The sequence below is a fragment of the Streptomyces gamaensis genome (assembly GCF_042656465.1).
GTDB lineage: Bacteria > Actinomycetota > Actinomycetes > Streptomycetales > Streptomycetaceae > Streptomyces > Streptomyces gamaensis.
Genome location: NZ_JBHSPB010000016.1, coordinates 56767 through 111379, shown reverse-complemented (window position 1 = coordinate 111379; position 54613 = coordinate 56767). Strand labels below are relative to the sequence as shown.

Below are 54613 nucleotides of genomic sequence, written 5' to 3'. Positions count from 1 at the left end.
GAAGATCTCCTGCACGGCCTGGGCCATGACGTGCGCGGTGGAGTGGCGCAGGATGTCGAGGCCGTCCTTGGAGGAGATCTCGACGGGCTCGATCTCCTCGCCGTCGGTGACGACGTGGGCGAGGTCCTTCAGCTCGCCGCCGATGCGCGCGGCGACGACGGTGCGCTCCCCGGCGAACAGGTCGGCGGCCGTAGTGCCCGTCGTCACCACGCGCTCTTCCCGCTCGGAATCGCGTTGGATGATCACACGGACGTCGGACACCGGACTCTCCTGACTGCAAGGGGTGCGGCAGCGGATACTGCGCGCCTGAATCGTACCGAGCCCTCCCCCGTGGTCGCGAAACGGTTATCCGTCGTCGCCGGGGGTCTCGCCGAGACCGTCGAGGTTCTCGCGGAGGGACTTCAGGAGTTGCTCGCGTTCGGCTTCGTCGACGGGTACGGGCGCCACGTCGGTGGCGTCGACGAGCCGGCGGAAGCCGCTGCCGCTCTCCAGGCGTCCGCTGATGCGCAGGGGGAGTCCGGTGAGGTGGGCGTGGCCCGCGGTGCGGTAGTCGTCCTCGTCGAGGGTGACGCGTACCTGCGGGACGTCGGCTCCGGCGAGAACGCGCAGGTGGGCGGTGCCGGCGCCGCCGGGGGCCGCCCTGCGCAGCCGGATGACTGCGGTGGTCAGGCGGACGGGTACGGAGGGTTCGTCGCGGATGTAGCGGGGGCCCGCGGCGCGGAGGGCGGGCAGGTCGCCGGGGGTGAACTCGACGGGTTCGGGGTGGGTGGCGAAGCCGTCGGGCGGGGCGGCGGCCGGGGACCAGTGGAGGGTGATCCTGACGCCGGCGGAGCCCCGGACGAGGGTGATGAGGGCTTCGGTGAGCTCCTGGCAGACCCCGGCCCGGACGGCCGCGGCGAACGCTTCGCTGCTGCCGGTGGCGCGCTGGTAGTCGGTGGCGTCGCGGGCGGCGTAGAGGGCGCGCAGGAGGGTGGTGCTCAGGAGGCGGCCGGTGGACGTGCCCGGTGTCCGGCGTCCGTACGGTCCGGCGGGGCGCAGGGGCACGAGCACGGCGAGTGCGCGGCCACCGGTGGCGGGGCCGAGGAGGAGGCCGTCGAGGGCGGCTTCGGCGGGACGGCGGTGGCGGGCTCCGTGGTAGCCGGCGTGGCCCGTGGCGGTGAGGGCGGCGGCGAGGAGCAGGGCGTGGGCGCCGGTGCGCAGTCGTTCCTGGGCGGCCCAGGTGGCGGCGGGGGCGGCGGGTTCGGGGATGTCGCGGAGCCAGTGGATCTCGTCTCCCGGGGTGCGCAGGGAGCGCAGGATGCCGGGGGCGGAGGGCGAGGCGCTGCGTTCGAGTGCGGTGAGGGCCTCGGCGATGAGGTCGGCGCTGTCGGGGTAGGCGCGGCTCGCCGGGAGCAGGAGGCTGGTGCCGGTGGCGTCGGGCGGTGTCCAGCGGGTGCAGGCGCCGGTGGCGCGGCCGTGGCGGTGCCAGCCGTGGCGGGCGAGCAGGGCGGCGAGCACGGCGGGGTCGACGCTCTCGGCGGTCCAGGTGCCGGGGGTGTTCGCGGAATCGTCGGTGGGCCGGTGCATCAGGGTCTCCCTCCTGCCCCGACCCGCGTCATGATCTCGCAGAGGGCCCGGTCGTCGAAGACGCGTGTGGTCGGTATGCGCACGGTGGTCCGGTGCCTGCCGGTGATGGGGTGTCCGGCGAGGTTGGTCCAGTAGCAGCAGTGCCGCAGCCGCAGGCTGTCGTGGCCGGCGTGGAGCCAGTCGTCGCGGGCGCGGGGCACGATCATGACGACGAGGATCTTGTGGACGGACACGGGGGTGCGGGCGAGCTTGGCGAGGTGGTCGTTGTCGAGCGTGAACGCGAAGGTCGGTCCGGGCGGGTGGGGTCCGAGCTGGTAGGTGCTCTTGAGCTGGACCTTGATGGTGACCTCGTCGTCGGCCGTGTGGCCGGGGGCGCTGTGGCTGACGTGCCAGTCGATGCCGTGGTCGGGGAAGGGCTGGGCGAGGGTGCAGCCGGCCGCGGCGGCGACGGCGTGGAGGTAGCCGATGTGGAGGGTCTCCATGCACGCGGTGGTGGCGAGCGCGCCGCGGACGGGGGCGGGGCGCCCGGGATGCCCGGTGGCCGCGGCGGACAGCGCGCCCGGTTCGGGTCGCGGGAACGCCATGTCCGATTCCCTTCGGGCTTCTTCGGGCCTCCGGTCCGTACATGTGTGTCATCTCCTGGACAACTCCATGGCAAACAACGGCGGTTCGCCGGGCTGAGGGCCCGGGTATCACCTCGCGGGGAGGGGTGAAACTCGCCATTCGCCGGGCGGACACGAGGAGTTGGACATGAGCTGGTTCGAGGGGCCGCTGGCTGCTTTCGACACCGAGACCACCGGGGTCGATGTCGAGCGCGACCGGATCGTGTCGGCGGCCCTCGTGGTGCAGCCGGCGCCGGGGGCGGCCGCGGTGGTCAGCCGCTGGCTGGTGGACCCGGGGGTTCCGGTGCCGGAGGGGGCGACGGCGATACACGGGCTGACGCAGGTGTATCTGCAGCGGCACGGGCGGTGGCCGGCGCCGGTGATGGAGGAGGTGGCGCGGGGGCTGGCGGTGCAGTCGGCACGGGGGGTGCCGCTGGTGGTGATGAACGCGCCGTTCGATCTGACCTTGCTGGACCGGGAGTTGCGGCGGCACCGGGCGGCGTCGCTCGCGCAGTACGTGGGGGCGGCGGCGCTGTGCGTACTGGATCCGTGGGTGCTGGACAAGCATCTGGACCGCTATCGCAAGGGCCGTCGCACGCTGACGGATCTGTGCGCGCACTACGAGGTGGAGCTGACGGGCGCGCATGACGCGGCGTCGGACGCGCTGGCGGCGCTGGAGGTGGTACGGGCGCTCGGGCGGCGGTACGCGGCGCGGCTGGAGCGGCTCACTCCGGCGGAGCTGCACGAGCGGCAGACGGTGTGGCACGCGGCGCAGGCGCGGGGGTTGCAGGCGTGGTTCGCGCGCAATGGTTCGCAGGAAGTGTGCGATCCGGCGTGGCCGTTGCGGCCGGCGCTGACGGCGGCCGCCTGAACGGCCCCCGGCGGCAGCAGCGATGGCGGGCGTCGCACGCCGGGCCCGGGCAACGCGCAATGCCGGTCCGCCTGTTGGCGGACCGGCCTTGCCGGTGTGGGCGATACTGGGATCGAACCAGTGACCTCTTCGGTGTGAACGAAGCGCTCTCCCGCTGAGCTAATCGCCCGGGTCTGTTCCGGGGTTTCCCCCGGCGACGCACTGAACAATACAGGTCGGGGCGGCTCTCCATCAAATTCCGTCCCGAGGGTGCGCGAGGCGGCCCGGAGGCGGCCGTCGCGGCCGTCCCGGGCACGCAAAAACCGGGGGTCCGTGAGGTGGTGACCTCGCGGACCCCCGGTGGGGTGTGGGCGATACTGGGATCGAACCAGTGACCTCTTCGGTGTGAACGAAGCGCTCTCCCGCTGAGCTAATCGCCCGGGCGCACCGCAAACATTACCGCATGTCAGAGGGTGCCCAGAACCATCGGCGCCGGTCACGGCCGCGCCGGGCGCGCGGGCACGGCGACGCGGCGGCCGGGCGGGAGGCGCGGCGGCCGCCGCCGGTGGCGCGGATGGTGCGAGGGCGGCGGTCCCCGATACCGCCGGCCCTCGCGGCCGCTCCCCGGTCGTCATGACGTCGAGCTGCTGTCCGTCACTCTCCGCATTACCGCGCGCCGGTATGCCGAACCGGGCCGGAACTCACTGGAATGGCGGTATCAGCGGGCGAGCGGCTGCGCCGTCCGGGGTATCCGAAGAGTCCCAAAACGGTCAGAGGGGTTTACAACGGCACCGTAGGTGGCATGTCGATTTCGCCGACGTGCGAATCCCCGAGCGCACACTGAGCGAAAGGCCTTGGCGCTTATGAACACCACGGTCAGCTGCGAGCTGCACTTGCGCCTCGTCGTGTCGAGCGAATCCTCACTGCCTGTACCCGCGGGTCTGCGGTACGACACGGCCGACCCGTATGCCGTGCACGCCACGTTCCACACCGGTGCCGAAGAGACGGTCGAGTGGGTCTTCGCCAGAGATCTGCTCGCCGAGGGTCTGCACCGGCCCACCGGCACCGGTGATGTCCGGGTCTGGCCGTCCCGGAGCCACGGTCAGGGCGTCGTGTGCATCGCGCTGAGCTCGCCGGAGGGCGAGGCCCTGCTGGAGGCCCCGGCGCGGGCCCTGGAGTCGTTCCTGAAGCGCACGGACGCGGCGGTCCCGCCGGGTACCGAGCACCGCCACTTCGACCTGGACACCGAGCTCTCGCACATCCTCGCAGAGAGCTGACGGCGGTCCTCAAGGAGGCAGGGACAGGGCGCGCCCGCCCACTCGGGGGGTCGGGCGCGCGAACGGCACAGAGGCGAGGAGAGAGGCGAGGGACCGGCGAGGCACATCGCACGAGATCGCTCCGAGCACGACGGCGGCGCCGTCGCCGCGGGTCCTCCGCGGCGACGGCGCCGCTGTTCCTCCGGAGCCGCTAGAGTCTGCGCTCCCGGTCCCACCGACCGGACGACCTGCAAGCCCCACCCCGGCCGGTCAGGGAGCGAACGAATCCGTGCTGATCAACCACGACACCCGGTGCGCGCTGGAAGCCGTCGTCGACCTGGTCAACACCGCCGTGGTGCGGGAGGGCGGCGGGACGCGGGACGAGCTGACGGATCTGCCGGCGCTGCGGCGGTTCGTCGAGCGCCATGCCCTCAGCGGTGTCGGGACGCTGCGGGAGGGCGATCTGGCGGCCGTACGGGCGGTACGGGGCACGTTCGCGCAGGCGTTCGCGGCCGGGGAGACGGCCGCGGTCGCGGAGCTGCTGAACGCGCTGATCGCGGAGGCGGGGACGACGCCGCGGCTGACGGATCACGACGGCTACGACTGGCACGTGCACTACTTCGCGCCGGGCGCGTCGGTGGCCGAGCACCTCGCGGCGGACGGCGGGATGGCGCTGGCGTTCCTGGTCGTGGCGGGTGAGCGGGAGCGGCTGCGGCGCTGCGCGGCGCCCGGTTGCGGGCGCGCGTTCGTGGATCTGTCGCGCAACCGCTCGCGCCGCTACTGCGACGGCCGGACGTGCGGGAACCGCTTGCATGTCGCGGCGTACCGGGCCCGGCAGCGGGGGGTCACCGAATGAGGAGCCGGCCGTGGACATTTCCGGAGGCGCAGACGGAAGGACAAAATCGCCGCATCGGCGGTGGCCAGCCGGAAATCGCTGCCGGAGCGCCGTCGGCGGTCCTGGATCACGCGCGGCCGAAATCCGGCGTACTGCCGGGACCGGCCCCGTGGCTGACGTCCGGTTAAATTCCGTGCTTTTTGAGAATTGCCTCGATATCCGAGAAGTCGTCACCGCTGTCCGCTTTCCCGGTCGTGCCGGGGCGGGCCGCGCCCAGTGACGGAGCGGAGGCGGCCGGGGCCACGGCCTCACGCTGTGCCGCCACGGCGGCCCGGCGTTCCTTGCGGCCGGCGCGCTTGCCGTCCTCGCCGCCGCTCTTGCCGCCGCCCTTGCCGGGCGAGCGTCGCTCGACGGCCCTGGTGACCATGAACAGGACGGCGGCGAGCGCGAGCACGCCGAAGCCCGCCCAGACCGTGGGTTTGAGGACCAGCTTGGTCAGCCAGTCGACGATCCCCGTCATGACCAGGCCGATGGGGACGAGGGCATAGGCCGCGATCCGGGCCGCGGCGAGGAAGCGCTTGCGGTAGGCCGTCAGTGCCGCGATGCCCAGGCCGGCCGCGGACACCGCGGCACAGATCGTCGAGGTCAGCATCCGGCTCCTCCTGGTCTCCTGCTGTCGGGGGTGTGCTTCCATCCTGCACCGGGGCGCGCGGGTCCGGCCACGGCCGGTGGCCGGGCTCGGGGAGATCTCCGGGGGATCTCAGGGGTCGCTCCTCCCCCGGGCCGAGGGGTTTCCGGCCGGATCGCGGATCTCGGGGCTGCGAGACTGGCCCCATGAGCGACTTCCCTGCCCCTGAGACCTCTGAGACCTCTCTTCCCGCCCCCGCCCCCGCCCCCGTTCTCGATGTGTGGTGCGACCTGCAGTGCGTGGACTGCCGCGTAGCCCTGGAGGATCTGCGCGCGCTGCGCGAGCGCTACGGCGACCGGCTGGAGATCCGGCTGCGGCACTTCCCGCTGGAGAAGCACAAGCACGCCTACGCCGCCGCGCAGGCCGCCGAGGAGGCCGCGGAGCAGGGGCGGGACTGGCCGTACGTGGAGGCGGTGCTGGCGCGCGCGGAGGAGCTGGGCTCCCGGGGCGAGAAGGTGCTCTTCGAGGTGGCCGGGGAGCTGGGGCTGGACGTCGAGGAGCTGGACACCGCGCTGATCGACGGGCGGCATCTGCTGCTCGTCGACGCCGATCAGGCGGAGGGGAAGGCGATCGGGGTGACGGGCACGCCCACCTACGTCGTCGGGGACGAGCGGCTGGACGGCGGCAAGAGCCAGGAAGGGCTGCGCGCGCGGATCGAGGAGATCGTGGACCGGCTGCTGGCATAGTGCCGCGGCCGGTACGGGCGCGGCGCGCGCCCGTGCGTCACAGCAGCGGTTTGTAGAGGTGGTGCGACTGCGGCTCGTAGCCCAGTGATGTGTACAGGCGCAGGGCGGGCGTGTTGCCCGCGAAGACGTTCAGGCCCAGGCGGTCGGCGCCGGCGGCCAGGGCCTGGGCCTCGGCGAGCAGCATCAGGGACCGGCCGTGGCCCCGGCGCCGGTGGGCCTCGGCGACCTCGATGTCGTAGACGTGGGCTCCGGGCCGGCCGGGGCCGCGGTCGCGCAGGACGAGCCAGAGGATGCCGACGGGGCTGCCCCGGTGCAGGAGCGTGCTGAAGATCACTCCGGGGCTGGTCTGGCCGTCGGGCAGGGCGTGGCGGTGGTCGGCCTCGGCCTTGGCGCGGGCCTGGCCGGCGGGGACGCCCCGGTCGGCGAGGTCCTGGGCGTAGCCGCGTCTCGCCCCGCTCTCCCAGGCGGCGAATTCGGCCTCGGTCATGGGGCGGCCCTCGGTGCCCTCGGGCAGCCGGGGAACGGTGGTGAGGGTCTTGGCCAGGTGGCGGTTGCGTTCGGTGTAGCCGAGGGCGTGGGCGAGACCGAGGGCGACGGTGGCGTGCGCGTCGACGGCGATCTCGACGCGGGCGCAGCCCCAGCCGCGCAGGACCTCCTCGGCGGCGAGGGCGGCGACGGTGCCCCGGCCCCGGCGGCGTTCGCGTTCGTCGACGGTGAGCCGCAGGACGCGGCCCACCGTGGGGCCGAAGGCGGCGTCGGTGGCGAGTTCCACCGTGCCGACGGGCCTGCTGTTGACGCAGATCTGGTACGTGCGCGACCGGCCGCCGTCGTCGGTGCGCCGCTCGGGTGCGGTGGGCCGCAGGGTCGTGGTCACCCTGGTGTTGTACCGGTCCCGCGCGCGTACGTCACGGGCTGTGCGGACGCGCGCGGGCCACGGAGGGAGACAGCCCGCGCCGGTCACCCCCGGCCGCTGCCGAGCGGCTGGTGGACTCCGGAGGCGATGGCGAGCAGCCGGGACGCCTTGAGCTCCGTCTCGTCCCACTCCCGTTCGGGGTCGGATCCCCAGGTGATGCCCGCGCCGGTGCCGAAGCGCAGGACGGGGCCGCGGGGGCCGGTGCGGTCGATCCAGAACGTGCGGATGCCGACGGCGAGTTCACCGGTGCCGCGGTCGGCGTCGACCCAGCCGATGCCGCCGCAGTAGGGGCCGCGTGGCGCGGTTTCGAGGGCTTCGATGATGCGCAGGGCGCTGGCCTTGGGCGCGCCGGTGACGGAGCCGGGCGGGAAGGTGGCGGCGAACAGCTCCGGCCAGCCGGCGCCATCGGCGAGTTCGCCGCGCACGGTGGAGACGAGGTGGACCAGTCCCGGGTGGGGTTCGACGGCGCACAGTTCGGGGACGGTCACGGAGCCGGTGGCGCAGACGCGTCCGAGGTCGTTGCGGACCAGGTCCACGATCATCACGTTCTCGGCGTGGTCCTTCTCCAGCAGGTCCTCGGCGGTGCGGCCGGTGCCCTTGATCGGGCCGGACTCCACGGTGCGGCCGGTGCGGCGCAGATACAGCTCGGGGGAGGCGGTGGCGACCTCGACGCCGTGGGCGGGCAGCCGCACGGTGCCCGCGTACGGGGCGGGGTTGCCGCGGGCGAGCAGGGCGGTCAGGGCGTCGATGTCGCAGGTGTCGTGGGGCAGGGGCGCGCTCAGCACGCGGCAGAGGTTGGCCTGGTAGACCTCGCCGGCCGCTATGTGTTCGCGTATGCGCCGCACGCCCGCGATGTAGGCCTCGCGGTCGAGGGAGGTGGTCCACTCCTCGGGGGCCGGGCCGCGCCAGCGGCCGGGCTCGGGTGCGGGGGGCGCCGCGGGGCGTACGTCCCCGAAGCGGGCGCACACCAGGCGGCCCTCGAAGTCGGCGACCACGGCCCACCAGCCCGCGGAGCCGAGGGCTTCCGGGTCGCTGGTGACGTCGCGCAGGTCGGTGGCGAGGAGGCCGCCGAAGCGGGCCATCGGGGGGGACGTCGAGGACAAGCTGTGCACGTCAACGAGTCTATGGCGCGGACCGCGGGACCGGCCCGGGCGAAGGATCAGCGCAGCACGCTGCGGAAACGGAATTTGAGCTGGCGCCGGAATCCGCTAGAGTTCAACACGTCGCCGGGACGCGGAAGCGAAACGGAACCGACACTGCGGACGTGGCTCAGCTGGTAGAGCATCACCTTGCCAAGGTGAGGGTCGCGAGTTCGAATCTCGTCGTCCGCTCGATGTCGGGGGATCTTCCCGAACCCCCGCACTCCTGGTGGAGTGGCCGAGAGGCGAGGCAACGGCCTGCAAAGCCGTCTACACGGGTTCAAATCCCGTCTCCACCTCCAAGGACGATTAGCTCAGCGGGAGAGCGCTTCCCTGACACGGAAGAGGTCACTGGTTCAATCCCAGTATCGTCCACCAGGATCCTCGCGGATCCGAACCTTCCGGGCCCCGGCTCGGAAGCTCCCAGCGCGATTAGCTCAGCGGGAGAGCGCTTCCCTGACACGGAAGAGGTCACTGGTTCAATCCCAGTATCGCGCACGCGGTCCCAGCACCGTCCCGGACGATTAGCTCAGCGGGAGAGCGCTTCCCTGACACGGAAGAGGTCACTGGTTCAATCCCAGTATCGTCCACAGGGGTCTGCAACAGACCTCCCCGCGCGATTAGCTCAGCGGGAGAGCGCTTCCCTGACACGGAAGAGGTCACTGGTTCAATCCCAGTATCGCGCACACAGTCCGGCCAAGGGCCGGGGTCCACGGGCCCCGGCCCTTTGTCGTGTTGTCGTGGCCCCTGTGCCGTGGCCCCTTTGTCATGGGCCCTGATGATCGAACGCGGCGGGCCGGGCACCTCCCCAGGTGCCCGGCCCGCCGTGCCGTCCGCCGCACCCCCGTCCCCACGGGGCTGACCGGCCGGTGTCCCCGGCCCGGGCCGCTCTCCCGGGCCCGGGGCGCTAGCGCCCCAGCATCCCGGCCACGGACGACGCTTGGAGGACGACGGCGTCCCAGCCGCCGAAGGCGACGGCGAGGAGCACCGCGAGGGGCAGCACCATCGCCACGGCGACCAGCGGATGACGGGTGCCGGCCCGACCGGCGCCGAGGGCGTCGGCGGCGCGCCGGGCCGGGGCCTGCGCCCGCAGGGCCCGGGTCGCCGTACGTCCCGCGGAGTCCGCCATCATGCCTCTCCCGCCTGCCTTCCGCAGGCTGCCGCCGCCTGCCTCGTTCCGACAGCGGCGGGCGTGTGACCTCGGGGGACGAGTGCTGCACCCGCCGCTTGCCCTCAACACTAGGGGCGGACGGCGGGCCGGTCGTCATGCCCGCGTACGGCTTGACCGGCCTCCCCGAGGATGAGCGGGCCCCGGCGGCTACTCCTGTGGTTGGAGACCGTTGGCTCAAGCCTCGGGGTCTTCCCTGAGGGGGCGTCGGCTGCCGCGCGCACCGCTGCCGCCGGGTGACTTCGATCACTGCGGCGGGCGCCGGCCCGGTCCGCTCCCCCGCCGTCGTCCCGCCCCGCCCCCGGCCGGGCCGCGGGGGCCCAAAACCCCTTGTGCCGTGCGGCCTTGAGCGCGGGACGGGCCGCCGGGCGGCCCCGGCCCGTACGCCCCGCACGCCGGGTGGGGTGCGCGGCGGGCACCGACAATCCGTGGGCCGACGCATGCGCGGCCTCTGCGCGCGTACGGCCGTCAATCCGTAAGCTGGGCCACGTCAGACGGACCGGGCAGCGGGGATGAAGATGGCGATGATGCGGCTCCGGCGCGAGGACCCGCGAGTCGTCGGCTCGTTCCGGCTTCACCGCCGGCTGGGGGCCGGTGGCATGGGCGTGGTGTACCTGGGCTCCGACCGGCGCGGGCAGCGGGTGGCGCTGAAGGTGATCCGGCCGGATCTGGCCGAGGACCAGGAGTTCCGTTCGCGTTTCGCGCGTGAGGTGTCGGCGGCCCGGCGCATCCGGGGCGGCTGCACGGCGCGGCTGGTGGCCGCGGATCTGGAGGCGGACCGGCCGTGGTTCGCCACCCAGTACGTGCCCGGGCCCTCGCTGCACGACAAGGTGGCCGAGGAGGGGCCGCTGTCGGCGGCTCAGACGGCCTCCATCGGGGCGGCGTTGGCGGAGGGTCTGCTGGCCGTGCACGACGCCGGGGTGGTGCACCGGGACCTCAAGCCCTCGAACATCCTGCTGTCCCCCAAGGGCCCCCGGATCATCGACTTCGGCATCGCGTGGGCGACCGGCGCGAGCACGCTCACGCACGTGGGGACGGCGGTCGGCTCGCCCGGCTTCCTCGCGCCCGAGCAGGTGCGCGGCGCGGCGGTGACGCCGGCGACGGACGTCTTCGCGCTGGGCGCGACCCTCGCCTACGCCTGTACCGCCGACTCGCCCTTCGGACAGGGCAGTTCGGAGGTCATGCTCTACCGCGTGGTCCACGAGGAGCCGCAGCTGATGGCGGTGCCCGACGCGCTGGCCCCGCTGATCCACGCGTGTCTGGCCAAGGACCCGGAGGACCGGCCGAGCACCCTGCAGCTGTCGCTGCGGCTGAAGGAGATCGCGGCGCGCGAGGCGCACGGACTGCCGGAGGGGCGGCCGCCGGCCGCGCGCCGGGAGCCGGGCCGCCCGGCGGGGCAGCGGGCCGCGCAGTACGCGGAGCAGCACACCGAGAAGCGGACGCTCAAGGCCCCGGTGCTGCGTCCGCACGGTTCCGGCCGACGACCCGGCCCGGACCGCTCCTTCGACCAGGCGCGCCGCCCGGAGCAGGGCCGTCCGGCCGTGCCGCGGCCCGCCGCGAGACGTACGGGCGGGGCCCGGCCGGCGGCACGCGGCGGCGGTCGTCCCGCGCCGCGTACGGGGGCGCAGGGCCGGCGGCCGGCGGCGGACCGTTCCCTGCTGCGGCAGCGGCTGACGGTGTTCGTGGTGGTGACGCTGCTGGTCGCGCTGGGGATCGCGGTGGCGCAGGGCTGTCAGGGGCCGTCCCACAGCTCGGGGTCGCCCGCCGGCGGCGTACGGTCCGCGGCGGGACCCTTCGGCGGTACGGACGCGCGGGCGGACGGCTCCTGAAGCGAACGGCTCCTGACAGCGCCGGCCCGCGCGGTGAGTGCGCGTCAGCTCTGCGGGCGGCCGGTGGTCACCGCGTAGAAGGCGACGGCCGCGGCCGCGCCGACGTTGAGCGAGTCGACCCCGTGGGCCATGGGGATGCGCACCCATTCGTCGGCGGCGCGCAGCGCGCGGGCCGACAGGCCGTCACCTTCCGAGCCGAGCATGAGCGCGACCTTGTCCATGCGGTGCGGGGCGAGCGCGTCCAGGGTGGCGGCCTTGTCGTCGGGGGTGAGGGCGAGCAGGGAGAAGCCGAGTTCGCGGACGGGCTCCAGGTCGCGCGGCCAGCTCTCCAGGCGCGCGTACGGCACGGAGAAGACGGCGCCCATGGAGACCTTCACCGAGCGCCGGTAGAGGGGGTCGGCGCAGTCCGGGGAGAGCAGAACGGCGTCCATGCCGAGGGCGGCGGCGCTGCGGAAGATGGCGCCGACGTTGGTGTGGTCCACGAGCCCTTCGAGGACGGCGACGCGGCGGGCGTCCCGCAGCAGGCCGGCGGCGTCGGGCAGGGGCTTGCGGCGCATCGAGGCGAGCGCGCCGCGGTGCACGTGGTAGCCGGTCACCTGCTCGGCGAGCGCGGGGGTGACGACGTAGACGGGCGCCGGGGACTCGTCGATGACGTCGCGCATCACCTCGGCCCACTTCTCGGACAGCATCATCGAGCGCATCGCGTAACCGCCCTGCAGGGCGCGGCGGATGACCTTCTCGCCCTCGGCGATGAACAGCCCCTCGGCGGGCTCCCGGCGGCGGCGCAGCTCGACGTCGGTCAGGCAGGTGTAGTCGTGCAGACGCGGGTCGTCGGGGTCGTCGATGGTGATGATCTCGGGGGTCGCAGGGGTGTCTGCGGGGTCTGCGGTGCCTGCCACGGGGTCGATACTGCCTTGTCCTGTTGTGAGCTGCCAGTGAAGGGGAACGTGCGGGGCCCGGCTCAGCGGCCGCTGCCGGTGCCGGGCCGGAGGGCGGACTCGGGCGTGACGGCGACGACCTCGCCGATGACGACGACGGCGGGCGGCCTTATGCCCTCGGCCCGCACCCGCTCCCCCACCGTCGCGAGCGTCGCGTCCAGTCGCCGCTGGGTGGCGGTCGTACCCTCCTGCACCACCGCGACGGGCGTGTCGGCGGGGCGGCCGTGACGGACGAGCGTCCCGGCGATCGCCGCGATGTTCTCCACGGACATCAGCAGCACGAGCGTGCCGCGCGTCCCGGCGAGGGCGGCCCAGTCGACGAGGGAACGCGGGTCGTCGGGGGCGACGTGACCGCTCGCGACCGTGAACTCCTGTGCCAGGCCCCGGTGGGTGACGGAGATCCCGGCGGCGGCGGGCACGCTGATGGAGCTGGAGATCCCGGGGACGACGGTGCAGGGGATGCCGTGCTCGGCCAGCGCCTGCGCCTCCTCCATGCCCCGGCCGAAGACGAACGGGTCGCCGCCCTTGAGCCGGACGACGGCCTTGCCCGCCTTGGCGTGCTCGATCAGGGCGTTGTTGATGGCCTCCTGGGCCATGAACCGGCCGTGCGGGATCTTCGCGGCGTCGATCACCTCGACGTGCGGGGGGAGTTCGTCGAGCAGGTCGCGGGGGCCGAGGCGGTCGGCGATGACGACGTCCGCCTCGGCGAGGAGGCGGCGGCCGCGCACGGTGATCAGGTCGGGGTCGCCGGGGCCGCCGCCGACCAGGGCGACGCCCTTGGTCCGCACCCGGTGGTGCGGGGCCGCGAGGGTGCCGTCGCGCAGGCCCTCGACGATGGCGTCGCGCACGGCGGCGGAGCGGCGCGGGTCCTGGCCGGTGAGCACGGCGACGGTGACGCCCTCGCTGCGGCCGGTCGCCGGGGTCCAGGCCGAGGCGGCGTCGGCGTCGTCGCTGCGCACGGCCCACACGCGGCGGGCCTCGGCCTCGGCGGAGGCGGCCCGGTTGGCCTCCGGGTCGTCGGTGGTGATCAGCGCGTACCAGGCGCCGTCCAGGTCGCCGGGCGTGTAGCGGCGGCGCTCCCAACGCACTTCGCCGGTCTGGGCCATGGCCTCGACGGCGGGGGTCGCGGACGGCGAGATCAGCAGCACGTCCGCGCCCGCCGCGACGAGCGCGGGCAGCCGGCGCTGGGTGACCTGGCCGGCGCCGAGCACGACCACGCGGCGTCCGGCGAGGCGCAGTCCGACGGGGTAGGCGGCCTTGTCGGCGGTTGCGGAGTGTTCGGCGGCGGGCTCGGCGGCGTTCTCGGCCATGGCGGTGCGGCTCTCCTCGTGCGCATGCGCTGCCGCTACGGCGGTGGAGCGGCGGAACGGTTGCGGGGCTCGGGCGCCCCGGGGACACCCTAAGGGCAACGATCGTTGACGTGCGCGGACGGGCGGGGTCGTGATCGTTCCGAACGACCCGGTGCTGGGACGGTACGGGACAGAACAGGCGCCCGGAAGGGGGTGCGCCCGGCGTGCGGTCGCGATACGGGGTGCGAAGGTCCGCCGGCGCCGGTGCGGTTGCCCGGGCCGGGCGGGGCGCGGGAGGCGGAGGCGTCCACCGTGCGCCCGGCCCGGCGAAGGCTGCGGTTCCCGGAAGTCCCCTGCCCGGCAGGGCAGTCGGGAACTGTTCCGGCCGACGGCCCGGCACGGGGCCGCGCGGCCTCTCCGCGGCTGCCGCGGCCGGGGACCGGACCGACACGCGAAGGCCGGGATGCGGGGCCGGGGCCGTACGGTCCCGTACCGCGCCGCCGTTCTGCGGCTGCCGCGGCCGGGGACCGGACCGAAACGCGAAGGCCGGGACGCGAGGCCAGGGCCGTACGGTCCCGTACCGCGCGGCGCCGGACTGCCCGTACCGCGCGGCCGACCCGCAGCTGCCGCCGCCAGGGACCGGACCGAAACGCGAAGGCCGGGACGCGAGGCCAGGGCCGTACGGTCCCGTACCGCGCGGCGCCGGACTGCCCGTACCGCGCGGCCGGCCCGCAGTTGCCGCTACCGGGGACCGGACCGACACGCGATGGCCAGGGCGCGGGGCCGGGGCCGCACGGTCCCGTACCGGACTGCCCGTACCGCGCGGCCGGCCCGCAGGGCGCGCGGCCTTGGCGGGGTGCTCAAGTGCGGCCTCCGCCAAGGCCGTTCGGTGTGCGGGGGCGTCAGCCCTTCTCGGTGACGCCTGCCGTGTCGAACGTCGCCACCTCGTGCATCGCCCGGGCGGCGCTCTGGACGACCGGGAGGGCGAGCAGGGCGCCCGTTCCCTCGCCTAGGCGGAGGTCGAGGTCGACCAGCGGGCGCAGGCCCAGCTTGGTGAGCGCGGCGACGTGGCCGGGCTCGGCGCTGCGGTGGCCCGCGATGCACGCGGCGAGTGCCTCCGGGGCGAGGGCGCGGGCGACGAGCGCGGCGGCTCCGGCGCTGACGCCGTCGAGGATCACGGGGGTGCGCAGGGACGCACCGCCCAGGATGAGCCCGACGAGCGCGGCGTGTTCGAGCCCGCCGACGGCCGTGAGGACGCCGATGGGGTCCTCGGGGTCCGGCCGGTGCAGTTCGAGCGCCCGCCGGACGACGTCGATCTTCCGGGCGTGCGTCTCGTCGTTGATACCGGTGCCGCGCCCGGTGATCTCCGCCGGGTCGGCCCCGGTGTAGACGGCGATGAGGGCGGCCGACACGGTCGTGTTGGCGATGCCCATCTCCCCGGTGATCAGGGCCCGGTTGCCGGCTGCGACCAGGTCGCGGGCGGTCTCGATGCCGACCTCGACGGCGCGCAGCGCCTCCTCGCGGGTCATGGCGGGGCCGGTGGTGATATCGCTCGTACCGGGGCGTACCTTGCGCGGCAGCAGACCGGGCGTGGCGGGCAGTTCGGCGGCGACGCCGACGTCCACGACGCACACCTCGGCACCGACCTGGTTGGCGAAGGCGTTGCACACGGCGCCGCCGCCCAGGAAGTTGGCCACCATCTGCGAGGTGACCTCCTGCGGCCAGGCCGTGACGCCCTGGGCGTGCACCCCGTGGTCGCCCGCGAAGATCGCGACGGCGGCGGGCTCGGGGATCGGCGGCGGGCACTTGCGGGACAGTCCGCACAGCTGCGCGGAGATGATCTCCAGCATGCCGAGTGCGCCGGACGGCTTGGTCATCCGCTTCTGCCGCTCCCACGCCTCGCCGAGGGCCTTGGCGTCGAGCGGGCGGATGCCGCGCAGGGTCTCGGCGAGCAGGTCGTGCGGGTCCTCGCCGGGCAGGGCCCGTCGCCCGTAGGCCTCCTCGTGCACGACCCACGACAGCGGGCGGCGCTTGGACCAGCCGGCCTGCATCAGCTCAGGCTCGTCGGGGAACTCGTCGACGTAGCCGACGCACAGGTAGGCGACGACGTCGAGGTGTTCGGGCAGGCCGAGGGTGCGCACCATCTCGCGCTCGTCGAAGAAGCTCACCCAGCCGACGCCGAGTCCTTCGGCGCGCGCGGCGAGCCAGAGGTTCTCGACGGCGAGGGCCGAGGAGTAGGGGGCCATCTGCGGCTGGGTGTGCCGGCCCAGGGTGTGCCGGCCGCCGCGGGTGGGGTCGGCGGTGACGACGATGTTGACGGGCGTGTCGAGGATGGCCTCGACCTTCAGCTCCTTGAACTGCTTGGCCCTGGCCTTGGGCAGCGACTTGGCGTAGGCGTCGCGCTGCCGCATGGCCAGTTCGTGCATCGTCCGGCGGGTCTCGGCGGAGCGGATGACGACGAAGTCCCAGGGCTGGGAGTGCCCGACGCTGGGCGCGGTGTGCGCGGCCTCCAGGACGCGCAGCAGCACCTCGTGCGGGATGGGGTCGGAGCGGAAGCCGTTGCGGATGTCGCGCCGTTCCCGCATGACGCGGTGCACGGCGGCCCGTTCCGACTCGGCGTAGCCCTCGGCCGGGGGCCCGGCGGGCACCTCCGGGAGGGCCGGCTGTGCTTCCGGCTCGGTGGCGGTCTCCTGGGCCACGGGCTCCTCCAGTGCGCCGGGTTCCGGTGCGGGCACGTCCTGGACCGGCGCGGGGACGGACTCGCCGTCCCCGGCGGCCGGTTGCCCGGCGCCGGCCTCCCCGTGCAGCGCGTGCCGCGGCTGCTGGGCCGGTACGGGCGCGGCGGGCTCCGGCTGCCCGGCCGGAGTGCCGTGCGGTACGGGCTGCGGGGCGCTCTCCGGCTCCGGGGCCGCCTGCGTCAGGTGGGCGACACCGGTCTCCGCCGGCGTGCTCCCGTCGGACACGGGCGGTACGGGCGCGGCGGAGACCGGCGCCTCGTCCACGGTGACCGCGGCCGGGTGCTCTTCCTGGGCCGCGGGCGACGCTTCGCCGACGGTGGCCGCCGGGGCGGGCTCGCTCGCGGGGGCCTGGGCGACCGCGGTCGGTTCGATGTCGCCGATCGCCTCGGTCGGCGTGACGGGGGGCATGGTCTCGGGGGCACCCGGCTGCGTGCCGTCGCCGGTCGCCGGGGCGTCGGCGGGCGCGGGCGCCACGGTTCCGGCCGGGGCGGGCTGCCCGCCGTCGACGGGCACCGGCGCGACGGGAGCGGCGGCCCCGGCGGCACCGGGGTGCTCGCCTTCGCCGGCCACCGCCTCGTCGGTCCCGGCGGGCTGTGCCGGTACGGGCTGCGCGATGTCGGCCGCCACCGATGCGGCGCGAGCGGATTCGTCGACAGCGGACGGCACGCTGTCGGCAGCCGTCGGGGCGGCGGGAGCGGCGTGCTTGCCGACTGTGGCAACGGGCCCGTCGGCGTGGGCGGACACGGGCTGCGTGCCGTCCACGACCGCCGGCTCGTCGGTCTCGACGGGCTGCGCCGGCACGGTTTCCGTGCCTTCGGCGGCGTGCGCCGGGACGGGCTGCGTGCCATCGCCGACCACCGGACCAACGGTTCCAACGGACTGCGACGGCACGGCTTCCGTGCCTTCGGCGGCGTGTGCCAGGGCGGGCTGCGCGCCATCGGCAACCACCGGGGCACCGGCAGACTCACCGGCGGCCACCGCCTGGTCGACCCCGGCAGGCTGCGCGCCACCGCCGGCCACCGGACCACCGGTTCCAACGGACTGCGCCAGCACGGCTTCCGCGCCCTCGGCGGCGTGCGCCGGGACAGGCTGAGTGCCATCGCCCGCCACCGGGCCACCGGTTCCAACGGACTGCGGCGGCACAGCTTCCGCACCATCGGCAGCGTGCGCCGGGACGGGCTGAGTGCCATCACCCACCACCGGGCCAACGGTTCCAACAGACTGCGGCGACACGGCCTCCGCACCATCGGCAGCGTGCGCCGGGACCGCTTGCGTACCATCGGCAGCCACCGGGGCACCGGCAGGCTCACCGACGGCCACCGCCCGGTCGACCCCGGCAGGCTCCGCGCCATCGCCGGCCACCGGACCACCAGTTCCGGCAGACTGCGCCAGCACGGCTTCCGCACCCTCGGCAGCATGCGCCGGAACCGGCTGCGTACCATCGGCAACCACCGAGGCACCGGCAGACTCACCGGCGACCACCGCCTGGCCGACCCCGGCGGACTGCGTACCATCGCCGGCCACCGGACCACCAGTTCCGGCAGACTGCGCCGGCACGGCTTCCGCACCCTCGACAGCCACCGGCGCGTCGGCCTTGGCGGCGTGCGCCGGGACGGGCTGGGCACCATCGACAACCACCGGGGCACCGACTCCAACGGACTGCGCCAGCACGGCTTCCGCACCCTCGGCAGCCACCGGCGCGTCGGCCTTGGCGGCGTGTGCCGGGGCGGGCTGGGCCCCATCGGCCACCGCCGAGGCACCAGCACCGGCGGCCTCACCGACAGCAGACGACACACCGTCACCGGCCACCGGCCCGTCACTCGCAGCAGACTGCACCGACACCGACTGCGCGTCATCGGCAACCACCGGCACGCCAGAGCCGGCGGGCTCCCCGGCAGCAGACGGGACGTCGGCAGCCGCCGTCGTCCCGTCAGTTCCGGCGGACTGCCCCGGCGCCGGCTGCGTGCCGTCGGCAACCACCGACGCGACAGGAGCAGCAGGCCCGCCGACAGCAGACGGCGCACCGTCACCGGCCACCGCCGCTTCACTCCCGACGGACTGCGTCGGCACCGGCTGCCCGCCGTTCGCCATCACCGGAGTGCCCGGCGCAGCAGGAGCAGCGGGCGCGCCCGGCTCGGCCGTCCCGGGAACACCGGGAACACCGGGAGCACCGGGCACGGACGCCACGTCCTGCGCACCGTCACCGGCCGGCGTGCCCTGGGCCGCAGAGGCCGTCGTCTCCGCACCGGCCGGGTCGGGCTGCGGCGTCGCTCCCCCGGCCACACGGGAGATGAGCGCCTCGGATGCGCTCGGCACCGGACCGGCGACTATCGCCGCGTCGGCGGCGGCGGCCGCGCCGCCCTGCGGCGGGACGAAAGCGGTCTGCTGCGGGCCGGGCTCGCGGGCTCCGCCCTGCGGGGGGACGCCGGCGAGGCGCGGGGCCTGCGGGGCGGCGTCGGGGGTGGCGGACGGCGGGGGCGGCGGGGTGGCGGGGCCCCGGTCGGCGAGGGAGCGGACGACTCCGTTCGTGGGGTCCGGTACGGGCGGGCCCATGTGCAGCGGGCGGCGCGGCGGGGCGGGCGCGGCGGGCGCCGGGGGGCGCGGCTCGCCGGGGCCGGTGCCGGTCTCCTGCGGGCCGCTTCCCGTGGCGGTGCCCGGGGCCGGGGCGGCCGGCGGGGGCTGTTCCATCCACGCGCCCTGGGCGCCCGGCATCAGCAGCAGGTCGTCCTCCTCGCCGCCGTCGGCGTCCGCCGTATCCGTGTGGTCGAGGAAGGTGTAGGCGGCGGGGGCGCCGGGATCGGCAGGGGCGACGGCTTCCGCGGGATACGGGTGGCCGGGGAGCGCGCCTGCGTTCTCCGGCTGTCCCTCGACCGGGAACTGGCCGGTATCGGTCATGCGTACCCCTCACCCATCGGTAGTGCTCCTTCCAACCACTCACGCCCATAGTCAAGAACGAGCGTCCGTGCCTCGCGGCACGTTGTGCGCGTCCGCCTCTACCCTGCCGTGCTCCCGCCAAGGGCAGGGCATGTTCAGGACATTGACGACTGTGGCGTCGGACACCGAGGGGGCGGCACAACGATCCGCCAGCCTACCTTCCACCTGGGACAGGCGGGTCACAGGTGGTCAGGGGCGGTCACGGTGGCCGCTGATCAGGAAGGTGACGGTCCGTTCGCGTTCGGTCCAGGCCGTGGTGTCGAGCTCGACGGCCTGGAGCAGGGTGCACGCCACGGTGTAGCCGCCCTCGGCGAGGGCGCGGCCGATGGCCTCGGCGTCGTCGCGGGTCGCCGCGTGGGTGACGATGCGTTCGGGGCGGCGGGCCGCGCAGGCGGCGACCACGGGTGCGCCGCCGGCTCCGACGCGGACCACGTCGGGTTCGGGGAGGTCTTCCAGTACCTGGGGGGCGGTGCCGTGCACGACCTGGAGCTGCAGCCCGTGCCGGCGGGCGACGGCGGTGGTGCGGGCGCAGGCGTCGGCGTCGCGGTCGACGGCGAGGACGGCGGCGCCGAAGCCGGCCGCCTCGACGGCGGCGGCGCCGCTGCCGCAGCCGATGTCCCAGACGAGGTCGCCCACGCGGGGGCCGAGCCGGGCGAGTTGGGCGGCGCGCAGTTCGGCGGCCTCGCCCTCGCCGAGCCGGCCGCCGTAGGCGTCGGCGGGCAGGGCCCAGCCGCGTACGGCGCCGGGTGCGGGGTCGCGGCCGGCGATCCAGCCGCCGGTCTCCCGGGCGGTGCCGGTGCCGCCGATGACGATGACGACGTTGGGGTCGCGCCAGCTGTGGTCGGCGGCCGCCTCGGAGGTGACGACGGTGACCTGTTCGCGGTCGGTGCCCAGTTCCTCGCAGATGACGAAGGTGCGGTGGACGGGGCCGAGCAGCAGGGCGAGTTCGGCGGGCCCGGCGCCGGGCGAGGTGAGGACGGCGACCTTGGTGTGGGCGCGGCAGACGTTGACGGCACGGCGCAGGTCGCGGCTGTGGGCGGTGACGACGAGGGCGTCGTCCCAGGGCATGCCGGCCCGGGCGAAGGCGGCGGCGACGGAGGAGACGGCCGGGACGACCTCGACCTCCAGTCCGTACTGGGGTGCGCGCAGGGTGCGGACGACGCCGAAGAAGCCGGGGTCGCCGTCGGCGAGGACCACGGCGGAGCCGCGGTGCTGGGCGATGCGGCGGGCGGCGAGGCCGACGCTGCCGAGCCGGACGCGTTCGGCGGTGGGCGGGAGTTCGGGGAGCGCCAGGTGGTGGGCGGCACCGGCCACGAGGGTGGCGGCGGCGACGGCGGAGCGTGCCGCGTCCGTCAGCGGTGAGCCGTCCCACCCGATCACCGTGACCCGGTCGGCCATCGTCGTCATTCTCCTGAGGCTTGTCGCGGGTCGGGGCCTGCGGGTGGGTCCTGGGCAGGGTGAGAGTACCCCGGTGGTGCGTACCGGGGCCCGGGGCGGGTGGGTTCAGCGCCAGTCGGGGAAGGCGCTCGCGTAGCCGGAGCCCCCGGCGTACTGCTCGCGGACCTCGTCGAGGTCCTCGGGCAGCAGGCTCCAGACGATGAGGTCGGTGCGGATCTCCGTCCAGCCGCCGTCCTCGGTGCGGCTGCGTGCTATCCAGGCGTTGCGCAGGACCCCTTCGCTGACGCAGCCGATCTTCTGGGCGACCTGCTGGGCGGCGGTGTTGTCGGCGGGGGTGCGGATTTCGAGGCGCTCGAACTTCTGGTCGCGGAAGAGCCATTCGGCGACGGCGAGGACGGATTCGCAGGCGTAGCCCTCGCCTCTGGCCCAGGGGGCGACGACGTAGTCGGCCTCGGCGGAGAGGGTGCGCCAGTCGGTGTGCTGCAGGCTGACGGTGCCGACGAGGCGGTCGGTGAGGAATTCGGTGATCGCAAAGACGATTCCGCGTCCCCGGGTGCGTTCGGCGGGTGCTTCGCGCAGTGCCCACTCGCGGGCGTCGGTGGTGCTGTAGGGGTGGGGGGCGGAGGTCCAGGCGATGACGAGCTCGTCGCTCATCATCTCGGTGAGGGCGGGGATGTCCTCGGCCTCGAACGGGCGCAGCACCAGCCGGTCCGTGGTGATGGAGATGTCCGGGAAGGTGGATGTCATGTGCTGCTCCAACGCCGGGGGCGGGTGTGGCCTGAGTGCACCAGCATGCAGCATCGGTGCGCGGGTGCGCCAAGCGCGGCACCGTACGGCGGGCCCCGCGCACGCCGATGGGTGCGCGGGGCCCGGGGCCATGGGGCGAACGGCGGTCGCGCGCGGCGTGTTTGCCGCCGTTCCGCCCGCCGGCGCGCGGGTCAGCCGGTGACGGGGCCGAAGGCGGGCAGGACCGCGCCGTTGAACTTCTTCTCGATGAACTGCTTGACCTCGTCGGAGTTGAGCAGCTTGGCGAGCTTGACGATCCGGGGGTCGGACTCGTTGCCCCTCTTGACCGCGAGGAAGTTGGCGTAGGGGTTGCCCTCGGCCTTCTCCAGGGCGATGGCGTCCTTGGCCGGGCTGAGCTTGGCGTTGATGGCGAAGTTGCCGTTGATGACGGCGGCGTCGACGTCGGCGAGCCGGGAGGGGATCTGGGCGGCTTCGAGTTCGGTGAACTTGACGCCCTTGGCGTCCTCGACGTCGTGCAGGGTGGCGCCGGAGCCGACGCCGTCCTTGAGCTTGATGACGCCGTTGTCGGCGAGGAGCTTGAGGGCGCGTCCCTCGTTGGTGGTGTCGTTGGGGACGGCGATGGTGCTGCCGGAGCCGAGGTCGGAGAGCTTCAGGCCCTTCTTGGAGTACAGGCCGAGCGGCTCGATCTCGACGTTGACGACCGGCACGATGTCCGTCTTGTTCTTCTTGTTGAAGTCGTCGAGGTAGGGCTTGTGCTGGAAGAAGTTGCCGTCGACGTCGCCGCTCTGGGTGGCGGTGTTGGGCAGGTTGTAGTCGTTGAGCTCCTTCACCTCCAGCTTCAGCCCTTCCTTGGCCGCGAGGTGGTCGCGGACGTAGTTGAGGATCTCGCCGTGCGGGGTGGGGCTGGCGGCGATGACGAGGGCGGCCTTGGGGTCGGCGTCCTTGCCCTTCTTCTGCGAGCTCGACGCGGTCGAGTCGGAGGGAGCGCTGCAGGCGCTCAGACCGAGGGTGAGGGCGGCCGCTGCCGCGGCGAGGGCGGTGAACTTGGTGGTGGTACGCACGAAGAGTGCCTTCCTGTTCCGGTTTTCTGGTGTTTCCTGCTGTCCGAGTGGTGCCGCCCGGCAAAGGGTCCGGGCCCGGGGACAGGGGTGGAGCCGTCAGCGGCTCCTGGTTCAGGGGGTCTTGGCGAGCGCGGCGGCCTCGGGCTGTGCCTCGGCGGGGGCCTGCTCCCCGGTGGACGGTGCGGGGTTCTTGCCGCGGGGGGCCCACAGCCGGCGGATGCCCACGGGGACGGACTGTCGGCCGGTGCGCCGGGCGAGACGGCGTACGGCCAGGTCGCCGGCGAGCTGGACGACCGTGACGATGACGACGAGCAGCACGATGGTGATGTTCATCAGCTCGTGTTCCTGGCGCTGGTAGCCGTAGTTGATGGCGACCGCGCCCAGTCCGCCGCCGCCGACCGCGCCGGCCATCGCCGAGTAGCCGATGAGGGCGATCACGGTGGTGGTGAGGGCGGCCACGAGCGAGGCCAGCGCCTGCGGCAGGAGCACCTTGAAGATCACGGTCCAGGTGCTGCCGCCCATGGACTGCACGGCTTCGATCAGTCCGTGGTCGACCTCGCGCAGGGAGGTCTCCACGAGCCGGGCGAAGAACGGGATCGCGCCGATGGCCAGGGCCACCACGGCCGCGCTGGGGCCGATGGAGGTGCCGACGACGAAGCGGCTGAAGGGGATCAGCCACACGATCAGGATGATGAAGGGCAGCGAGCGGCCGATGTTGACGATCGCGCCGACGACCTTGTTCACCACGACGTTCTGCAGCAGTCCGCCGCGGTCGGTGAGGTAGAGCAGGATGCCCAGCGGCAGACCGCCGAGCACGGTCCACACGGTGGACCACCACACCATGAACAGGGTGTCGAGACAGGCGTCGCGCAGCAGCGGCTGCATCTCGGTCCAGGTCACTTGGCACCTTCTTTCAGGAGCGCGTCGGCCGGGGCCGGGGTGTGCACGGGGGCGACGTCGACCTGCAGGCCCTGCTCGCGCAGGAAGCCGATGGGGACGACGTTCTCCTCGAAACGGCCGGGCAGTTCGATGCGCATCCGGCCGATCTGCTTGCCGCACACGGTGTCCATGGCGGCGCCCAGGATCGAGATGTCGATGTTGTAGGTGCGCGAGAGCTGGGAGATGACCGGCTGGGTCGCGGCCTCGCCGTGGAAGGTGACGTCCACGACCGTACGGTCCTCGCCCGAGGGCTCGCCGCCGACCGGGAACAGCTCCGCCGCGAGCTCCGAGCCGGGGAGAGCGAGGAGTTCGGAGACGGTGCCGGACTCCACGACGCGGCCGCCCTTCATCAGGGCCGCGGAGTCGCAGATGGTCTTGACGACGTCCATCTCGTGCGTGATGAGCAGGACGGTCAGGCCGAGCTGCTGGTTGAGGTCGCGCAGCAGCTGGAGGATGGAGCGGGTGGTCTCCGGGTCGAGCGCGGAGGTCGACTCGTCGGAGAGCAGCACCTTGGGGTCGCCGGCGAGGGCGCGGGCGATGCCCACGCGCTGCTTCTGGCCGCCGGAGAGCTGGGCCGGGTACGCCTTGGCCTTGTCGGCGAGGCCGACGAGGTCGAGGAGTTCGAGGGCCTTGCGGGAGCGCTCCTGGCCGGAGACGCCGAGGATCTCCAGCGGCAGTTCGATGTTGGCCTGAACGGTGCGCGAGGACAGCAGGTTGAAGTGCTGGAAGACCATGCCGATGCGGCTGCGCGCCTGCCGCAGGGCGGCGTTGGCGCGGTTGCCGCTGCCGGCGAGCGCGGTGAGGTCCTGGCCGGCCACGGTGACCGTGCCGGAGGTGGGGCGCTCCAGGAGGTTGACGCAGCGGATGAGGGTGGACTTGCCGGCGCCGCTCTGGCCGACGACGCCGTACACCTCGCCCTCGCGTACGTGCAGATCGACGCCGTCGAGGGCGGTGACCTCGCGGCCTCGTGAGCGGTAGACCTTTGTCAGGCCCTTGGTGGTGATCACAGGGGATTCCGTCACTGTCGAGTGCGCGGCGGGATGGCGCCGGGCACGGGCATGCATTGCGGAACACGACACGGGGGTCCCGGCGGGGCGCGGGGCGCGGTTCGGGATCCTGGTGTGACGCGGGGCGGTCCCGGTCCGGGCGCGCGGTGGGCGCCGGGACGGGGGTCTGCGGGGTCTCGCTTCGGGGCGCGAGGCACGGACGGGGGCCCTCAGCGGTCACACATTCGACACATGCAACGAGCACCGGGCGTCGTGTTCGCCTCGGTCGCAAGGGTGCGGATGCTCGTCGTGGTCATGCGAGGAAGTAAAACAGACGGAGATGCGATTCGGCCAAGGGCTGTCCGAATAACGGACGCCGTGGCTCACGTCGTGGACGGCTGCCCTTGCGGGCGGGGTGGCCCGGGGCCGGGCCCTGGCCTGCGCGGATGGCGACGTACGCGGTGGAGGACGGGGTTCCGGCGCGGGGCGGTGTGGCCAAGGCCACGTGGGTGCGGGGGGCGCTTTACGCCCCGGTACCGGGCACGGGTCCCGGGCCGGGGCGCCCGGGACGGCGATCGAGGACCGGGGTTCGGGGGCGCGGGCGCCCAGCCCGCGGGTACGTACGAACGCGCGGTCCCGGAGGCCGGCCGCCCACCCCGCCACCACGGCCCCGGCCGCGAGGCCCCCGCGCGGCGCCCCGGCCCCCAAGGGCCGGCGGGGGCCCATTAGAGTCGTCCCATGCTTGTCAAGCCCCATCCGCTCCGCCCCGTGCGGGGGTCGCGGTGATCGACGCGCTGACGATCGCGGTCGGTGTGACCGCCCTCGCGCTGGCCGCCTGGTGCGGTCATGCCTTCTCGCGCGGCCAGTCCACGAAGGACTGGCACTTCATCGGCATGGCCGTGGTCTCCGTGCTCGCGCTCGCCCAGCTCGTGGTGGGGCTGGTGCGGCTGGGGTCGGGCGGCAGGCCTGCGGAGGGTACCGCGATCTTTCTGGCCTATCTGATCGGTTCGGCGGCCTGTGTGCCGGCCGCCGGCTACATGTCACTGGCGGAGCGCACCCGTTGGGGCTCGGCGACGGTCGCGGCGGGCGCCGTGATCCTGGCCGTGCTCGAAGTGCGGCTGAGCGCCATCTGGGGAGGCTGACCGTGACCGGATCGTCCACCGAGCGCACCGCGGGAGCGGGTTTCCGTCTGGACGCGGGGCCGGGCCGGCTGCTGGTGTGGCTGTACGGGGTGTTCACGGTCGCGGCGGCGTCCCGCTCGATCGTGCAGATGATCGTCGACTTCGGCCGGGCGCCGCTGGCGTACGTGCTCTCCGCGCTGGCCGCCGCGGTGTACGCGTTCATCACGTACTCGCTGGTGCGCGGCGGTTCCTCCGCGCGCCGCGCGGCGCTGGTGTGCTGCGCGGCCGAACTGGCCGGGGTGCTGGTCGTGGGGACGTGGACGCTGCTCGCGCCGTCCGCCTTCCCCGACGCCACGGTGTGGTCCGACTACGGCATGGGCTATCTGTTCATCCCGGTGATCCTGCCGGTGACCGCGATGGTCTGGCTGCGCCGCGCGGCCTCCGGCCCCGGAGCGGATGCCCCGGGGCCGGAGGACCGTTAGCCGACGGTCGGTAGCCGGCGGTCAGCAGCCGGCGGTCAGGCGCTGGTGACGAAGTCCGCGGCCCGGCCGCCGGCCGCCCGGCTCGCGTCGGCGGCCTTCTCCAGGGTGACGGAGCCGGGCCCGCGCACGGGCTGTTCGGTCGCGGTGCGCTCGTAGCCCGCCCTGCGGGACAGCCGCAGGCCGCCCTCGTTGCGCCGCCCGGTCACCGACCGGAAGCGGCGGGCGGAGCGCTCGGCGACGAGTTGTTCCTCGACGGCGGCGAGCAACCGCCCGCCCAGCCCGTGCCGTTGCAGCCTCGGGTGCACGATGGGGCCGACGAGCAGGGCGGTGCCCTCGCCGTCGACGGTGGCGCGTACCGAGCCGACGACCTCCTGGCCGAGGCGGGCGACGAGCACGCAGGCCCCGGCCAGTTCCGCGCGCAGCGCGGCCAGGCTCTGGGTGAGCGGGGCGATCGAGTAGTCGCCGTGGAGCTCGGCCTCCGCCTGGTGGCACAGGTACTGCAGTTTCAGGATCTGCTCGGCGTCGTCCTCGCCCGCCGTCGAGATGGTCACGCTCATGCCCATGTGCGCACGCCTCCCCTTGTGAAGGTTTCCAGTGCGGTTCCGCCCTGACAGGAGCCGTCGCGGGTGCACGTCGCCTCCGTGGCGCCGGTCGTCTACCGCTCCTTTCCCCAGGGTTCAGGAGCGGCAACCTCCGCCGTGAGCATTCTGCGCAGACATCCCAGGCAACGGGAACGGACCGGCCCCAGGGATCCTTGTGACATTCCCAACTCACCTGCGATTTCACGGTAGGTGGGGTCCTTGCGGGACAGCAGCGCCCGCAGCAGCCGGGGGCAGCGGCCGGGCAGCCGGCGGACGGCGGCGCGCAGGGCACGGCCTTCCTCGGCGGCGAGCACGGTGGTCTCCACGCAGGAGACGTCGCGGGGTTCGTGGGTGGTGGGGTCGTAGGGGACCTCGTTGCGGGTGCGGCGGCGTGCGGCGCGGGCCTCGGCCCGTACGGCCGCGCGTAACCGCAGGGCGTACGCGGCGCGGGTGCGGCCGCCGGCCGCGGGGCACCCGTCGCTCAGCAGCCGTACCCAGACGGCCTGTTCGAGGTCGGCGGCGTCGACGCCGGCGGCGGGGGCCTCGGCGGCGCACTCCGCCGCCAGCAGCGGCCGCAGCGAGGTCACAAGATCGTGCGGTGTCATGCCCGCCGGGACGTGGCCCTGTGGCGGACCGGTTTCGGCCGGGGCCCGCTCTCCCCCGTTCGGGCGGGAATGCGGGCCGGCCGCAACCGGTGGTGCGGCGCAACCACTTGAGGGGCGGGTACGGGGCCCGTACCCGCCCCCTCGGTGGCCGCGTCAGCGCTGGACGAAGTCGGCCCGGGCCATGGCCGCGGTGTCGCAGTTGTCGGAGAAGATCCCGTCGATGCCGGTGGCGAAGTACGTCTTGAACGCGCCGAACGCGTCACCGTAGGCGTTGGGGTCGCCGCCGCGCCGGAAGTCGGCGGGCAGGAAGCTGTTCTCGTTGCGCATCGTGTACGGGTGCAGGATCAGCCCGGCGGCGTGGGAGTCGCGCACCAGCGTGGTGGGCTTGGTGAGCCTGTCGTCCTTGTCCCGGGGGATGATCAGGTTCAGCCAGGGGCCGATGCCCTGCGCGAAGCCGGAGATCCACTTCAGGCCCTGGGGGGTGATGAGGTCGGCGACGGTGCGCGGGTCCTTGGCGACGGTGAAGTCCCAGGGGCGGGTGGGCAGATCGTCCAGCAGCAGGATCTTGGGGCCGTCCACGCCCAGCTTCCCCAGCCGCTGGAGACTGCTGGGCTCGAAGGACTGCAGGAAGGTGTGCCCGTCGCGGCCCGCGCGCCCGTAGCGGCGCAGCAGCCGGGCCAGGCGCTCCTCCAGCCCCAGGCCGAGGCCCCGGAAGTAGGTGGGGTGCTTGGTCTCGACGTGCAGCCAGATACGGCGGCCGCGCTTGCGGCCCTGCTCCTCGGCCCACTGCAGGACTTCCTCGAAGGTGGGCACCTGCCAGCGGCCGTCGTAGAGGGTGTTGTGCTGCCGGTTGCCCGGGATGCGTTCCTTGGCGCGCAGCGTCCTGAGCTCGGCGAGGGTGAAGTCCTCGGTGAACCAGCCGGTGTGGGACTCGCCGTCCACGGTCTTGGTGGTCTTGCGGGAGGCGAACTCCGGGTGCGAGGAGACATCGGTGGTGGCGGTGATGTCGTTCTCGTGCCGGCACACCAGGTGCCCGTCCTTGGTGGGCACGACGTCCTGCTCGATCACGTCCGCGCCGTTGGCCAGCGCGTACTCGTAGGAGCCCAGGGTGTGTTCGGGCCGGTAGCCGCAGGCGCCGCGGTGGCCTATGACGGTGGGCGTGGGCAGGTCCCGGTACGGGCCGGGCCGCCCGTGGCCCGCCGCGGTGCCGCGCTGCGCGGCGGCCGCCTGCCCGGTACCGCCGCCGAGGACCACCGCCCCCGCGCCGAGGGCCGCGGCCCCCAGAAGGGTGCGCCTGCCCGGCCGCTGCTCCTGCTCCATGAACGCTCCTTGAATTGCCATGTGTTGCCCTACTGCGTACTGCCATGTCCGGCTACGTACGCATGCGGATGCCCAGGCCGCCGAACGGCATGCCCGCGGGCCGCGGTGATCGTAGACACGTCCGGCCGTCGAGGGGGAGTACGGGTGCGTAACGGAGTGGAAACTCACGTCAACACCTCGTTGCCGCTGCGTGAACCCGGTGTGCGCGGACACGGTACCGGCGAGTATCGTCACGTGGCGCGTCGGCCCGCGCTGCCGCAGCCGAACTCCACGACCGGAGGGTCCGTTGTCCCGCATCCTGCTCAAGGCGTTCCTCGGCCTGCTCATGCGTGTCCTGTACCGCCCGAAGGTGGAGGGCACCGAGCACATCCCGGACTCGGGTCCGGTGATCCTCGCCGGCAGCCATCTGACCTTCGTCGACTCGCTGTTCCTCGCACTGGTCGTCAAGCGGCAGGTGTTCTTCATCGGCAAGGACGAGTACGTCACGGGCAAGGGGATCAAGGGCCGGCTGATGGCCTGGTTCTTCACCTGCTCCGGGATGATCCCCGTGGACCGCGACGGCGGCCGCGGCGGGGTCGCCGCGCTGATGACGGGCCGCCGGGTGCTGGACGAGGGCAAGGTCTTCGGCATCTACCCGGAGGGCACCCGCTCCCCCGACGGCCGGCTCTACCGGGGCCGTACGGGCATCGCGCGGCTCGCGCTGATGACGGGTGCCCCGGTGGTGCCGTTCGCGATGATCGGCATCGACAAGGTCCAGCCGGGCGGCAACGGCCGGCTGCGCCTCGCCCCCGTGACCGTGCGGTTCGGGGCCCCGCTGGACTTCTCCCGCTACGACGGCATGGACCGCGACCGCTACATCCTGCGTGCGGTGACCGACGAGGTGATGAGCGAGGTCATGGAGCTGTCGGGGCAGGAGTACGTGGACGTCTACGCCACAAAGGCCAAGGCCGCCTGAGGGCGCCGTGCCAGGGGGCGAGCCCCCTGGACCCCGGCGGAACCCTCAGTGCCCCCGTCCCTCCTCCAGCCGCTGCCCCCGCAGCAGGAACCACGCCGCGACCGCCGTCGCGAACAGCACCACGGCCGCCACACCGGCAGCGGCCTGCAGGCCCTCGACGAACGCGTGCTGGGCCGCCCGCAGCAGTTCGTCGCCGTGCGGCAGGCCGCCGGAGACATCGACCGCCCCGCCCAGCGAGTCACGGGCCTGCTCCACCGCGTGCGGCGGTACGCCCGCCGGCACCGTGAAGTCCCGGTACACACCGGTCACGATGGAGCCGAGGAGCGCGATGCCGAGCGCGGCCCCGAGTTCGTAGGCGGTCTCGGAGACCGCGGAGGCGGCCCCCGCCTGCTCCTTGGGCACGCTGGAGAGGATCACGTCGGCGGTGACGGTGAAGGAGAAGCCCGCCCCGACGCCGACGGCCAGCAGGGCCGTGCCCAGCAGCGGGTAGCCGGTGTCGGGCCGCAGCCAGGCGAGGACGGCCAGGGCGGCGCCGATCGCGGCGAGCCCGCCGGCCACCACGGACCGTACGGACCAGCGGCGCGCGGCCCGGCCCGCGAGCAGTCCGGCGGTCACCGCGCCGACGGCGGCGGGCAGTTCGGCGAGCCCCGCCTCCAACGGGTCGCGGCCCTGCACCAGTTGCAGGAACTGCGAGAGGAAGAAGACGAGCCCGGAGAGCCCGAAGACGGTCAGCAGGTCGGCGACGACGGCCGCGGAGAAGCCCCGGTGGTGGAAGAGCCGCACGTCCAGCAGTGGCGTGGACAGCCGCAACTGCCGTCGTACGAACCAGACGAGGGCCACCGCTCCGGCCAGGCCGGCGAGTGCGAAGTACCAGCGGAAGCCGTAGGCGGCGCCCTCCTTGACGGCGTAGATCACGGCCACGACGCCGACCATGGACAGCACGACGCTCAGCAGGTCCCAGGGTCCGGGTGCGGGGTCGCGCGACTCGGGCAGCAGCCTGATGCCGACGAGCACGAGGACGGCCATGACGGGCAGGTTGATCAGGAAGACCGAGCCCCACCAGAAGTGCCCGAGCAGGAAGCCGCCGACGACCGGCCCGACGGCGGCGCCCGCCGAGGCCATCGCTCCCCAGACGCCGATCGCGAGGCTGCGCTCGCGCGGGTCGTGGAAGAGGTTGCGGATCAGGGCGAGGGTGGAGGGCATCAGTGTCGCGCCCGCCACGCCCAGCAGGGCACGGGCCAGGATCATCAGCTCCGGGCTCGTCGCGTAGGCGTTGAGCGCCGAGACCGCGCCGAAGGCGACGGCACCGCTCAGCAGCAGCTTCTTGCGGCCGATGCGGTCGCCGAGGCTGCCCATGGACACCAGGAGTCCGGCGATGACGAAGGAGTAGATGTCGCCGATCCACAGCAGCTGGGTGCCGGAGGGGTGCAGGTCCTCGCTGAGGAAGGGGGTGGCCAGGCCCAGTACGGTCGCGTCGACGGCGACGAGGAGGACGGCGAGGGCGAGGACGGCCAGGGCGAGCCAGCGGCCGGGGCGCGGCGCGGGGTCGGTCGCGGCGGCGCCGGTCCGGGGCGCGGCGGTGCGGCCGGTCATGGCCGGCTCCCGCGCCGGGCGCCGCCGAGCAGCAGCTCGGCGACCATGCGGGTGTGGTCCTTGGCGGCCAGCCGTCCGTCGTGGACGGCCCAGGCGCCGGTGCAGACCAGTCCGTAGAGCGCCTCGGTCAGCCAGGAGGCCGACAGGTCGTGGCGGAAGGTGCCCTCTTCCTGGCCGCGCCGGAACAGGGCGTGGACCCGGTCGTCGAGCGGGCGCCAGCCGGGGTGGGTGCCGTCCTCGTAGAGCTGGTGCTCGGCGAAGAGGAAGGCGAGGATGCCGGCGACGGGCTCGGAGGCGGCGACCAGCCGGTGCACGGCCTCGGCGGCGTCGCCCTCGTCGAGCCGGGCCGTATCGAGGGCGCGCTCGAACTGCCGCATGCCGTGCTCCTCCAGGGCGCGGACGAGCGCGTCGCGGCCGGCGAAGTGGCGGTGCAGGGTGGCGCGGCCGATGCCGGCGGCCCTGGCGATCTCGTCCATGGAGGCGGTCGCCTTGCGGGAGAGCAGCGCGGCTGCTTCTCTCAGTACGTGATCACGGTCGACACTCATGAGACGACCATAACCCGAATGAGACGGACACGTCTCACTCAGGCCATGGTCGTCCCACAGTGCGGGACGGGGCGCGGGATCACTCAGTCGCGCTTGGCCTGCGCCCACTCCAGCTGCAGCGCCAGATCCGCCTTGACCTCGTCGAGCTGCGCGGCGACCGCCGAGGGGGCCGTACCGCCCCGGCCGTCGCGGGAGGCGAGCGCTCCGGGCACGTTCAGCACGCCGCGGACCTCGGGGGTCAGGTGCGGCGAGATGGCCGCGAACTGCTCGTCGGTGAGCCCGTCGAGCTCGATGCCGCGCGCCTCGCACTCCTTGACGCAGGCACCGGCGACCTCGTGCGCGACGCGGAACGGCACGCCCTGCCGCACCAGCCACTCGGCGATGTCGGTGGCGAGCGAGAAACCGGCCGGGGCCAGCTCCGTCATGCGCTCGCGGTTGACGGTGAGCGTGGCCATCATCCCGGTGAACGCCGGGAGCAGGACCTCCAGTTGGTCGCAGGAGTCGAAGACCGGCTCCTTGTCCTCCTGCAGATCGCGGTTGTAGGCCAGCGGCAGCGCCTTGAGCGTGGCGAGCAGCCCGGTGAGATTGCCGATGAGCCGCCCGGACTTGCCGCGCGCGAGCTCGGCGATGTCGGGGTTCTTCTTCTGCGGCATGATCGACGAGCCGGTGGAGAAGGCGTCGTGGAGGGTCACGAAGGAGAACTCCTTCGTGTTCCAGATGATGACCTCCTCGGCGATCCGCGACAGGTCCACGCCGATCATGGCTGTGATGAACGCGAACTCGGCGACGAAGTCGCGGGAGGCGGTGCCGTCGATGGAATTGCCCACCGAGCCGCGCTCGAAGCCGAGTTCGGCGGCGACCGCCCGCGGGTCCAGGCCGAGCGAGGACCCGGCGAGCGCCCCCGAGCCGTACGGGGAGACGGCCGTGCGCTCGTCCCACTGCCGCAGCCGCTCGGCGTCCCGCGAGAGCGCCTGCACATGGGCGAGGACATGGTGGGCGAAGAGCACGGGCTGGGCGTGCTGCAGATGCGTGCGGCCCGGCATGGCCAGGTCCGGGTGCGCCTCCGCGAGCCCGGTCAGCGCCTCCTGCAGCTCGGCCAGCAGCCCGCCGATGATCCGCGCGTGGTCGCGCAGATACATGCGGAAGAGCGTGGCCACCTGGTCGTTGCGGGAGCGGCCGGCGCGCAGCTTGCCGCCGAGCTCGGGGCCGAGCCGCTCCAGCAGCCCGCGTTCGAGGGCGGTGTGGACGTCCTCGTCGGCGACGGTGCCGGTGAACGAGCCGTCCGCGACGTCCGCTTCGAGCCGGTCGAGCCCCGCCAGCATGCGCTGGAGCTCGTCGTCGGTCAGCAGCCCGGCCGTGCGCAGGACGCGGGCGTGGGCGCGGGAGCCGGCGATGTCGTAGGGGGCGAGCCGGAAGTCGAAGTGGACGGAGGCGGAGAGCTCGGCCAGGGCCTCGGCCGGGCCGGCGGCGAACCGCCCGCCCCAGAGGCGTACGCCTCCGGAGGGGTCCCGCGGTTCGGTGGTCATCGTGGAGTGCTCCTCGTCTGCGGTGTGTCTGCGGTCGGTGATCGGGGCGCCGGGGACTGCCGGGCCGGGACTACGGGGCCGGGACTACTGGGCCGGGACGCCCTCGGGGGCGGGCCGCAGATCACGCCGCGCGGCGATCTTCGACGACAGGCCGAAGATCTCGATGAAGCCCTTCGACATCGACTGGTCGAAGGTGTCACCGGTGTCGTAGGTGGCGAGGTTGAAGTCGTAGAGCGACTGCGGGGACTTGCGGCCCGTGACGACGGCCCGGCCGCCGTGCAGCGTCATCCGGATGTCACCGCAGACGTGCTCGTTGGCCTCGGCGATGAAGCCGTCCAGGGCCCGCTTGAGCGGCGAGAACCACAGGCCGTCGTAGACCAGCTCGGTCCAGCGCTGCTCGACCTGCCGCTTGTACCGGGCGAGTTCACGCTCGACGGTGACGGCCTCCAGCTCCTGGTGCGCGGTGATCAGCGCGATGGCGCCCGGCGCCTCGTAGACCTCCCGGGACTTGATGCCCACGAGCCGGTCCTCGACCATGTCGATCCGGCCGACGCCCTGCGCGCCCGCCCGCTCGTTGAGCTGCTGGACCGCCTGGAGCACGGTGACGGGCTCGCCGTCGATCGCGACGGGGACGCCCGCCTCGAAGGTGATGACGACCTCGTCGGCCTCCCGGGGGGTGGCCGGGTTCGCGGTGTAGTCGTAGACGTCCTCGATCGGGGCGTTCCAGATGTCCTCCAGGAAGCCGGTCTCCACGGCCCGGCCGAAGACGTTCTGGTCGATGGAGTACGGCGACTTCTTGGTGGTCGCGATCGGCAGGCCCTTGGCCTCGCAGAACGCGATCGCCTTGTCCCGCGTCATGGCGTAGTCGCGCACCGGGGCGATGCACGTGAGCTCCGGGGCCAGCGAGGAGATGCCCGCCTCGAACCGCACCTGGTCGTTGCCCTTGCCGGTGCAGCCGTGCGCGACGACCGAGGCGCCGTGCTTCTGCGCGGCGGCCACCAGGTGCTTGACGATGGTCGGCCGCGACAGCGCGGAGACCAGCGGGTAGCGGTCCATGTACAGGGCGTTGGCCTTGATCGCCGGCAGGCAGTAGTCCTCGGCGAACTCGTCCTTGGCGTCGGCGACCTCCGCCTCGACCGCCCCGCACGCGAGCGCGCGCTTGCGGATGACGTCCAGGTCCTCGCCACCCTGGCCGACGTCCACGGCAACGGCGATGACCTCGGCGCCCGTCTCCTCGGCGATCCAGCCGATGGCGACGGAGGTGTCCAGGCCGCCTGAGTAGGCGAGTACGACGCGCTCGGTCACGGGGGTCTCCTCACGGTGCAATGCGATGCGCTGATGGGTATAAGTATGCGGTGCGCCGTATGTTTCGTCAATAGCTCGTGAGAGTGATTCCTTCGGACCCCCGTGCGGACGGCGCGCCCGGCGCGGTTCCGGCCCTCCCCCGCCCGCCCCGGCCCCCGATTTGGATCACCGGCCCGGAACAGGTATTTTCTTCTTGCACGCCCCACCGGGAACACACCGGAGGGAAACGGCACCGGGACGTGGCGCAGCTTGGTAGCGCACTTGACTGGGGGTCAAGGGGTCGTGGGTTCAAATCCCGCCGTCCCGACACGGTAAGCAGGGAAAACACCCTCCGATTCGGCACAAGCCGAGGTCGGAGGGTGTTTTCGTATACGCGGGAAGCCAGTGGCGGCGGGCGCCTTCCGCAGGCCCGCGCGACGGGCCTGCGGAAGGCGCCCGGTCTCAGCTCTCCTTCTGCGCCAGCCGCAGCAGGTGGTCGGCGAGGGCCTGGCCGCCGTGGGGGTCGCGGGCGATGAGCATGACCGTGTCGTCGCCCGCGATCGTGCCGATGATCTCGTGCACGCCGGCCTGGTCGATGGCCGAGGCGAAGAACTGGGCGGCACCGGGCGGGGTGCGCAGCACCACGAGGTTCGCGGAGGCCTCGGCGGAGATCAGCAGCTCGCCCGCGAGCCGGGCCATCCGGGCCTCGCTCGCGGACTCGCCCATGGGGGCGCGCGGGGTGCGGTCGCCGCCCTCGGAGGGCACCGCGTAGATGAGCTCGCCGCCGGTGTTGCGGATCTTGACGGCGCCGAGTTCGTCGAGGTCCCGGGAGAGTGTGGCCTGGGTGACGGTCAGCCCGTCGTCGGCGAGCAGCCGGGCGAGCTGGCTCTGCGAGCGCACCGGCTGCCGGCCGAGGATGTCGACGATCCGTCGGTGCCGGGCGGTGCGGGTCTGCGGCACGGCCGCTCCGCCGTGGAACCGCTCGGGCTGCTGCGCCTCGGTCATCGTCTCGTCAGTCTCCGCGTCATCGTGCTGTGTCCTGGGGTGTGCCGCCGGCCGCGTCCAGGGCCCCGGGCAGGGCCCGGAGGAACGTTTCCACCTCATCTTCGGTGAAGATCAACGGCGGGGCCAGCCGCACCACGTGGGGCGCGACCGCGTTCACCAGCAGACCGGCGTCCTGTGCCGCCTGCTGCACCTCGGCGGCGAGGGGCTCGCCAAGGACAATACCCAGCAGCAGGCCCGCCCCACGGACGTGGTCGACCAGGGGGTGGCCGAGCGCAGCGATCCCGTCACGCAGCAGCGCGCCCGTGCGCCGCACCCGGGCGAGGACGTCCTCGCTCTCAAGGGTGTGCAGGACGGCGAGGGCCGCGGCGCAGGCGACGGGGTTGCCGCCGAAGGTGGAGCCGTGCTGACCAGGTGTCAGCAGTTCGGCGGCGGGGCCGAAGGCGAGGGTGGCGCCGATGGGCAGTCCGCCGCCGAGGCCCTTGGCGAGCGTGACGAGGTCGGGTTCGACTCCCTGGGCCTGGTGCTCGAACCAGTGTCCGGTGCGGCCGATTCCTGTCTGGATCTCGTCGAGGACGAGCAGGGTGCCGGTGGCGCGGGTGATCTCGCGGGCGGCGGCGAGGTAGCCGGGCGGCGGGACGACGACGCCGTTCTCGCCCTGCACCGGTTCGAGGACGAGGAGCGCGGTGTCGGGGGTGACGGCGGCGCGCAGGGCCTCGGTGTCGCCGTAGGGGACGTGGGTGACCTCGCCGGGCAGCGGCAGGAAGGGCTGCTGCTTGGCGGGCTGGCCGGTGAGGGCGAGGGCGCCCATGGTGCGGCCGTGGAAGCCGCCGGCGGCGGCGACCATGCGGGTACGGCCCGTACGGCGCCCGATCTTCAGGGCGGCCTCGATCGCCTCGGCGCCGGAGTTGGCGAAGTACACGCGGCCGGGGCGGCCGGCGAGGGCGAGGAGGCGCTCGGCGAGGGCGACGGTGGGTTCGGCGGTGAAGAGGTTGGAGACGTGGCCGAGGGTGGCGATCTGCTCGCCGACGGCCTTGACGACGGCGGGGTGGGCGTGGCCGAGGGCGTTGACGGCGATGCCGCCGACGAGGTCGAGATAGGCGTTGCCGTCGGCGTCCCACACGGTGCTGCCGGCGCCGCGCACCAGCGGGATGCGGGGGGTGCCGTAGTTGTCCATGAGGGCGCCGCGCCAGCGCTCGGTCAGGGCGGTGTTGCTCATGTCGCGGTCTCCTCCGGCTCGTTCTCGCTGTCGTGGGGGGCGTCGGTGTCGAGGGGGTCGTGGGGGTCGTCGGGCACGACCATGGTGCCGATGCCCTCGTCGGTGAAGATCTCCAGCAGTATCGAGTGCTGGACGCGCCCGTCGATGACCCGGGCGGTGGCGACGCCGTTGCGCACGGCGTGCAGACAGCCCTCCATCTTGGGGACCATGCCGCTGGACAACTCCGGCAACAGCTCCTCCAGTTCGCTCGCGGTGAGCTTGCTGATGACGTCGTCGCTGTGCGGCCAGTCCGCGTAGAGGCCCTCGACGTCGGTGAGGACCATCAGGGTCTCGGCGCCGAGGGCGGCGGCGAGCGCGGCGGCGGCGGTGTCGGCGTTGACGTTGTAGACGTGCCCGTCCTCGGCACTGCGGGCGATGGAGGAGACGACGGGGATCCGCCCGTCGTCCAGCAGCGCCTCGATCGCCCCGGTGTCGATGTCGCTGACCTCGCCGACGCGGCCGAGGTCCACGCGCTCGCCGTCGATCTCGGCGTAGTGCTTGACGGCGGTCATGATGCGGGCGTCCTCGCCGGTGAGGCCGACGGCGAGCGGCCCGTGCCGGTTGAGCAGCCCGACGAGTTCGCGCTGCACGGATCCGGCGAGCACCATGCGCACGACGTCCATCGCCTCGGGGCTGGTGACCCGCAGCCCGGCCTTGAACTCCGAGGCGAGTCCCAGGCGTTCGAGCTGGGCGCTGATCTGGGGGCCGCCGCCGTGCACGACGACCGGGCGCAGTCCGGCGTGCCGCAGGAAGGCGACGTCCTGGGCGAAGGCGGACTTGAGCCCGTCGTCGACCATGGCGTTGCCGCCGAACTTGATGACGACGGTCCTGCCGTGGTGGCGGGTGAGCCAGGGCAGCGCCTCGACGAGGGTACGGGCCTTGGGGAGCGCGGTGTGCTTGCGTGTGGGGACGCTGTGGACCGGTGGGTTGTCGACCGTCATGACCGGCTTTCGGGAGAAGTCGTGGGCCGGCCGCCGGGCGGCGGCAGCCTGCGGGGGGCAGGAGGAGCGCTCAGGAGGAGTACGCGCTGTTCTCGTGGACGTAGTCGGCCGTGAGGTCGTTCGTCCAGATCACCGCGGACTCGGTGCCCGCGGCGAGGTCGACCGTGATGCGCACCTCGCGGTAGCGCATGTCGACCAGGTCGCGGTCCTCGCCCACGGAGCCGGCCCGGCACACCCGGATCCCGTTGATCGCGACGTCGATCTTGTCGGGGTCGAAGGCGGCGGAGGTGGTGCCGATGGCGGACAGCACCCGGCCCCAGTTGGGGTCCTCGCCGTGGATCGCGCACTTGAGGAGGTTGTTGCGGGCGACGGAGCGGCCCACCTCGACGGCGTCGTCCTCGGTGGCGGCGCCGGTGATCTCGACGCGGATGTCCTTGGAGGCGCCTTCGGCGTCGCCGATGAGCTGCCGGGAGAGGTCGTCGCACACGGAGCGCACGGCGGCGGCGAAGTCCTCCGGGTCGGGGGTGATTCCGGAGGCGCCGGAGGCGAGCAGCAGCACGGTGTCGTTGGTGGACATGCAGCCGTCGGAGTCGACGCGGTCGAAGGTGGTGCGGGTGGCGTCCCGCAGGGCGGCGTCGAGGGCGGCGGCGTCGACGTCGGCGTCGGTGGTCAGGACGGCGAGCATGGTGGCGAGGCCGGGGGCGAGCATGCCCGCGCCCTTGGCCATGCCGCCGACGGTCCAGCCGGCGCCCTCGGCGACGGCCGTCTTGTGGACGGTGTCGGTGGTCTTGATGGCGATGGCGGCCTTCTCGCCGCCGTGGGCGGAGAGTTCACCGGCGGCCGCGGTGATGCCGGGGAGCAGTTTGTCCATCGGCAGCCGGACGCCGATGAGTCCGGTGGAGGCGACGGCGATCTCGGCGGCGTCGACGCCGAGGGCCCCGGCGGCCCGCTCGGCGGTCGCGTGGGTGTCCTGGAAGCCCTCGGGTCCCGTGCAGGCGTTGGCGCCGCCGGAGTTGAGGACGACGGCGGCCACCCGGCCGCCCTTGAGGACCTGTTGGGACCACAGGACGGGCGCCGCCTTGACCCGGTTGGCGGTGAAGACCCCGGCGGCGGCCCGGCGGGGTCCTTCGTTGACGACGAGGGCGAGATCGGGGCCGCCGTTGCCCTTGATCCCGGCGGCGATGCCCGCCGCCGTGAATCCCTTTGCTGCGGTGACGCTCACGGTGTCCTCTCCTTGTCCGCCGTGCGGGGTGCGCGGCCGGCGCTGCTGCTGTGGGGTACGGGCGGGGTGCCGCGGGGGCGCGGCGGCCGTCTGTCGCAGGGCGCGACCCGGGCCAGGAGCCGGGCCAGGGCCCGTACGGCTCTCCTGCGGCTCATGGCGCGACACCGGTCGTGGGCAGCCCCAGGGTCTCGGGGAGGCCGAGGGCGAGGTTCATGCTCTGCACGGCGCCGCCGGCGGTGCCCTTGACGAGGTTGTCGATGGCGCTGACGGCGACGATCCGGCCGGCCCGGGTGTCGTGGGCGACCTGGACCAGGGCGGCGTTGGAACCGTGGACCGAGGCGGTGGCGGGCCACTGCCCCTCGGGCAGCAGGTGGACGAACGGCTCGTCCGCGTAGGCCTTTTCGTACGCGGCGCGCACGCTCTGTGCCGTGACGCCCGGCCGGGCCTTGGCGCTGCAGGTGGCGAGGATGCCGCGGGGCATGGGGGCGAGCGTCGGCGTGAAGGAGACGGTGACGGGCTCGCCGGCGGCGGCGGTGAGGTTCTGGGCCATCTCGGGGGTGTGCCGGTGCGTGCCGCCGACCCCGTACGGGCTCATGGAGCCCATGACCTCGCTGCCGAGCAGGTGCGGTTTGAGGGCCCTGCCGGCGCCGGAGGTGCCGGAGGCGGCGACGACGACGGCCTCGGGCCCGGCGAGCCCGGCCGCGTAGGCGGGCAGCAGGGCGAGGGTGGCGGCCGTCGGATAGCAGCCGGGGACGGCGATACGGCGGCTGCCGCGCAACGCCTCGCGCGCTCCGGGCAGTTCGGGCAGTCCGTACGGCCAGGTGCCGGCGTGCGGGGAGCCGTAGTAGTGCTCCCACTCCCCCGCGTCGGCGAGCCGGAAGTCGGCCCCGCAGTCGACGATGAGCACGTCCTCGCCGAGCTCGGCGGCGACGGCGGCGGACTGTCCGTGCGGCAGGGCGAGGAAGACGACGTCGTGCCCGGCGAGCGTCCGGGCGGTGGTGGGCTCCAGCTCGCGGTCGGCGAGGGGCAGCAGGTGCGGGTGTGCCGCGCCGAGCCGCTGCCCCGCGCTGGAGTGCGCGGTCAGGGCCCCGATGCGTATCCCGGGGTGCGCGAGGAGCAGGCGCAGGATCTCTCCGCCCGCGTATCCGCTCGCTCCTGCCACTGCCGCATGCACTGCCATCGGGACCCCTCCTGGTCGATGGCATGACTATACGGAGTGCTGAAGTTTTATGCAATGTTTTCCGGGACGCCCGTGCCGACCCCGACACACCCCGGGCCGCGCCGCCCCCTCCACCGCTACGGCTTACCCGGCCCGCCGGACGTCATGCCCCGAGGCGGCCATCGCCTGCCGGGGGAACCGTTCCGCCGTAACTCCCGCGCCCTCGCGGCCCGTTCGCGGCCGCCGCTGCTCGTACCCGCGGAACGCGGACCAGCACACGGCGAGCGCGACCGCGAACACCGGCAGCCAGGCCAGCCGGGCGAGCACCCAGCCGACCCCCTCGGGCGGGGTGTGCAGGCCGGGCAGCGGATGCCCCGCGAGGAGGCCGGTCGCGGTGACGGCCATCATCGCGGTCTGATGCCACAGGAAGACCGTCATCGCGGAGAGGTTGACCAGTGCCACCACCGCCCAGGCGCGCGGGCGGGCGAGTACGCGCCGCAGGGGCCCGTGCAGCAGCAGGGCGGCGCCGCACTGGGCGAGGCCGAAGGCGACGGCGGCCAGAGTGGGCGGGTTGAGGTTGGAGACGGCGGCGCCGGGGACACCGACCATGGACGCGGGATAGCCGGCGAACACCACGAGTCCGGCGGTGGCGGCGGCCCCGCCCAGGAGCAGCGCCCACCCGGTGCCGCGCCCGCCCGCCCCGCCGCGCGCCCACAGCGCGCCCAGGCAGTACGGGACGAGCCAGCCCGCCGCGACGTTGGCCCAGCCCAGCCAGGACGGGCCGCCGAGCCCGAAGCGCAGCAGGTCGACGTGGAGGACGACGGCGAGCGGCCACAGCGGGTGCAGCCGCGCCACGAGCGGGGTCAGGGCCGTCAGCCCGGCGAGGACGAGCAGGAACCACAAGGGCGAGAGCACCAGGGACACCAGCGTGCGCACAGTCGGGTACCCGACGCCCGCGGCGAGCATCCCGGCGGTCGCGGCGGCCCACACGGCCAGGAGCGCGACGACGGGCCCGAACAGCCGGGCCAGCCGGGCCCGCAGCCACGGCCCGTACCCCGTCCCCCGCTCGCGCGCGGAGGCCCAGCCCTTGGCGGCGACGTGCCCGCCGACGAGGAAGAAGACGGCGAGGGTCTGGAACACCCAGGTGACAGGCGTCAGTTGCGGCAGCTCCCGCAGCGGGCTCGTGGTGTACAGGCTGCCGCTGTCGGCGACGAGAGCGGTCACGAGCCAGTGCCCGAGCACGACACCGAGGATGGCGAAGGCCCGCAGGGCGTCGAGGGCGCGGTCGCGGTGGGGCGGGGTGGCGGCGTCGATACGGTGGACGAGGCGGCGGAGCCGCGCCCGGGCGCGGCCACGGCCCTGCCGGGCGGCGGGTTCGACGGGGCGCGCGGACGCGCTGACGCCTCCGGCATCGCCGGCACCCTCGGCACCCGGGCCACCCGCCGGGACATCGGTGCCGGAGCGCCGCACCAGGACGCAGCCGGAATCGCTGCCCGGCAGACGGTCGGCGCGGGGGCGCGCCGGAAGGCGCGCCGACGGGCGGCCGGAATCACGGTCGGACGACGGGACCGCGCCGCAGCAGCCACCCTCCGGGACATCGGTGCCGGGGCGACGCACCAGGACGTCGGCATCGCTGCCCGGCGGACGGCCGGCGCATGCGCGCGCCGGAAGGCGGTCCGAGGCGTGCTCACGCATGGCGGCCCTCCTCCGCGGGCCGCCGGCCCGTGACGATCGCGGCGATCGCGCGCAGGGGTGCCGAGCCGGGGCGGAGGTAGTCGCTGTGGCCGCCGGTGCCGGCGGCGAAGACGTGGGCGCCGAAGTCCTTCGCGGTCGGGTCGGCGCCGAAGCCGACGGTGGCGAACGGCAGGTCCAGGCTCACGTGGGGGACGCGGGCTATCCAGTCGCCGGTGCCCCGGCCCGCCCAGACCGTCGCGCCGGTGCGCAGTTCGCCGACGTGGTCGTAGCCGGTGCCGGGGCTGCCGAACAGCACGAGGTCGGCCACCGGCAGTCCGGCGGCGGCGCGGGCGCAGACGACCGAGCCGTAGGAGTGGCCGAGCAGCGCGATCCGGGCGCGGGGCGCGGCGGCGTGCAACTCCTCGACGAAGGCGCGCAGTTGCCGGGCGGCCGTATCGGCCCGGCCCGGGGTGAGGACCTCGGGGCTGACGGTGTCCGGGGTCCGGTAGCCGAGCCAGGCGACGACGGCCGCCTGCTCCCCCAGCTCCCCCTGGAGCGCTCGCGCACCGGCGCGGAAGCGCTCGTAGGTGTCGAGTCCGGTGTCCGAGCCCGGTACGAGGACCGCGATCCGCCCGGCGTGCGCGAGGTCGCCGAGGACCTCGGCGCTGCGGCCGCCGTCGCGTCCGTCGAAGGACAGGAAGCGGCGGTCGGGAGCGGCCATGGCGGTCAGCGCGGCGGCCCCCGCGCGGTCGCCGTGGCCGGCGGCCGCGCGCTCGGCGGCGCGGATGTCCTCGCGGCTGCGTGCGTAGCGCTCGTCGAGGGCGGCGGGGGTCGTGGCCGCCAGCGCGGCGTGCGCGGCGGGGGCGGGAGCCGGGACCGCCGCGGGGCGGGCCGCGCCCGCCACCGGCACCGCCACCGAGGCGGCGACGAGCAGGGCGAGCGCGGTGCGGCGCAGCCGGGCGGGGCGTGGGCGGGACGCCATGGGGTGGTCCTTCCGTACCGGGTGACGTGGTGTGTCCGGCGGCGAAGGTAGGAAGGAGGCCGGGCGGCGGGCGTCCCGCCGGGGAGCTCACTTGCTCGTAGCACCCGGGTATGACGGGTAGGGGGTGCGGGCCGCGCCCGGTCCGGGGCCTCGCGGCCGCGGCTCCGCGCCGGTACGCGGCGCGTGGCGCCTCCGTACGGGCGCGCGTCAGCGCCCGTACGCGCACCCGGCCCAGCACGGATGCGCACGGCCCACGGAGGCGTCAGCGCATCAGCGCGCCGCCGTTGACGTCGTACGTCGCCCCCGTCGCGAAGTTCTCCTCGGAGGCGAGGAGCAGCACGACGCGGGCGACCTCCTGCGGCGTCGCGATCCGGCCGAGCGGCACCCGCGCGGTCAGCTCCGCGAGGGTCCCGGGGTCCACGGAGCGCACCATGGGCGTGTCGATCATCGCGGGCGCGACGGCGTTGACGGTGACGCCGGAAGCGGCCAGCTCGGCGGCGAACACCCGCGTCAGCGCGATCAGTCCGGCCTTCGCACTCCCGTAGGCGGCCCCGGTCGGCCGGGGCGTCTGGCCCGCGATCGAGGCGATGTTGACGATGCGGCCGTATCCGCGCTCCCGCATACCGGCGGCGATGTGCCGGGTCAGGAAGAACGCGGCCCGCAGATTCACCGCGAACACCTCGTCCCACTCCTCGGGCGTGATCTCCCACAGCGGTCCGGCCGACGGCCGGGCCGCGTTGTTGACGAGCACGTCCACCGGTCCCCGCGCGGCCGCCGCCCGGCAGGCGTCGGCGACCGCCTCCAGGTCGCGCAGATCGATGTGGAGCGGGAGCACGGACTCGCCGCCGGCGCCGCGGAGTTCCTCCGCGAGCGCCCGGTTGCGCGCGTCGTCCACGTCGAGCGCGACGACCCGCGCGCCCTCGGCGTGGAACGCGCGGACCAGCGCGGCACCGAGCCCCTGGGCGGAGCCGGTGATCAGGACGGTGCGGCCGACGAGGCCGGTGGCGAGCATGGCGGATCCCCTCTGACGTCCCCTGTCGTGGTCCCGTGTCCCGGGTGCGTCGATCGTGCCAGGGGAGCCGTGCGGCCGACAGGTGCGGCGGACACCGGTATCGCCCGTACTACAGTCGGGGCATGGATGCGCAGGACGAGGGGCCCGTCCGGGTCGACAGCTGGATCTGGTCCGTACGGCTCACCAAGACCCGCTCCCTGGCGGCGACGGCCTGCCGCGCGGGCCACGTCCGCGTCAACGGCGAACGCGTCAAGCCCGCCCAGCCGGTGCGGACCGGCGACGAGGTGCGGCTGCGGCTCGGCGGGCGCGAGCGGATCGTCGTCGTCTCACGGCTCGTCCGCAAGCGCGTCGGCGCGCCCGTCGCCGTCCAGTGCTACGTCGACAACAGCCCGCCCCCGCCGCCCCGCGAGGAGATCCCGGTGGTCGCCGTCCGCGACCGGGGCGCGGGCCGGCCCACGAAACGCGACCGGCGCGAGCTGGAAAAGCTGCAGGGGACGCACCTGCGTCCCCCTCGCTGAGCGGAGGCCGGACGGCGGCTTCGCCCGTAGACTCGGAAGCATCCCAGGACACGTTCGCAAACCTCCGAACCGGGAACGGAAGGGGAACCCCCGATGCGCGCGAAGAAGGGCGACAAGCTGGTGCGGCACGGCCGGGTCGTGGGCGAGCACGACCGGACCGTCGAGGTGGTCGAGACCCTGGGTGCCAACGGCAACCCGCCGTACCGCGTCCGCGACGACCAGGGGCACGAGACGATCATGTCGCCGGGGCCGGACTGCGTCGTGGACCACCGCAAGGACGCACAGAAACCGTAAGGCCGAAAGCCGTAAGGACCGCCGGACCGTCCGCCGGGGCCGCGCCGCGCCCCGCCGACGCGGCCCCGGGTCGGCTCCGGCTCAGCGGGGCGGGCGCGCCCGGCCGCGGTAGTGATCGCGGACGACGCGCGCCATCGCCCCGATCGGATCCCCCGCGACCTGCTTCGCCGAGAAGAAGGCGTGACCCGACACCTCGGGCACGCCCCGGGCGAGGGTCAGATGGCGGGAGAGCTCGGCCGGGTCCTGCCAGGGCGCGGGCTGCTGCGGGTCGCCCGCCCGGTACAGGGCCTCGCCGATGTACAGGCGCACGTCCGTGCCGTGCACGGTCCGCGCCCACCAGCGCACGAGTTCGCCGTAGTCGGCGGCGGCGTTGCCGATGTGCCAGTAGACCTGCGGCACGATGTAGTCGATCCAGCCCTCGCGCACCCAGCGGCGGGTGTCGGCGCCCAGGTCGTCGTAGGTCTGCACCCCGGCACGGGTGTTGGAGCCCCGGCGGTCGGTGGAGCGGTTGCGCCACACCGCGAACGGGCTGATCCCGAAGCGCACTTCGGGCTTGTACCGCTCGATACGCTGCCCCGTCTCCCGTACCAGCAGGTCGATGTTGTGCCGCCGCCACGCCGCGCGGTCGGGGAAGCCCGCGCCGTGGCGCTCGTACGCGGCGTCGTCGTCGAAACGCTGCCCCTCGACCGGATAGGGGTAGAAGTAGTCGTCGAAGTGGACGCCGTCCAGGTCGTAGCGGAGGACGGCGTCGAGCATCGCGTCCTGCACAAAGCGCCGCACCTCGGGCAGACCGGGGTTGTAGTAGAGCTTGCCGCCGTACGGCACCGCCCAGTCCGGGTGCACGCGCGCCGGATGCGTGGGCACGAGCCGGCCGGGATCTGTGTGGTTGGCGACACGGTACGGGTTGAACCAGCCGTGCAGTTGCAGCTCGCGGCGGTGCGCCTCGCGGACGGCGAAGGCCAGCGGATCCCAGCCCGGGTCGCGTCCTTGAGTGCCCGTCAGATACTCCGACCACGGCTCGAACCGCGAGGGCCAGAAGGCGTCGGCGGTCGGCCTGATCTGCAGCATCACGACGTTGAGACGGCGGCGCACGGCGGCGTCGAGGAGCGCGGTGAGCTCGGCGCGCTGCCGCTCGGCGGAAAGGCCGGGGGCGGAGGGCCAGTCGACGTTGACGACGGTGGCGATCCACATGCCGCGGAACTCGCGCCGCCGGGCGCCTCCGGTGGCACCCACCGCTCCGCCCGCTCCCAGCACGGCCGTCATCGCGCCGCCCGCCGCCGCGACCGCGATCCCTCTTCGGCTGATCCGCGCCCCGGTCCGGGTCATACGTCCCATATGTGGCCCACTTCCTGTCGGATCGGTCACCAGCTTCCTCCGAGGATGCTCCGGCCTTCAGGTCGGGGAGGGATCGGACTCCTGCGGAGCAGGGCAGAGGTGGCCGTTTCGCCGTCAGGGCGAGACGACGTCCACCGTCCCCGCAGGTGAGGGGCACCATAAAGGTCAATCGGACTCAACTGTCAGTCCTCCCGGATAGGTTGATTCGCATGACTGCGGAAGCGAAGACGGAGGATCCCAGGCACGCCCGGTACACCTACCGTCTTCGCCTGTCCGCGACGGCGCGCCGTGAGCTTGAAGGCGAGTGGGACCGCTGCCGGTGGCTGTGGAACGAGTGTGTCGCGAAGTCCAAGCAGGTCCACCAGGCCGCGGAGGTGTCCGGCGAGAAGGTGACGTGTGGCCCGGCCCAGCTCGACAGGATGCTGACCGGGGCTCGCAGGTTGATGCCCTGGCTCCGTGAGGGCTCGTCGGTTGTTCAGCAGCAACTCATTCGCGATTTCGGCAAGTCCAGGGCGAGGGCCCTGAAGGACATCAAGGACCGGTTGCCCATGGCACGCCGGGCGGGGATGCCCCGCTGGAAGAAGAAGCGCGACTCCACCCCGACGCTGAACTACACAAAGCGCGGGTTCCGCCTCAGGGAAGGCCGTCTGCACCTGGCGGGCGGGATTGTCGTACGCCCGGTGTGGTCGCGGGAGCTGCCCGGGCCGCCCAGTTCGGTGCGCGTGTACCGCGACAGCGTGGGGCACTGGTGGGCGTCCTTCGTCGTCCCGGCGGTGACCGGACAGCTCCCTGGGACGGGCCGCATGATCGGGATCGACTGGGGCGTACGCGAGATCGCGACCACCACCAGCGACGACCACGACCTTCCCCACCCCCAGCACGGCAAGTCCGCCGCGCGGAAGCTCGCCAAGTACCAGCGGATGATGGCCCGCCGGAAGCCGAAGAAGGGACAGGCCGCCTCGAAGGGCTACCGCCAGGCGAAACGGCAGACGGCAAAGCTGCACCGGAAGGTGGCAGCCCAGCGGCAGGACACCGCCCGCAAGTGGGCCAAGCGCGTGGTCCGCGACCACGACGCGCTGGCCGTCGAGGACTTCAGGCCGAAGTTCCTCGCGAAGTCGACCATGGCGCGCAAGGCCGCGGACGCGGCGATCGGCGCGACCAAGGCGGCCCTGGTCGAGATGGGCCGCAAGCACGGGTGGGACGTCCGCCTGGTGCACCCCGCGCACACCACGATGGACTGCGCGCAGTGCGGAGCGAGAACCAAGCACGCACTGCCTCTTTCCGAGAGAACGTATGCCTGCACCGCGTGCGGAGCCGTGTCGCCTCGCGATAAGAACTCCGCTCGCGTGATGCTGGTCCGGGCTGGTCTCGTACCCGGCTAGTGCTGATCGTGCAAGACCTGTACCCCCGCCGGGGGTCAGGCGACGTGAGCTAGGAATCCCCCTCGTTTACGAGGGGGAGGAGTCAAACCGTACGTACGGTACATGCCGAAGCATGCCCGCCCGCCCTCTTCGACACGGCTGACCGCGGAGTAACGTCTGGAAGGCACGTACGAAGAACAAGCTCAGCGCAAGATCAGCGAACGTTCAGGGAAAGGCACGTTGTGACGGACACTGTGGCAGACGTGGCACGCGTCGGAGTGGTGGGCTGTGGCCAGATGGGCGCGGGCATCGCGGAGGTGTGCGCGCGGGCCGGCCTGGAGGTCAAGGTCGCGGAGACCACCGGTGACGCCCTGGAGCTGGGCCGCACCCGCCTGATCAACTCCCTCGGCAAGGCCGCCGAACGCGGCAAGATCACCGAAGCGGAGCGCGACGCGGCGGTCGAGCGGCTGTCGTTCACCACGGACCTGGGCGAGTTCGCCGACCGCGATCTCGTCATCGAGGCCGTCGTGGAGAACGAGCAGATCAAGACGGAGATCTTCCAGGTCCTCGACCAGGTGGTCACGCGCCCCGACGCGATACTGGCCTCCAACACCTCCTCCATCCCCCTGGTGAAGCTCGCCGTCGCCACCTCGCGGCCCGACCGCGTCATCGGCATCCACTTCTTCAACCCGGCGCCGGTGCAGAAGCTCGTCGAGATCATCCCGGCGCTCACCACCAGCGAGGAGACCATCAAGCGCGCGGACACCCTCGTCGGCGCCGTCCTCGGCAAGCACGCGATCCGCGCCCAGGACCGCTCGGGCTTCGTCGTCAACGCCCTCCTCATCCCCTACCTCCTCTCCGCCATCCGCATGTTCGAGTCCGGCATCGCGAGCCGCGAGGACATCGACAACGGCATGGAGCTCGGCTGCGCCCACCCCATGGGCCCCCTCAAGCTCTCCGACCTCATCGGCCTGGACACGGTGGCGTCGGTGGCGGACAGCATGTACGAGGAGTTCAAGGAGCCGCTGTACGCCGCGCCGCCGCTGCTGCAGCGGATGGTGGATGCGGGGCGGCTGGGGCGGAAGTCGGGGGCGGGCTTCTACACGTACTGACGTTTCGGGGCGCGCTCGCTGCGGCGGTTCCGGCCCGGAATACGTACGGGCCGGGCCGCCGTCGGGCGACGCGTCACCCGGTGAACACGGCACCCTGGCCGGGACCGTTGCCGTTGCGGCAGCCGCGCAGGGCGGCGCGCACGGCGGCGGGCCCGCGCAGGCCGCTGTCGACGGCGCTGCCGGGCCGGTCCTGCCCGTACCCGGACGCCCGCCGGGCCGCCTCCTGCCGACAGTCCCCGCAGCACACCTCCTCCCCCACCGGCCGGAACACCCGCCCGCACCCTCCGGCACAGGTCTGCAACTGCCTGGGCGCACGGGCCGGTTCATCGGCGCCGAGGCGCGGCAGCGGCGGCATCTTCCGCGTGAGCCGGTCGCGCACGAGCGCCGCCGGACAGTGGATCGCCTCCGGCAGCCCACTGGTCAGCGCCTCCCGCAGCTCCCCCAACGAGGCACCGCGCAACAGCCATTCGGCGACGAACGGGGCCAGGGCCTGGATGTCGCGGCGGCTGAGCCGGAACCTGCGCTCGGTCCGGGAGAGGTGATCGAGGGCCTGGACCGCACGGGGGTGGAGCGGGTGCAGTTCGGGGTTGGGCAGGGCGGGGATGCCGATGGGCTCGTCGCGGGAGGACGAGGGGGCCGGAGCCGGGTCCGGTGACAGTTCGGCGTGCGCATCCGGTACGGCGGGCGGCTCCTCCTCACGGGAGGGCTGGGAGGGCGGGTTCTGCTTCTTCTCCCCCGTGTTTTCTGGGTGACGGCCGACGGACCGACCAGTCGGCCGACCGACCGCCGGAGAACCACCACTCGGCGCGACCTGTGAACTCCCCTTCGCCACGACTCTCTTGGGCGCCCCGCATCCCGCGCGTACGGCCTTCGCCTCCTCGCCGCTCAACGGCACGTTCGACACAAGCTGCTGCGTGGACCAGCGCCCGCGCGCCCCCTGGGACCGCCACTCGTGCACGAAGCCCTCCGCCTTCAGCTCCTTCTTCGCCCGCTTGAACGCCTCGGACTTGATCCCGACGCGGCGCGCGGACTCCGAGAGCGAGAGGTTCGCCCCGTCGGGGAGGGAGAGTTGATAGCTGAGCAGCCGGAAGGCGTCGGAGCCGATGCGGGTGTTCCGGATGATCTCGTTCGGGATCTGCGTGAAGAAGCCGGTGGGAGCGATAACATGCCTGAGCACGGCGGGACCTCCATCGTCCTTGCTGTGAAGGCCCCTGCCGCTGGCTCCTATCCGGCGTCGGGGGCCGCCCCGTTTGTGGGGTACGGGGCCGACCGGTTCCCGGTAACGGTAGGCATGCTGTGGGGTCAATCTCCGTGCGGAGGAAGCAAGTTCACCCGCGAGGAGACAAGGGAACACACTTCCGATCTGACCAAACAACGAGGCCGGGCGCTACGCCCGTTGGAAGGCCGGTCACCGCCACGCCCCGAGGACCACGCGTCGTGGTGGCGCCCCTGGCACTAGCTGATCGCCGACACTGTCGCCCGAGGTGTGGCGGTGCGACGGACCAGGACGAGCCATGCCGCACGGCGAACTCCCGTCAGTGCTGCGTGGTGCTCCCATGGGAGCACGCCCATTCGGGGGTGCGGCTGCGCTCGGGGCAGGCGAGTGCAGAACGGCCCAATGGCGACGCATGGGACCCGGCCGGTCATTGATTCAGGAAGCGCTCGGCGACGTGCGCGACTCGCCCCTCGAAGACCTTTGCCGCGTCCGGGGTAATGGTCTTGAGGGCGACCATGCTGGTGAGATGACGTCGCAGAGTTCGGTCTGTACGTCGTCCCAGGTATGGCCGTTGCCCTTGCGGGGGTTGGAGCCGGTGACGCCGTGGATGGCTTCGGCGACTTCGCCGGTCTTCTAGCGGGTGGCGGTAAGGAAGCCGGCGAAGTCGGGCGGCGCTGAGCGCGGCGTCGCGCCGCCCGAGGATGCCGGTGGTTGTCTCGCCGATGCTTTGGTGGCACGCGGCTGGGGTGCTGGAGTTCGCGAATTGACTCAAGGTGATACCCGAACGGGGCGGCCAGGGAATCTATCATTCCGCGGCGGACGCCGCCCACCCCCTTGCCCATCCAGGCAACAATCCCAGCCAAAGAGGAGAGTTGCGGCCAGACCGCCACCCCTTTTGGAGTGCGAAAAACAGCTGTATACAACGGTCGCAATCCGGTCAATTGCGACAAGGTACAAGGTGATGCTTTCGGTCATTGTCGAGCAAACGACTTTACCTCGAAGGCTTGTTCATCGAGGATCTCCTTCGGAAATCCCATTGGGGACGATCGAAGGGAGAGTGTCAGCTTCATGAAAGCGATTGGCAGATCGGTTGCCCTCGTCGCCGCGGCCGCAGCCCTGTCCGCCGGAGCCCTTGTTTCTCCGGCCAGCGCGGCTACCCCTCAGGCGCCTGAGTTCCTGGGGCATCCGAAGGAGTGGGGGATGGTCACCTTCACCGTCAACCCGTCCGCACACTCTGTGAAGATGTCACCGACGGACGAAAATGTTGGGGGTGGAACGTGGAGTCATGGGACCGGCACTGACGGCATCTACAAGGGATGTTACTCCAATTACATCCACCCGTCGAAACGTCACTCCGCATCGGTGAGCATTGGCAATGCCACGGACAAGAGCTATGCAGATGCTGGTGACTGGGCAAATGCCTACGCCAGGTCAGGCTGGGCGTTCACTTGTAACGCCTACTGGGCCACCTACTAGCGCTTGGCTCTCCTGGCTTGAGGTCCCGGTCGGCCAGAGATGTGTGGCGGCCGGGGCCTCGGCCTCTTAACGACCCGCTTCCCACTCCCTGTAGGTGACGGATGTGCAGCACGGACGTCCAGCCACCCGACTCGACCTTCGGTTCGATGGATGTCGCGGCCGGTGCGCCTGAACTACCCTCCTCTCCTTGGCAGTTCTGTTGGTGCCTCCGCATCCTCAGTGTTCACCTCGCCTACCGGATGCGCCTGACGTTGGCCCGTAGACTCGCGACGACGACTGCCGTACTCTCAGGCAGAGTTGGTGTCTCACATGCACCCTGTCGCTGATTGCTGACTTGTCCCACCTGGTCACCGAAAAGGATATTTCTAATATCGTGCTCTCTTCGCGATCCCGTATCTGGGCATCTGTGGCTGCGCTGACGTTGGGCGCGCTAGTTGGGCTGCTTGCCCCCCTTCTTCTTGCCGCTGGCGGAACGGCAGGCCATGTGGCGAGTCTCGTACTGGGCGCCGGATGGGCTTGGGCGGCGATGGCATTCTGTGTGGGGGTCACGCGAAAATCCAGGGTTGAGTCCGCCGTTCTGGCACTTGCCGCCTTGGTTGCAGGTGTGGTCGTTTATTATGCGGCGGAAGCAGTACAAGGAAAATTCAGGGTACCGGACCTGCATTCCCATTCCGGGGCGGCAGTGAAGTTTTATTGGTCCGGTTTCTTGTCGTCGATGGCGGTCTGGTGCGTAGTCGCCTGCGTTCTCGGGCCTCTGCTGGGACTGGCTGGAAACCTTGCGCGGAATCAGGGATTTCGCGGTCTCCCCTTTCGGGTGCTGGTTCCGCTGGTGGCCATTGTCGACACGTCGATGCGAATCCGTTTCGATGCTCCGTTGCAAGGTGGGGTCCCTGCGGCTACGTGGAGTGTCATACGTCTCCTGGCGGTGGCTGCCGTCCTTGTCCTGGTGGGGCATGCGGTGGTCGTCCGCTGGTCACGTTCTTCCGTAAGACAACCGCGGGGTTGATTCCCTGCGGCACCTTTCACCGTCAGCGCGAATCCCGGCCTTACAAGCCCTTGCCAGGGACGCGGAGTCGGTCAACGGGCCGGGGCTGGACAGGCAAACGCTTACTTGTCGAGCCCCAGCAGGTGGCCTCTTGGTGCGCACCGGTCGGGGCAGGTACCGCCCACTCGTCTGCCGGCTGGAGGGGCATGGCTGGTTCGGGTGGGCGGTGGTTGTACCGAGTGTGCTCAACTTGAGCAGGTCGGCCCAGGTGTCTCAGAAGCCGAGGCGGCTCCATTGTTGGTTGAGCGGCGATCTGCGGCGGATGCTCGTGGTTCCCCATCGGATCGTCTGGGCTTTGACGGCGGCCTCGACGAACTCTGACCATTCCTCCTGGGTGCGGTTACCGGGAGACGGCTCGAACGCCACCAGGAGACGGACGGGGCCACCGTCGGCGACGTGCTGCAACCAGGCCCGGCCGGGATCGGGGATGCACATGCGCCAATCCTTGTCGCCGTAGTCGAGCGAGGCGACTCCCCGGTGCACGGACAATCGTGGGCCCACGTAAGGCGGTTCCTCCGCGACCGGGCGCAGGCGCAGGCACGCCGACAAGGCGCGCATGCCCGCGTCGATCCATTCAGGAGTCTCTCCGCGGCGGCGGGGCGGGGTGTGGGTCATGAGGAGTTGCGCCATCGGGCCGGCGTTCCCGTGGTGGATGCCGACCGTGTACGTGATGTCTGCCAGGAAGGCGAGACTCGGTGTGATCACGTGAGTCACCATGAGCGACTCCGGCGTTCGCGGTTCAGCACCACGACCCGGGCCCTGAGACGGTCCTGTGCGTTGGCGGGCCGGTAGCTCGAAGTGTGCCAGGGCTCCCCTCCGTCCAGAGGGCGAATGGTCACCTCGTGACCGTCCCACCCGATCGCCTTGCCCACACGGTCACGGCTGGTGTCTGTAACCAACTCGCCCGGTTCTGGAGCCCACTTCGGCATCCCGTCGGACTCATGGGCGTTCCGCTCGGCTGTGCCGTCCCGGTTGACGATGAAGGCCGTTCGGTGATCGACACTCGTTGTGTGCCGGTCGGGCTCGCTCATTGTGTGCTCCTCCCCTTGCGCCCCTGGTGGGTGCGGGTGATCTCCCGGGCGACGTCGAGGGGAGCGTTCACGGTCTTCGGCGGGTGATCTTTGAAGATCAAGACCTGGCCGTGCTCCGATCTGCGCATGTCCCGCACGCGTCGCCACGCGCCGTCGTGAAAGACCCAGTCGCCCTCTTTGACCCTCTCCAGCGAGACACGGATCTTCTTCGTCCCCCATGGGGCCGCGGTCTCTTCCGCCACCGGTTGCCTCCTCCTCGCACCGTTCGATCTCGCCGATGGCTGCGCGCCAGTCGAACCCGCCCCCAGGCGGGAGGAGTCAGACGCAGCTGAGCGACGATCCGTCGGAGTACGGGACGGGGTCGCCGATCCCGTGGACGACCCCGATACGCCTTCGCTTGGTGTCGAGGACGCGTATGCCTCGGGCGACCCAGCCGGGCGTGCCCACTGGCTGGTCGGCCGCCTCATTGCCTTCCCCGAACACGGGTCGGCGCGCGAGGGCGTGGGCCTCCGAGGCGGGGCAGGCGGAAGGCGTCAGACGATCAGGGCAGTCCTGAGTCACGGGGAACACACTGGACCGGTTGACCGGTCCAGTCAAGTCAACTGATCGAGCCCATCGGGTAGTTGTCCTGCCGCTCCCAGAGGTCCGAAGGGGTCACGCCTTCCTCGCACACCAGTGCGCGGCCGGTTTCGTCATAGGCGACATGCAGGTCAACGGCTACGGCCAGCGGGGGCTCGCGCTCGAACCGTGCTGCCTCATCCGCAGTGGCAAGCCGGACTGTTGTGATGTCGGTACCCCTGGCCGGCCGCCATCCGGTCTCACGTGCCACGTAGTTGGTGGTGCCCTCGGTGATCGGGCCCCTCTGCGCCAGGCGCGGGCAGCGATCGGCCACGTCCGGCGGGAACCAGGCGCTGACCAGTGAGAGCGGCGTTCCATCGTCAAGCAGGACGAACCGGTCCCGCCGCAGGGCCGACTCTTCGGGCCGGAGGCCAAGGGCGTCCCGGACGCGATCGGGCGGGACCTCTCGGGTAGGGGTGCCAAGCCTGCGGAATGGCCGACCACCGGACACCCGTGCGGTGTTGGCACGTCTCCCGCCTGCCGGCCTGGCCAGAGGGACGTCCGTCACCAGGACGCCGAGCCCCTGCCGCGAGACCACCACGCCATCGGCGCGCAGCATGTCCAACGCCTTGTTGACCGTGGCTCGCGAGACGCCCCACTGCTCGCACAGATCCCGGCTGGACGGCAGCAGGTCGCCGGGCCTGAACTCACCCTCGGTGATGCGCCTGCGCAGTGAGTCGGCGATCTGTTCGTACTTCAACACCGGCATGCCTACGACTCCGATCCGCTGGACAGGTTGACCGGCCAAGAGACAGCATGCTCCCCATGACTCTCCCGCCCGCA

Annotated in this window: 51 protein-coding genes, 9 tRNA genes and 2 pseudogenes (2 of these 62 running past the window's edge); 22 read left to right on the top strand and 40 right to left on the bottom strand. The window is 72.8% G+C overall.

Annotated features, from left to right (window positions below; all coding sequences use genetic code 11):
• The 3 genes from thrS to ACFP1Z_RS24240 all read right to left on the bottom strand — a co-directional run.
• Window positions 1–261, bottom strand: the 5' end (the start) of a protein-coding gene (thrS, locus tag ACFP1Z_RS24250) for a threonine--tRNA ligase (RefSeq protein ID WP_390319389.1). The gene continues 1716 nt to the left of window position 1, outside the view; 261 of the gene's 1977 nt are visible here — the first part of the coding sequence; its start codon is at window positions 259–261; the stop codon falls past the left edge of the window.
• 84 nt (window positions 262–345) lie between these two features.
• Window positions 346–1566, bottom strand: a complete 1221-nt coding sequence (locus ACFP1Z_RS24245; RefSeq protein ID WP_390319388.1) for a hypothetical protein — start codon at window positions 1564–1566, stop codon at window positions 346–348.
• Complete coding sequence (locus tag ACFP1Z_RS24240; protein WP_390319386.1) at window positions 1566–2150, bottom strand: DUF4365 domain-containing protein; 585 nt, start codon at window positions 2148–2150, stop codon at window positions 1566–1568. The genes ACFP1Z_RS24245 and ACFP1Z_RS24240 overlap by 1 nt, the downstream gene beginning before the upstream one ends.
• A 166-nt stretch (window positions 2151–2316) precedes the next feature.
• Between ACFP1Z_RS24240 and ACFP1Z_RS24235 the strand changes: the two genes are divergently transcribed.
• Window positions 2317–3039 carry an exonuclease domain-containing protein gene (locus tag ACFP1Z_RS24235; protein ID WP_390319385.1) on the top strand — a complete coding sequence of 241 codons (723 nt, stop codon included), beginning with the start codon at window positions 2317–2319 and terminating at the stop codon, window positions 3037–3039.
• A 97-nt stretch (window positions 3040–3136) separates the two neighbouring features.
• On the opposite strand, the gene ACFP1Z_RS24230 is transcribed toward ACFP1Z_RS24235, so the two are convergent.
• Together ACFP1Z_RS24230 and ACFP1Z_RS24225 are read right to left on the bottom strand one after the other, a co-directional pair.
• Window positions 3137–3208 (bottom strand) — tRNA-Val (locus tag ACFP1Z_RS24230).
• A 178-nt stretch (window positions 3209–3386) separates the two neighbouring features.
• Window positions 3387–3458, bottom strand: a tRNA-Val gene (locus ACFP1Z_RS24225).
• 423 nt (window positions 3459–3881) lie between these two features.
• On the opposite strand from ACFP1Z_RS24225, the gene ACFP1Z_RS24220 reads away from it, so the two are divergent.
• A complete protein-coding gene (locus ACFP1Z_RS24220; protein ID WP_003959770.1) occupies window positions 3882–4295 on the top strand; it encodes an SsgA family sporulation/cell division regulator in 414 nt (137 codons plus the stop codon).
• Between the two features lie 268 nt (window positions 4296–4563).
• Entirely contained in the window at window positions 4564–5130 is a 567-nt protein-coding gene (locus tag ACFP1Z_RS24215) for a CGNR zinc finger domain-containing protein (RefSeq protein WP_390319383.1), read from the top strand.
• Window positions 5131–5293: 163 nt separating this feature from the next.
• Here ACFP1Z_RS24215 and ACFP1Z_RS24210 read toward each other — a convergent pair whose 3' ends face one another.
• Window positions 5294–5761, bottom strand: coding sequence for a hypothetical protein (locus ACFP1Z_RS24210; RefSeq protein ID WP_390319381.1), 468 nt, complete (start codon window positions 5759–5761; stop codon window positions 5294–5296).
• Window positions 5762–5943: 182 nt separating this feature from the next.
• Between ACFP1Z_RS24210 and ACFP1Z_RS24205 the strand changes: the two genes are divergently transcribed.
• On the top strand, window positions 5944–6483 hold the full coding sequence (locus ACFP1Z_RS24205; protein ID WP_390319379.1) for a DsbA family protein: 540 nt from the start codon (window positions 5944–5946) through the stop codon (window positions 6481–6483).
• A gap of 37 nt (window positions 6484–6520) precedes the next feature.
• Here ACFP1Z_RS24205 and ACFP1Z_RS24200 read toward each other — a convergent pair whose 3' ends face one another.
• Complete coding sequence (locus tag ACFP1Z_RS24200; protein ID WP_390319377.1) at window positions 6521–7357, bottom strand: GNAT family N-acetyltransferase; 837 nt, start codon at window positions 7355–7357, stop codon at window positions 6521–6523.
• An 83-nt stretch (window positions 7358–7440) separates the two neighbouring features.
• On the bottom strand, window positions 7441–8478 hold the full coding sequence (locus tag ACFP1Z_RS24195) for a chorismate-binding protein (protein ID WP_390319505.1): 1038 nt from the start codon (window positions 8476–8478) through the stop codon (window positions 7441–7443).
• Between the two features lie 176 nt (window positions 8479–8654).
• On the opposite strand from ACFP1Z_RS24195, the gene ACFP1Z_RS24190 reads away from it, so the two are divergent.
• The 6 genes from ACFP1Z_RS24190 to ACFP1Z_RS24165 all read left to right on the top strand — a co-directional run bounded on the left by ACFP1Z_RS24190 (window position 8655) and on the right by ACFP1Z_RS24165 (window position 9221).
• A tRNA-Gly gene (locus ACFP1Z_RS24190) sits at window positions 8655–8727 on the top strand.
• A gap of 36 nt (window positions 8728–8763) precedes the next feature.
• Window positions 8764–8837 (top strand) — tRNA-Cys (locus ACFP1Z_RS24185).
• Window position 8838: 1 nt separating this feature from the next.
• Window positions 8839–8913: transfer RNA gene (locus ACFP1Z_RS24180), tRNA-Val, on the top strand.
• 48 nt (window positions 8914–8961) lie between these two features.
• Window positions 8962–9033, top strand: a tRNA-Val gene (locus tag ACFP1Z_RS24175).
• Between the two features lie 20 nt (window positions 9034–9053).
• A tRNA-Val gene (locus ACFP1Z_RS24170) sits at window positions 9054–9125 on the top strand.
• A 24-nt stretch (window positions 9126–9149) separates the two neighbouring features.
• Window positions 9150–9221 (top strand) — tRNA-Val (locus ACFP1Z_RS24165).
• A 221-nt stretch (window positions 9222–9442) separates the two neighbouring features.
• On the opposite strand, the gene ACFP1Z_RS24160 is transcribed toward ACFP1Z_RS24165, so the two are convergent.
• Window positions 9443–9664: a hypothetical protein gene (locus ACFP1Z_RS24160; RefSeq protein WP_390319375.1), complete on the bottom strand. Its 222-nt coding sequence runs from the start codon at window positions 9662–9664 to the stop codon at window positions 9443–9445.
• A 551-nt stretch (window positions 9665–10215) separates the two neighbouring features.
• Here ACFP1Z_RS24160 and ACFP1Z_RS24155 point away from each other — a divergent pair.
• On the top strand, window positions 10216–11532 hold the full coding sequence (locus tag ACFP1Z_RS24155) for a serine/threonine-protein kinase (protein ID WP_390319373.1): 1317 nt from the start codon (window positions 10216–10218) through the stop codon (window positions 11530–11532).
• 44 nt (window positions 11533–11576) lie between these two features.
• On the opposite strand, the gene ACFP1Z_RS24150 is transcribed toward ACFP1Z_RS24155, so the two are convergent.
• The 3 genes from ACFP1Z_RS24150 to cobT form a co-directional block, all read right to left on the bottom strand.
• Window positions 11577–12431, bottom strand: a complete 855-nt coding sequence (locus tag ACFP1Z_RS24150; RefSeq protein ID WP_390319371.1) for a TrmH family RNA methyltransferase — start codon at window positions 12429–12431, stop codon at window positions 11577–11579.
• 62 nt (window positions 12432–12493) lie between these two features.
• Window positions 12494–13780 (bottom strand): uroporphyrinogen-III C-methyltransferase, encoded by a 1287-nt coding sequence (cobA, locus tag ACFP1Z_RS24145; RefSeq protein WP_390319369.1) that lies wholly within the window; start codon window positions 13778–13780, stop codon window positions 12494–12496.
• An 881-nt stretch (window positions 13781–14661) separates the two neighbouring features.
• Window positions 14662–17298 (bottom strand): nicotinate-nucleotide--dimethylbenzimidazole phosphoribosyltransferase, encoded by a 2637-nt coding sequence (gene cobT, locus ACFP1Z_RS24140; protein ID WP_390319367.1) that lies wholly within the window; start codon window positions 17296–17298, stop codon window positions 14662–14664.
• Between cobT and ACFP1Z_RS24135 the strand changes: the two genes are divergently transcribed.
• The gene (locus ACFP1Z_RS24135; protein ID WP_390319365.1) at window positions 17197–19443 is read left to right on the top strand and encodes a hypothetical protein; all 2247 of its coding nucleotides are present in this window, start codon (window positions 17197–17199) and stop codon (window positions 19441–19443) included. The genes cobT and ACFP1Z_RS24135 overlap by 102 nt on opposite strands.
• Window positions 19444–19620: 177 nt before the next feature.
• Here the strand turns inward: ACFP1Z_RS24135 and cbiE are convergent, their stop codons facing one another.
• The 5 genes from cbiE to ACFP1Z_RS24110 all read right to left on the bottom strand — a co-directional run bounded on the left by cbiE (window position 19621) and on the right by ACFP1Z_RS24110 (window position 24583).
• The gene (cbiE, locus tag ACFP1Z_RS24130; protein WP_390319504.1) at window positions 19621–20829 is read right to left on the bottom strand and encodes a precorrin-6y C5,15-methyltransferase (decarboxylating) subunit CbiE; all 1209 of its coding nucleotides are present in this window, start codon (window positions 20827–20829) and stop codon (window positions 19621–19623) included.
• A 105-nt stretch (window positions 20830–20934) separates the two neighbouring features.
• The gene (locus ACFP1Z_RS24125; protein WP_390319363.1) at window positions 20935–21576 is read right to left on the bottom strand and encodes a GNAT family N-acetyltransferase; all 642 of its coding nucleotides are present in this window, start codon (window positions 21574–21576) and stop codon (window positions 20935–20937) included.
• A gap of 191 nt (window positions 21577–21767) precedes the next feature.
• Entirely contained in the window at window positions 21768–22637 is an 870-nt protein-coding gene (locus tag ACFP1Z_RS24120) for a MetQ/NlpA family ABC transporter substrate-binding protein (protein ID WP_390319361.1), read from the bottom strand.
• A 111-nt stretch (window positions 22638–22748) separates the two neighbouring features.
• Entirely contained in the window at window positions 22749–23537 is a 789-nt protein-coding gene (locus tag ACFP1Z_RS24115) for a methionine ABC transporter permease (protein ID WP_390319359.1), read from the bottom strand.
• Window positions 23534–24583 (bottom strand): methionine ABC transporter ATP-binding protein, encoded by a 1050-nt coding sequence (locus tag ACFP1Z_RS24110; protein WP_390319357.1) that lies wholly within the window; start codon window positions 24581–24583, stop codon window positions 23534–23536. The genes ACFP1Z_RS24115 and ACFP1Z_RS24110 overlap by 4 nt, the downstream gene beginning before the upstream one ends.
• Before the next feature lie 761 nt (window positions 24584–25344).
• On the opposite strand from ACFP1Z_RS24110, the gene ACFP1Z_RS24105 reads away from it, so the two are divergent.
• Entirely contained in the window at window positions 25345–25704 is a 360-nt protein-coding gene (locus ACFP1Z_RS24105; RefSeq protein WP_390319355.1) for a hypothetical protein, read from the top strand.
• Window positions 25705–25706: 2 nt separating this feature from the next.
• Window positions 25707–26165: a hypothetical protein gene (locus ACFP1Z_RS24100; RefSeq protein WP_390319353.1), complete on the top strand. Its 459-nt coding sequence runs from the start codon at window positions 25707–25709 to the stop codon at window positions 26163–26165.
• Window positions 26166–26200: 35 nt separating this feature from the next.
• Here ACFP1Z_RS24100 and ACFP1Z_RS24095 read toward each other — a convergent pair whose 3' ends face one another.
• The 3 genes from ACFP1Z_RS24095 to ACFP1Z_RS24085 all read right to left on the bottom strand — a co-directional run bounded on the left by ACFP1Z_RS24095 (window position 26201) and on the right by ACFP1Z_RS24085 (window position 28671).
• Window positions 26201–26728 carry a GNAT family N-acetyltransferase gene (locus ACFP1Z_RS24095; RefSeq protein WP_390319351.1) on the bottom strand — a complete coding sequence of 176 codons (528 nt, stop codon included), beginning with the start codon at window positions 26726–26728 and terminating at the stop codon, window positions 26201–26203.
• A gap of 92 nt (window positions 26729–26820) precedes the next feature.
• Complete coding sequence (locus tag ACFP1Z_RS24090; protein ID WP_390319349.1) at window positions 26821–27351, bottom strand: sigma-70 RNA polymerase sigma factor region 4 domain-containing protein; 531 nt, start codon at window positions 27349–27351, stop codon at window positions 26821–26823.
• Between the two features lie 153 nt (window positions 27352–27504).
• Window positions 27505–28671: a glycerophosphodiester phosphodiesterase gene (locus ACFP1Z_RS24085; protein WP_390319347.1), complete on the bottom strand. Its 1167-nt coding sequence runs from the start codon at window positions 28669–28671 to the stop codon at window positions 27505–27507.
• 286 nt (window positions 28672–28957) lie between these two features.
• On the opposite strand from ACFP1Z_RS24085, the gene ACFP1Z_RS24080 reads away from it, so the two are divergent.
• Window positions 28958–29626 carry a lysophospholipid acyltransferase family protein gene (locus tag ACFP1Z_RS24080; protein ID WP_390319345.1) on the top strand — a complete coding sequence of 223 codons (669 nt, stop codon included), beginning with the start codon at window positions 28958–28960 and terminating at the stop codon, window positions 29624–29626.
• Window positions 29627–29671: 45 nt separating this feature from the next.
• Here ACFP1Z_RS24080 and ACFP1Z_RS24075 read toward each other — a convergent pair whose 3' ends face one another.
• The 4 genes from ACFP1Z_RS24075 to ACFP1Z_RS24060 form a co-directional block, all read right to left on the bottom strand.
• Entirely contained in the window at window positions 29672–31219 is a 1548-nt protein-coding gene (locus ACFP1Z_RS24075) for an MFS transporter (RefSeq protein ID WP_390319343.1), read from the bottom strand.
• Window positions 31216–31764: a TetR/AcrR family transcriptional regulator gene (locus ACFP1Z_RS24070; protein WP_390319341.1), complete on the bottom strand. Its 549-nt coding sequence runs from the start codon at window positions 31762–31764 to the stop codon at window positions 31216–31218. Before ACFP1Z_RS24070 ends, ACFP1Z_RS24075 begins: the two co-directional genes overlap by 4 nt.
• 83 nt (window positions 31765–31847) lie before the next feature.
• Complete coding sequence (gene argH, locus ACFP1Z_RS24065; protein ID WP_390319339.1) at window positions 31848–33290, bottom strand: argininosuccinate lyase; 1443 nt, start codon at window positions 33288–33290, stop codon at window positions 31848–31850.
• Between the two features lie 84 nt (window positions 33291–33374).
• A complete protein-coding gene (locus ACFP1Z_RS24060) occupies window positions 33375–34595 on the bottom strand; it encodes an argininosuccinate synthase (RefSeq protein ID WP_390319337.1) in 1221 nt (406 codons plus the stop codon).
• 233 nt (window positions 34596–34828) lie between these two features.
• Between ACFP1Z_RS24060 and ACFP1Z_RS24055 the strand changes: the two genes are divergently transcribed.
• Window positions 34829–34902, top strand: a tRNA-Pro gene (locus tag ACFP1Z_RS24055).
• Window positions 34903–35036: 134 nt separating this feature from the next.
• On the opposite strand, the gene ACFP1Z_RS24050 is transcribed toward ACFP1Z_RS24055, so the two are convergent.
• The 9 genes from ACFP1Z_RS24050 to ACFP1Z_RS24010 all read right to left on the bottom strand — a co-directional run bounded on the left by ACFP1Z_RS24050 (window position 35037) and on the right by ACFP1Z_RS24010 (window position 43824).
• Window positions 35037–35579, bottom strand: coding sequence for an arginine repressor (locus ACFP1Z_RS24050; protein ID WP_390319335.1), 543 nt, complete (start codon window positions 35577–35579; stop codon window positions 35037–35039).
• A 19-nt stretch (window positions 35580–35598) separates the two neighbouring features.
• Complete coding sequence (locus ACFP1Z_RS24045; RefSeq protein ID WP_390319333.1) at window positions 35599–36795, bottom strand: acetylornithine transaminase; 1197 nt, start codon at window positions 36793–36795, stop codon at window positions 35599–35601.
• A complete protein-coding gene (gene argB / locus ACFP1Z_RS24040; RefSeq protein ID WP_390319331.1) occupies window positions 36792–37775 on the bottom strand; it encodes an acetylglutamate kinase in 984 nt (327 codons plus the stop codon). The genes ACFP1Z_RS24045 and argB overlap by 4 nt, the downstream gene beginning before the upstream one ends.
• A 70-nt stretch (window positions 37776–37845) precedes the next feature.
• A complete protein-coding gene (argJ, locus tag ACFP1Z_RS24035; RefSeq protein WP_390319328.1) occupies window positions 37846–38997 on the bottom strand; it encodes a bifunctional glutamate N-acetyltransferase/amino-acid acetyltransferase ArgJ in 1152 nt (383 codons plus the stop codon).
• Entirely contained in the window at window positions 38994–39152 is a 159-nt protein-coding gene (locus tag ACFP1Z_RS24030) for a hypothetical protein (RefSeq protein ID WP_390319326.1), read from the bottom strand. Before ACFP1Z_RS24030 ends, argJ begins: the two co-directional genes overlap by 4 nt.
• Complete coding sequence (gene argC, locus ACFP1Z_RS24025) at window positions 39149–40177, bottom strand: N-acetyl-gamma-glutamyl-phosphate reductase (RefSeq protein ID WP_390319324.1); 1029 nt, start codon at window positions 40175–40177, stop codon at window positions 39149–39151. The genes ACFP1Z_RS24030 and argC overlap by 4 nt, the downstream gene beginning before the upstream one ends.
• Before the next feature lie 123 nt (window positions 40178–40300).
• Complete coding sequence (locus tag ACFP1Z_RS24020) at window positions 40301–41470, bottom strand: acyltransferase family protein (protein ID WP_390319503.1); 1170 nt, start codon at window positions 41468–41470, stop codon at window positions 40301–40303.
• Between the two features lie 373 nt (window positions 41471–41843).
• Complete coding sequence (locus ACFP1Z_RS24015) at window positions 41844–42812, bottom strand: alpha/beta hydrolase (RefSeq protein ID WP_390319322.1); 969 nt, start codon at window positions 42810–42812, stop codon at window positions 41844–41846.
• A 262-nt stretch (window positions 42813–43074) separates the two neighbouring features.
• Window positions 43075–43824, bottom strand: a complete 750-nt coding sequence (locus ACFP1Z_RS24010; protein WP_390319320.1) for an SDR family NAD(P)-dependent oxidoreductase — start codon at window positions 43822–43824, stop codon at window positions 43075–43077.
• 122 nt (window positions 43825–43946) lie between these two features.
• On the opposite strand from ACFP1Z_RS24010, the gene ACFP1Z_RS24005 reads away from it, so the two are divergent.
• Window positions 43947–44342, top strand: coding sequence for an RNA-binding S4 domain-containing protein (locus tag ACFP1Z_RS24005; RefSeq protein WP_390319318.1), 396 nt, complete (start codon window positions 43947–43949; stop codon window positions 44340–44342).
• A 93-nt stretch (window positions 44343–44435) separates the two neighbouring features.
• Window positions 44436–44636, top strand: coding sequence for a DUF1918 domain-containing protein (locus ACFP1Z_RS24000; RefSeq protein WP_390319316.1), 201 nt, complete (start codon window positions 44436–44438; stop codon window positions 44634–44636).
• An 81-nt stretch (window positions 44637–44717) separates the two neighbouring features.
• Here the strand turns inward: ACFP1Z_RS24000 and ACFP1Z_RS23995 are convergent, their stop codons facing one another.
• On the bottom strand, window positions 44718–45962 hold the full coding sequence (locus tag ACFP1Z_RS23995) for a glycoside hydrolase family 10-like protein (protein WP_390319502.1): 1245 nt from the start codon (window positions 45960–45962) through the stop codon (window positions 44718–44720).
• Window positions 45963–46180: 218 nt separating this feature from the next.
• On the opposite strand from ACFP1Z_RS23995, the pseudogene ACFP1Z_RS23990 reads away from it, so the two are divergent.
• Both ACFP1Z_RS23990 and ACFP1Z_RS23985 read left to right on the top strand, forming a co-directional pair.
• Window positions 46181–47384: pseudogene (locus ACFP1Z_RS23990) on the top strand (RNA-guided endonuclease InsQ/TnpB family protein); the annotation flags it as partial.
• A 202-nt stretch (window positions 47385–47586) separates the two neighbouring features.
• Window positions 47587–48444, top strand: a complete 858-nt coding sequence (locus ACFP1Z_RS23985) for a 3-hydroxybutyryl-CoA dehydrogenase (protein ID WP_390319500.1) — start codon at window positions 47587–47589, stop codon at window positions 48442–48444.
• A gap of 73 nt (window positions 48445–48517) precedes the next feature.
• On the opposite strand, the gene ACFP1Z_RS23980 is transcribed toward ACFP1Z_RS23985, so the two are convergent.
• Both ACFP1Z_RS23980 and ACFP1Z_RS23975 read right to left on the bottom strand, forming a co-directional pair.
• Window positions 48518–49621, bottom strand: a complete 1104-nt coding sequence (locus ACFP1Z_RS23980; RefSeq protein WP_390319314.1) for a hypothetical protein — start codon at window positions 49619–49621, stop codon at window positions 48518–48520.
• A 466-nt stretch (window positions 49622–50087) separates the two neighbouring features.
• Window positions 50088–50293: pseudogene (locus tag ACFP1Z_RS23975) on the bottom strand (MazG-like family protein); the annotation flags it as partial.
• A gap of 567 nt (window positions 50294–50860) precedes the next feature.
• On the opposite strand from ACFP1Z_RS23975, the gene ACFP1Z_RS23970 reads away from it, so the two are divergent.
• Window positions 50861–51136, top strand: coding sequence for a lactococcin 972 family bacteriocin (locus tag ACFP1Z_RS23970; protein ID WP_390319312.1), 276 nt, complete (start codon window positions 50861–50863; stop codon window positions 51134–51136).
• Window positions 51137–52394: 1258 nt separating this feature from the next.
• Here the strand turns inward: ACFP1Z_RS23970 and ACFP1Z_RS23965 are convergent.
• The 4 genes from ACFP1Z_RS23965 to ACFP1Z_RS23950 all read right to left on the bottom strand — a co-directional run bounded on the left by ACFP1Z_RS23965 (window position 52395) and on the right by ACFP1Z_RS23950 (window position 54539).
• Window positions 52395–52886, bottom strand: coding sequence for a hypothetical protein (locus ACFP1Z_RS23965; RefSeq protein WP_390319310.1), 492 nt, complete (start codon window positions 52884–52886; stop codon window positions 52395–52397).
• Between the two features lie 5 nt (window positions 52887–52891).
• Window positions 52892–53212 (bottom strand): hypothetical protein, encoded by a 321-nt coding sequence (locus ACFP1Z_RS23960; protein WP_390319308.1) that lies wholly within the window; start codon window positions 53210–53212, stop codon window positions 52892–52894.
• Window positions 53209–53454: a hypothetical protein gene (locus ACFP1Z_RS23955; protein WP_390319306.1), complete on the bottom strand. Its 246-nt coding sequence runs from the start codon at window positions 53452–53454 to the stop codon at window positions 53209–53211. The genes ACFP1Z_RS23960 and ACFP1Z_RS23955 overlap by 4 nt, the downstream gene beginning before the upstream one ends.
• Window positions 53455–53810: 356 nt before the next feature.
• On the bottom strand, window positions 53811–54539 hold the full coding sequence (locus ACFP1Z_RS23950) for a GntR family transcriptional regulator (RefSeq protein ID WP_390319304.1): 729 nt from the start codon (window positions 54537–54539) through the stop codon (window positions 53811–53813).
• Between the two features lie 56 nt (window positions 54540–54595).
• Between ACFP1Z_RS23950 and ACFP1Z_RS23945 the strand changes: the two genes are divergently transcribed.
• Window positions 54596–54613 carry the beginning of a class I SAM-dependent methyltransferase gene (locus ACFP1Z_RS23945; protein ID WP_390319302.1) on the top strand. Its footprint extends 798 nt past the window's final position, so only the first 18 of its 816 coding nucleotides appear in the window; the start codon lies at window positions 54596–54598; the stop codon falls past the right edge of the window.

What these genes read in the sequence shown, in the direction of transcription:
- ACFP1Z_RS24245 (WP_390319388.1), bottom strand. Translation starts at nt 1,566, where the DNA reads ATGCACCGGCCCACCGACGATTCCGCGAACACCCCCGGCACCTGGACC.
- ACFP1Z_RS24240 (WP_390319386.1), bottom strand. Translation starts at nt 2,150, where the DNA reads ATGGCGTTCCCGCGACCCGAACCGGGCGCGCTGTCCGCCGCGGCCACC.
- ACFP1Z_RS24235 (WP_390319385.1), top strand. Translation starts at nt 2,317, where the DNA reads ATGAGCTGGTTCGAGGGGCCGCTGGCTGCTTTCGACACCGAGACCACC.
- ACFP1Z_RS24220 (WP_003959770.1), top strand. Translation starts at nt 3,882, where the DNA reads ATGAACACCACGGTCAGCTGCGAGCTGCACTTGCGCCTCGTCGTGTCG.
- ACFP1Z_RS24210 (WP_390319381.1), bottom strand. Translation starts at nt 5,761, where the DNA reads ATGCTGACCTCGACGATCTGTGCCGCGGTGTCCGCGGCCGGCCTGGGC.
- ACFP1Z_RS24205 (WP_390319379.1), top strand. Translation starts at nt 5,944, where the DNA reads ATGAGCGACTTCCCTGCCCCTGAGACCTCTGAGACCTCTCTTCCCGCC.
- ACFP1Z_RS24195 (WP_390319505.1), bottom strand. Translation starts at nt 8,478, where the DNA reads ATGGCCCGCTTCGGCGGCCTCCTCGCCACCGACCTGCGCGACGTCACC.
- ACFP1Z_RS24160 (WP_390319375.1), bottom strand. Translation starts at nt 9,664, where the DNA reads ATGGCGGACTCCGCGGGACGTACGGCGACCCGGGCCCTGCGGGCGCAG.
- ACFP1Z_RS24155 (WP_390319373.1), top strand. Translation starts at nt 10,216, where the DNA reads ATGAAGATGGCGATGATGCGGCTCCGGCGCGAGGACCCGCGAGTCGTC.
- cobA (WP_390319369.1), bottom strand. Translation starts at nt 13,780, where the DNA reads ATGGCCGAGAACGCCGCCGAGCCCGCCGCCGAACACTCCGCAACCGCC.
- cbiE (WP_390319504.1), bottom strand. Translation starts at nt 20,829, where the DNA reads ATGGCCGACCGGGTCACGGTGATCGGGTGGGACGGCTCACCGCTGACG.
- ACFP1Z_RS24125 (WP_390319363.1), bottom strand. Translation starts at nt 21,576, where the DNA reads ATGACATCCACCTTCCCGGACATCTCCATCACCACGGACCGGCTGGTG.
- ACFP1Z_RS24095 (WP_390319351.1), bottom strand. Translation starts at nt 26,728, where the DNA reads ATGGGCATGAGCGTGACCATCTCGACGGCGGGCGAGGACGACGCCGAG.
- ACFP1Z_RS24090 (WP_390319349.1), bottom strand. Translation starts at nt 27,351, where the DNA reads ATGACACCGCACGATCTTGTGACCTCGCTGCGGCCGCTGCTGGCGGCG.
- ACFP1Z_RS24085 (WP_390319347.1), bottom strand. Translation starts at nt 28,671, where the DNA reads ATGGAGCAGGAGCAGCGGCCGGGCAGGCGCACCCTTCTGGGGGCCGCG.
- ACFP1Z_RS24075 (WP_390319343.1), bottom strand. Translation starts at nt 31,219, where the DNA reads ATGACCGGCCGCACCGCCGCGCCCCGGACCGGCGCCGCCGCGACCGAC.
- ACFP1Z_RS24070 (WP_390319341.1), bottom strand. Translation starts at nt 31,764, where the DNA reads ATGAGTGTCGACCGTGATCACGTACTGAGAGAAGCAGCCGCGCTGCTC.
- argH (WP_390319339.1), bottom strand. Translation starts at nt 33,290, where the DNA reads ATGACCACCGAACCGCGGGACCCCTCCGGAGGCGTACGCCTCTGGGGC.
- ACFP1Z_RS24050 (WP_390319335.1), bottom strand. Translation starts at nt 35,579, where the DNA reads ATGACCGAGGCGCAGCAGCCCGAGCGGTTCCACGGCGGAGCGGCCGTG.
- ACFP1Z_RS24045 (WP_390319333.1), bottom strand. Translation starts at nt 36,795, where the DNA reads ATGAGCAACACCGCCCTGACCGAGCGCTGGCGCGGCGCCCTCATGGAC.
- argB (WP_390319331.1), bottom strand. Translation starts at nt 37,775, where the DNA reads ATGACGGTCGACAACCCACCGGTCCACAGCGTCCCCACACGCAAGCAC.
- ACFP1Z_RS24030 (WP_390319326.1), bottom strand. Translation starts at nt 39,152, where the DNA reads ATGAGCCGCAGGAGAGCCGTACGGGCCCTGGCCCGGCTCCTGGCCCGG.
- argC (WP_390319324.1), bottom strand. Translation starts at nt 40,177, where the DNA reads ATGGCAGTGCATGCGGCAGTGGCAGGAGCGAGCGGATACGCGGGCGGA.
- ACFP1Z_RS24015 (WP_390319322.1), bottom strand. Translation starts at nt 42,812, where the DNA reads ATGGCGTCCCGCCCACGCCCCGCCCGGCTGCGCCGCACCGCGCTCGCC.
- ACFP1Z_RS24010 (WP_390319320.1), bottom strand. Translation starts at nt 43,824, where the DNA reads ATGCTCGCCACCGGCCTCGTCGGCCGCACCGTCCTGATCACCGGCTCC.
- ACFP1Z_RS24005 (WP_390319318.1), top strand. Translation starts at nt 43,947, where the DNA reads ATGGATGCGCAGGACGAGGGGCCCGTCCGGGTCGACAGCTGGATCTGG.
- ACFP1Z_RS24000 (WP_390319316.1), top strand. Translation starts at nt 44,436, where the DNA reads ATGCGCGCGAAGAAGGGCGACAAGCTGGTGCGGCACGGCCGGGTCGTG.
- ACFP1Z_RS23995 (WP_390319502.1), bottom strand. Translation starts at nt 45,962, where the DNA reads ATGACCCGGACCGGGGCGCGGATCAGCCGAAGAGGGATCGCGGTCGCG.
- ACFP1Z_RS23970 (WP_390319312.1), top strand. Translation starts at nt 50,861, where the DNA reads ATGGTCACCTTCACCGTCAACCCGTCCGCACACTCTGTGAAGATGTCA.
- ACFP1Z_RS23960 (WP_390319308.1), bottom strand. Translation starts at nt 53,212, where the DNA reads ATGAGCGAGCCCGACCGGCACACAACGAGTGTCGATCACCGAACGGCC.
- ACFP1Z_RS23950 (WP_390319304.1), bottom strand. Translation starts at nt 54,539, where the DNA reads ATGCCGGTGTTGAAGTACGAACAGATCGCCGACTCACTGCGCAGGCGC.